The following is a 56932-nucleotide window of genomic DNA, read 5'->3' as shown; positions in this document are numbered from 1 at the left end:
GCCGAGGTAGTAGTCCGGCTCGGTGATCTTGACGAGATCGAACGGCTCGACATGGCTGACGATGGTGAGGTCGAAATTGTGCGGACCATTGCCGGCGAACACCTGCGACAGCCACTGCGCCCATTCGACGTTCTCGACCTTGGCGATGATGCCGACCTTGGCGAGCTGGGCTGCGAGGATCTCGCCGCCCTGCCGCGCATAGGACGGCGGCGGCAGCTTCAGCGACAGCTCGAGCGGCGTGGTGACGCCGGCCTCGGCCAGCAGCTTCTTGGCCTTCTCGGGATCGTACGGGTTGATACCGGTGGTATCGACATAGCCAAGCGCGGTTGGCACGTAGAAGCTGCCGATCGGCGTGCCGAAACCATCGACGGCGCCGTCGATCATCGCCTTGCGATCAATCGCGGCGAGGATCGCACGGCGCACGCGGACATCGTCGAGCGGCTTCTTGCGATGGTTGATGGCGACGATGGTCTTGGCCCTGGAGCCGCCGACCATAACGTTGAAGCGCGGATCGGCCTTGAACTGCGCGATGGTGCGCTGGGCCGCGACGCGCGGAAACGCATCGACGTCACCCGAGAGCAGCGCCGCCGTCTGCGCCGCTGGATCAGAAATGAAGCGGATCGTCACCTTGGAGAGCTTGATCGCGGCGGCATTGCGATAGTCGGCCCATTTGTTCAGGGTCATCGACGAGCCCTTGGCCCAGGCGCCGAGCTGATAGGGCCCGGTCCCAACCGGCTGCGTGATATTCGTCGGCGCGCTCTTCGGCTCGACGATCGAGGCACTCGCCTGCCCGATCAAGAACGGAAAGTTCGGCTCTGAATTTTTCAGCGTGATCACGACCGTGTCGGCATCGGGCGCGGCAACGGACTCGAAGCTCTGGAACAGGCTCTTGTCCTTGTTGGTGCTGGTGGCGACAGCGTTGCGCTCGAACGAGAATTTCACCGCCGCGGAATCGAACGGCTCGCCATTGTGGAATTTGACGCCCTTGCGCAGCTTGAACGTGTAGGTCTTCAGGTCGGGCGAAGCGGTCCAGCTCTCCGCCAGCAGGGGCGAGGTGGTGCCGTCCTCGTTAATCTTGGTCAGCGTCTCATAGATGTTGTAGAGCGTGACCTCGGCGATCGCCGCGGCGGCCGCGTTGGTGGGATCGAGCCCCGGAGGCTCCAGCGCCATGGCCATGACGACGCTGTCCTTCTTGCCCTGCGCCAGCACCGGTAGCGGCGCCGCAGCGAGCACGGCAGCGAATGCGACGATGGATAGTTTCCTGAACATGCGTAACTCCCCGGCCTTCTGTCTTCTCAAGACTACGCCAATTCCGCCCCGGACACTAACCTTCCATGGCGGCTCGCGGCAATGCCATCACGGCCTCTGCCTTGTGGCAGGCGGCCAGATGCGCCTCGCCCAGCTTGCGCAACTCAGGCAGGACCTCGCGGCAATGCTGGTCGGCAAGCGCGCAGCGCGCGGCATAGGGGCATCCGGTCGCGGCCGCCGATTGCGAGGCGATCACCTGCGCTCCGCGGCGGCGCCGGCCGCTGCCGGCGCGGACGCGCGGCACGGCGTCCAGCAGCGCCCGCGTGTAGGGATGGGCGCAGCGCTCGAACAGGTCTTCGGGGCGTCCCTGCTCGACGATGCGGCCGAGATACATCACCGCGACCTCGTCGCAGAGATAGTCGACGACGGCGAGGTCGTGGCTGATCAGGACGTAGCTCAGGCCGAACTGCTCCTGGAGGTCCTGCATCAGGTTCAACACCTGCGCCTGCACGGAAACGTCGAGGGCGGAGACCGGTTCGTCGGCGACGATCAGCTTCGGCTGGGTGATGAGCGCGCGCGCGATCGCGATGCGCTGACGCTGGCCGCCGGAGAACTCGTGCGGATATTTGTCCATGTCGGCATCGCGCAAGCCCACCTGCCGCAGCACGGCGGAGACCCGCGCGCGAAATGTGGTGCGATCGGCCTCCTCCAGCACGGTCAGCGGTTCGGCGACGATGCGCGCGATGGTCTGGCGCGGGTCGAGCGAGCCATAGGGATCCTGGAACACCATCTGGAAGTCGCGGCGGGCGCGGCGCAGCTCGTCAGCGGAGATATGGTTGAGGTTGCGCCCGAGCAGCGCGACCTGCCCCGATGTCGGCCGCTCCAGCGCCATCACCAGCCGCGCGAAGGTCGACTTGCCCGAGCCGGATTCGCCGACAATGCCGAGGCTCTTGCCGGAGGCGACCTGCACGCTGACGCCATTGAGCGCGCGCACCTGCCCCGGCGGACGAAAAAGGCTTTCGCGCGGCAACGCGTAGCGCTGCTCGAGATCCTTCACATCGAGAAGAGGCGCTGCGGTCATGCGGTCAACGCTCCGACCCTTTCAGCCATCGAGACATCCGTCCTGATGCAGCGCACGAAGTGGCCAGGCCCGACGTCCACCATCGGTGGAAGCGCGGCGCGACATTGGTCGATCACGAGCGGACATCGATCCGAAAAGGTGCAGCCGGACGGCAGGTCGGCAAGCTCCGGCACCGTGCCCGAGATCGTCTTCAGCCGCGTCCCCTTGCGCGCGCCGAGCTTCGGGCGGGCGCGGAACAGGCCCTGTGTGTAGGGATGCCCCATGCGGCGGAACACCTCGTCGGTCGGCCCGCTCTCGACCACGGTGCCGCCATACATCACCATCATGCGCTGCACGTTCTCGGCGATGACGCCGAGATCGTGCGAGATCAGGATCATCGACATGCCGCGCTCCTCGACGAGGTCGGCGATAAGGTCGAGGATCTGGCCCTGAATGGTGACGTCGAGCGCAGTGGTCGGCTCGTCCGCAATCAACAGGTCGGGGCCGCAGGCGAGCGCCATCGCGATCGTGACGCGCTGGCGCTGGCCGCCCGAAAACTGATGCGGATAGGCATCGATGCGCCTTGCCGGATCCGGCAGTCCGACGCGGTCGAGCAAGGCGATCGCTTCCTTGCGCGCTTGGGCGGCGGAATATTTCTTGTGACGCCGCAGCGGCTCGGCGACCTGGTGCCCGATCGTGTGCATCGGGTTGAGCGCGGTCATCGGCTCCTGGAAGATCATGCCGATGCGGTTGCCGCGCAAGCCGCAATAGTCCGCATCCGAAAGCCCGACCAGCTCGCGTCCGTCGAGCCGGATGCTGCCGGTCACGACCGCGCTTTCGGGCAACAGCCCCATCAGGGACAGCGCCGTGACCGACTTGCCGCAGCCGGATTCGCCGACTAGCCCCAGCGTCTCGCCGCGCCTCAGCGAGAAGCTGACGCCGCGTACGGCCTGCGCAGGACCGCGGCTGGTGTTGAGGCGGACACCGAGATTGTCGACCGCGATCAGCGGCATGGTTACGGGATCAGCCATCCTCACCGCTCCCGCGCCAGTCTTGGATCGAGCAGATCGCGCAGTCCATCGCCGAGCAGATTGAGGCCGAGCACAGCAATCGCGATTGCAGCGCCGGGATAGACCGCCAGCATCGGCGACTGAAACAGCAGCGTCTGCGCGTCGTTCAGCATGCGGCCCCAGGACGGTTGCGGCGGCTGCGTGCCGAGTCCGAGATAGGACAAGGCGGCTTCGGCGAGAATTGCCAGCGCGAACTGGATGGTGACCTGCACGATCAGGATCGACAGGATGTTGGGCAGCACATGCTCGATGGTGATGCGAAAGCCCCCCTTGCCCGCGGCACGCGCAGCCAGCACGAACTCACGCGCCCAGATCGCGTTGGCCGAGCCGCGCGTCAGCCGGGTCAGCGTCGGGATCTGAAAAATGCCGATCGCGACGATCGAGGTCACCATGCCCGGACCCACGACAGCCGCGAGCATGATGGCGGAGAGCACGGCCGGAAAGGCGAAGGTGAAATCAGAGAAGCGCATGATGATCTCTTCGGTCCAGCCGCGCCGGGCCGATGCGATCAAGCCGAGACAGACGCCGAAGGTAAGACCTATGCTCACCGCGATAACGCCGACCATGATGGTAGAGCGGGCGCCTGCGAGCAGCAGCGAGACGATGTCGCGGCCGAAGGAATCGGTGCCGAGCCAGTGCGCCGCCGACGGCGGCCTGAGTTTTGAAGCAATGTCGATCTCGTACGGCGACCACGGCGTCCATACCAGCGACAACAGCGCCGAGGCGAGCACCACAAGGCTGAGCGCGCCGCCCAGCATGAAGCTGCGATGCCGCAGCGCACGACGCCAAAATCCCGTGGCGGGACGCGTCGGCGCAGGTGCCGTCGGCAATCCGACTGCGGCGGCGAGCGGATCACTCACAGGTCGTGCACCTTGATGCGGGGATCGACGAAAGCATAGAGCACGTCGACCACGAAATTGACGATGACGACCATGGTAGCGAGCAGCATCACGCAATTGCGCACCACGATGAGGTCGCGATTGGCGATCGACTGGAAGATCAGGCGGCCGAGGCCCGGCAGATAGAACACGTTCTCGATCACGATGGTGCCGGCGAGCAGATTGGCGAATTGCAGGCCCATCACCGTCATCACCGGGATCATGGCGTTGCGCAGCACATGGCGCCACAGCACCTCGCGCCTGCCGAGCCCCTTCGCGCGCGCGGTGCGCACAAAATCCTCACGCAGCACTTCCAGCACCGCCGAGCGCGTGACGCGCGCGAGGATCGCGGCCTGCACCACCGCGAGCGAGACTGCCGGTAGCAGCAGCGACTTGATGCCAAGCCAGATGCCGTCCTCCCAGCCGGCAAAGCCGCCGGCGGACAGCCATTGCAGCCGCACCGAGAACAGGAGCACCAGGAGAATTGCGAACCAGAAGTTCGGCAGCGCGATGCCGACCTGCGTCAGCGACATCACCCCGACATCGCCGAGCTTGTTGTGGTTGGCCGCGGTGTAGATGCCGGCCGAAAGCGCCAGCGTCACCGTGATCAGCATGGACATGATCGCGAGCGGGACCGTCAGCACCAGCCGCTCCGCGATCAGGGCTGCGACGGGCGTGCCGTAGACATAGCTGTTGCCGAGGTCGCCGAGGACAAGGCCCTTGATCCAGTGCAGATAGCGGACGGCCAGCGGCTGATCGAGGCCGAGCTTGACGGTGAGCGCGCGCACCGCATCCGCCGACGCATCGGCGCCCATCAGCATCTGCGCGGCGTTGCCGGGAAGCGCGTCCAGCACCAGGAAAATGATCAGGGAAGCGCCGACCAGCGTCGCCAGCAAAGTCACGAGACGTCGGAGGACAAATACGCTCATGCGCTCACGAGCTCCGACGTCGTCCTGGCGAAGGCCAGGACCCATAACCCCAGGGAGCGGTTTGGCGAAGACTGGTCGTTCGGTACTGGCACCGCGCGTCACCGATAAATTCCGCGGTATGGGTCCTGGCCTTCGCCAGGACGACACCGAGGGGGTTGCGGGCGCTATGCAGCATTAGGAAAAATACGCTCATGCGCTCGAGCTCCGACGTCGTCCTGGCGAAGGCCAGGACCCATAACCCCAGGGAGCGGTTTGGCGAAGACTGGTCGTTCGGTACTGGCACCGCCCGTCGCGGATAAATTCCGCGGTATGGGGTCCTGGCCTTCGCCAGGACGACACCGAGGGGGTTGCGGGCGCCATGCCGCATTAGGACAAATACGTTCATGCGCGCTCGGTTTCAGGGCTCACCCGCGCCACGATCAACATGTCCGGGGGCGCGACGCAAGTGCTTTGCCGCATGCGCATCCCCTCAAGCAGGCCGGCGGGACAGGAGATCGTGCGAGGCCTCGAACAGCGCGCTCACGCGCAGCAATTCGGCGTCGTCACGGAAGCGGCCGACGAGCTGGAGCCCGATCGGCAGGCCGTCGCGGCCGAAGCCGCAGGGCAGGCTGACGGCGGGATGCCCGGTCATGTTGAAGGGCATGGTCCAGGGGAACCAGTGCGGGCGGACACTGTCGAAATGCTTGCCGTCGATCTCGATGGTGCCGAACAGGTCCTGCTCGATCGGCAGCGCAGTGCGGGTGAGGGTCGGCATCGCCAGCAGGTTGCCGCGCGCAAGCAGGGATTGCACCCGGCGAAACAGCGCGGTGCGCGCGAACATCGCCTCTTGATAATCGACGCCGCTGACTTCCGTCGCAAGCGCAAGCTGTTTGAGGAAGGCCTCGCTCAGTTCGCTCCTGTGCTCGGCCGCCAATTTTGCAAAGCGGGTGCGCCAGAGCGTGTGGTTGATAGCGCGCCAGATCGGCTCGACGTCAAAACCCTCGCCGGAGAATTCCTCGAGTTCGGCGCCAAGACGCGCCAGCCGATCGAGGCTCGCCCTGAAGCTGGCTGCGATATCGGCGGACACGGGACGGCCGGGCGGCGAGAGGCAGAACAGGATTTTCTGCCCGCGCAGATCGCCGCGTGCCATTGCGGTGCCGATAAAGTCCGGCACGGGAACGCCGATCGACCAGGGATCGCAAGGGTCCTCCCCGGCCATGGCCTGCATCATCAGCGCGGTATCGGCGACGGTGCGGGTGGTGGGCGTGACATAGGTCTGGTTGCCGAAAGCATCCAGCGCCTGGCTGTGCGCGATGACGCCATTGCTCTGCTTCAGCCCGACCACGCCGTTGCAGGCCGCCGGAATCCGCGTCGAGCCGCCGCCGTCGGTCGCGATCGCCAGCGGCGCGATGCCGCTCGCCGCCGCCACTGCCGCGCCGCCGCTGGAGCCGCCGGAGGAACGCTCCGCGCTCCACGCATTGCGGGTGCGGCCAAACAGCGGCGAGTCGGTCAGGCATTTGCTGCCGAATTCCGGCGTGGTGGTCTTGCCTATCAGGATCGCGCCTTGCGCGCGCAGCTTTGCAACCGCGACTGCATCTGCGGCCGGCACATTATCCCTGTAGGGAACGGCGCCGAAGGTGGTCCTCACGCCCCTGGTGTTGACGATGTCCTTGACGGTGACGGGGATGCCGTGCAGCAGGCCGAGCGGCTCGCCGGCTATCACCTTGCGCTCCGCCTCGCGCGCCTGCGCCATCGCCTCGTCGCCACAGAGCGTGATGAAGCAGTTCAGCTTGGGCTGCAGCGCCTCGGCGCGGGCGAGAACCGCGCGGGTGATCTCGACCGGCGAAATCCGTTTTTCGACGATAAGGCCGCGCAGTTCGGTTGCGGACAGCAGGCAGGGATCGCCGTTCATCCTCAAATCACACTCCGAAGCCGGCCGCCGTTGGCCCAAGACACTGACGTGGCATTGACATGCCATTGACAGCGAGAATGACAGTTTTGTTAACTCGCCGTCCAATACGATTTTAATCGTCAACCCATACGTTTTCGGTATGCCAATGGATCTTCGCCGGCTTCGCTATTTCGTCGCCGTGGCCGAGGCGCGCAGCGTCGGCAAGGCCGCCGAGCGGCTGCGGATGGCGCAGCCGCCGCTCTCGGTCCAGATCCGCAAGCTGGAAGCCGAAATCGGCGCGCCATTGTTTCGCCGCGGCACGCGCGGCATGGACCTGACCGAGGCGGGCCAAGCGCTGCTGGCGCGCGCCAGCGAGGCGCTTGCACTCGCCGCCGACGGCGCCGAAGCTGCCCGTGCGGTGGCCTCCGGGCGGCGCGGCCGGCTGTCGGTCGGCTACATGTTCGTGCTGGCGAACGCAGTGCTGCCATGGCTGATCCCCGAATTGCGCCGATCCGTTCCCGGCGTCGATCTCGACTTCGCAGAACTCAGCGCATCGACGCGCGAGGTGCGGCTGCTCGACCGCAGCGTCACGGTCGCGCTGTGCATGCCCGCGATCCACCATCCCGAGATCCAGGTGGCGCAGATCGGGGCGCAGCCGTTGATGCTGGTGATGCCGATCCGCTCGCCGCTGGCGCGCCTGAATGCCGTGCCGATGGCCCGGCTACAGGGCCGCCCGCTGATCGCGTTGCCGCCGCCGGACCAGGATCCCGCCTCCTCCGCGGTCGCCGCCCTGCTGCGGCGGCACCAGGTGGTGATGCCGATCGCCAGCCGGGTGGAGACGGTGCATTCGGCGATGAGCCTGGTTCTCGCCGGCGAAGGTCTCGCCATCGTGCCGGCCTGCGCCAAGCTCGGCGCGCCGCGCGGCATCGTGTTCAGGCCGCTGCGCGATGCCGCCGATTCCATCGATGTTGCGGTGTGCTGGCGGCGGGATTCCCACAGCCCGATGATCCGCACCTTCCTCAAATGCGCCGAGAAAGTCGTGGCGCGGCTGTGACGGGGACTACCAGCTCCACGCGATCTCATGGCTCCAGGGCGGATCGGCGCCCGGGCGGGTGCAGGTGAGGCCGGCGCAATTGGCGGCAAAGGACAGCGCGCGGCGGAGTTCCTCGGTGCTGATGCGCTTCAGTTGCTCGCGGACGAGGCGCCCCTGCTTGTGCAGGGCGAACAGCAATGCGGCCTGGAAACTGTCGCCGGCGCCGATGGTGTCGGCGACCTCGACCTGCGGCGCTGCGACTTCGATCTGCCCTGCTCCCGCGTGCCAGGCGATGGCGCCGTTGTTGCCGCGGCTGATGACGACGAGGCTTCTCCCTTGTTCCAGCAGCGCAGTCGCCCGTTGCCGCCAGGGCTCTTCGCCGTAGAGGTAGGCGAAGTCGACGTCGGACATCTTGATGAGATCGGCGCTTGCGGCGAATTCGGCAGTGCGCGCAAGGTAGGCCGGCTTGTCCTTGACCAGATTGGGCCGGCAGTTCGGATCGAAGGAGATCGTCGAGGATGCCTGCGCATCGGCGATCAGGGCTTTGGTCTCGGCCGCGCCGTGGTCGTTGACCAGCGTGGTCGAACCGACATGGAGGGCTTCGACCGTATCGAACGCAATGGTCCCGCGCCGGTAGGTCCAGTTCCGAGTCGCCGTCTCGGCATCATAAAAGGCATAATGCGACTCGCCGGCGACGATGCGCACGAAGGCGAGCGTGGTCTGGTGATCGCTGCGGGTGGCGAGACCGAGCTCGACGTCGGACGCCGCGGCATGGTCGGCGATCATGCGCCCGAACATGTCGGTCGAGATCCCGCCGACGAAACCGGTGGGCGCGCCGAGCCGCGCCATGCCGATGGCGACGTTGAGGCAGGAGCCGCCGACGGCCGGCATCACCGCCTCGCGCCCGTCGGCGTCTTGCGTCGGCACAAAATCGATCAGCGCATCGCCGCAGGAAATCAGCATCCGTTTCAGCCTCTGCCCATCGCCGCGCGGCTGCCGCGATCGACCTCGCGTAGCAGCTTGTAGACGTCGCACTTGCGGGCGTGAAAGGCGGCCATGTCGGGCGCGGTCGGCTCGCTCTTCCGTCCGAGCGCCGACATCTTTGCCATGGTCTCGCCGATCGAGCCGTAGGCACCGCCGGCGACCGCCCCCAACATCGCGGCGCCCAGCAGCACCGGCTCTTTCGTCTGCGGCAGCGCGACCGTGAGGCCGGTGGTATCGGCCATGATCTGCCGAACCAGCGGACTGCGACTCGCGCCGCCGCCCATGATCATGATGCTGGAGTGGACGCCATGCGCGGCAAAGGCCTCGATCACTTCGGCAAGGCCATAAGCGAGGCCGCAGAGGCCGGCGACGAACAGCCGCTCCATCGCGCCGATATCGGTGTCGAGATCAAGGCCTGTGATCACCGCGCGCGTATCAGGATCGGCGTAAGGCGAGCGATTGCCGATGAACTCGGGGAGGACATGAACGTCGCGGGCCAGCAGCGCGGCGCGGCTGGCGTCACCTGCGCGCGCGATGATGCGGCGTTCGAGGAACTCGATGATGTCGAGCCCCTCGCTGCGCGCTGCCGCGCTCGCCTCGCCAAAGCCGGGATGCGACTTGAGGAGATGATCGATCGCCGCGCCCGCGGCGGACTGCCCGCCCTCGTTGAGCCAAAAGTTTGGCACCATGCCGGAGTAATAAGGACCCCAGACGCCCGGCACGAAACACGGCGCCTTCGTCGTTGCCATGATGCAGGCCGACGTTCCCATGATGTAGGCGAGGCGGTCGCAGACGTCCGTCGCCTCGCCGGATCCGTCGCGGCCGCCGATTGCGCCGATGCCGCCGGCATGGGCATCGATCAGCGCCGCGCCCACCGGCGTGCCGGGCACGAGGCCAAGGTTGGCTGCCGCCGCGCGGGTGAGACCCGCTCCGAGCCGTGTGCCGGGCGCGACGATCTCGGTGCCGATGCGGGCATAGTTTTCGCTGACGAAATCCGATAGGCCAATGCGCCGGAAGAACGGCGCGCTCCAGCCGCCGTCATGCGCGAGATAGTTCCATTTGCAGGTGACGGTGCAGGTCGAGCGCTGCAGCGAGCCGGTCGCGCGCCAGGTCAGGTAGTCGGCCAGATCGAAGAAATGACCCGCCGCGTCAAAGCTCGCGCGCGCATGCCGCTTCAGCCATAGCAGCTTCGGCATCTCCATCTCGGGCGAGATCGAGCCGCCGACATAGCGCAGCACGGCGTCCTCTGTCTCGTTGATCAGCCGCGCCTCGGCCGTGGCGCGATGATCCATCCAGACGATGACGTTGCGCTGCCTGTCGCCGGAGGAACTGACGGTGACAGGCTCGCCCTGGCGGTCGACCAGCACCAGCGAGCAGGTGGCGTCGAAGCCGACACCGCCGACGCTGTCGGGGGCGATGCCGGCTTCCGCCATTGCGGCCCGCACCGATTTGGCGCAGGCGTCCCAGATGTCGGCGGACGACTGCTCGACGATATCGCCGGCCTCGTGCCAGATCCTGATCGGATGCCGGGCGGTGGCCAGAAGGGTGCCAGCCTCGTCGAACACCCCTGCCCGCGTGCTCGTGGTCCCCACGTCGACGCCGATATACGCTCGCGGCATTGTCACTCCCGGTCGCTCTCGTCAATTTTGACGCAAGCCTACCAGCAAGTGTAGCCGCCATCCACCAGTACGATGCTGCCGGTCATCAGGCTCGCGGCCTCCGAAGAGAGGAACAGCACGACGGAAGCGATCTCGTCGACCTGCCCCATCCGCGCCATCGGGGTTCCGCCGATCCAGGCGTCGTACATTTTTGCATTGCTCTTGACGAAGGCGTTGAGCGGCGTCTCGATATAGGTCGGCGCAACCGCATTGACGCGGATGCCGCGCGCGCCCCATTCGGCGGCCAGCGACTTGGTGAGATGGTGCACGGCGGCCTTGGAGGCATTGTAGAACGATTGTTCCTGCGGCTTGTTGACGATGAAGCCCGACATGGAGCCGATATTGACGATGGCGCCGCTCTTCGCCTTGAGCATGTGCTTGCCGAACTCGCGGCAGCACCAGAAGGTGCCGTTGAGATTGACGTCGATGACGTTGAGCCAGTGCTCGTCGGTCACGGTCTCCGCCGGCGTCTCGCTGCGGGCAATGCCGGCATTGTTGACGAGGATGTCGACCTTGCCGTGGCGCGCGACGAGGTCGCCCGCCACCTCGGCCACGCGTTTGGTGTCGGTGACGTCCATGATCGCGGTCTCGACGTCATAACCCTTTGCCTTCAGGCTGGCCTTTGCGGTGTCCGCGACCTTGCTGTCGCGATCGCCGATGACGACCTTGGCGCCGGCTTCAGCCAGCGCCTCGGCACAGGCGAGGCCAATTCCCTGCCCGCCGCCGGTGATGAACGCCGTCTTGCCGTCCAGCTTGAATTTTTCCAGGTACATGTTGCTCTTTCCGTTTCTTGCCGTACTTGCCGTTTCTTGTCAGCCCCGAACGGCGTTGCCGCTCGCGTCGAAGCGGTGAATGCGCGCGGGCTCCGGCATCAGCGACACGCGGTCACCGGCATGCAGGCTGAGTTCGCCGATGTAGCGTGCCGTCAGCATGCCCAGAGGCCCTGCATCGACGTACAGAAAGGTATCGCTGCCGAGATGCTCGGCGACCGCAATCGTGCCCTGCCAGCCGCCGGCGCCGTCCCGCTCGATTTTGAGGTGTTCCGGCCGCACGCCGATGGTGGTGGCGCCCTGCTGCTTCGCCAGTTCGCCGGTCACGAAGTTCATTTTCGGCGAGCCGATGAAGCCGGCCACGAACAGGTTGGCCGGCCTTTCATAAAGCTCCAGGGGCGAGCCGTACTGCTCGATCTTGCCGCCGTTGAGCACGACGATCTTGTCGGCCATGGTCATGGCCTCGACCTGGTCGTGGGTGACGTAGATCGCGGTGGTGCCGAGCTGTTTCTGCAGCCGCGTCACCTCGATCCGCATCTGCACGCGCAGCGCGGCATCGAGGTTGGACAGCGGCTCGTCGAACAGGAACGCCTTGGGCTCGCGGACGATGGCGCGGCCGATCGCGACGCGCTGGCGCTGGCCGCCGGAAAGCTCGCGCGGCTTGCGGTCGAGATAGGGCGTCAGGTTCAGCGTCGCCGCAGCGGCCTCGACCTTGCGGTTGATCTCGTCCTTGGGAAGCCCCGCCATCTTCAAGCCGAAGCCGATATTGCCGCGCACGCTCATGTGCGGATAGAGCGCGTAGGACTGAAACACCATCGAGAGGCCACGCTTGGCGGGCGGCGTATCGACGACGTTCTTGCCGTCGATCAGGATCTTGCCGCCGCTGACGTCCTCGAGCCCGGCGATCAGCCGCAGCAGCGTGGTCTTGCCGCAGCCTGACGGCCCGACGAACACCACGAAGGAGCCATCGGCGACGTCGAGATCGGCGCCCTTGATGATGTGCACGGGGCCGAAGGATTTTTGCACGTCCTGAAGTGTGATCTGACCCATGATCCGGCAGCCCTTTATTTCACCGCGCCGAAGGTGAGCCCGCGCACGAGCTGCTTCTGGCTGAACCAACCGAGGACGAGAATGGGTGCGATCGCCAGCGTCGAGGCCGCCGACAACTTTGCCCAGAACAGCCCTTCCGGACTCGAATAGGAGGCGATGAACACGGTGAGCGGCGCGGCGCTCGAGGTCGACAAATTGAGCGTCCAGAACGCCTCGTTCCAGGCCAGGATCAGATTGAGCAGCATGGTCGAGGCCAGGCCCGGGATCGCCATCGGCGTCAGCACGTAGACGAGCTCGCGGCCGATAGTGGCGCCATCCATCCGCGCGGCCTCGAGGATGTCGCGCGGGATCTCCTTGAAATACGTGAAGAGCATCCAGATCACGATCGGCAGATTGCCGAGACAGAGGATGAAGACGAGACCCATGCGGGAATCGAGCAGGCCGAAGCTCTTGTAGATCAGGTAGATCGGCACCAGCACGCCGACCGGCGGCATCATCTTGGTCGAGAGCATCCAGAGCAGGATGTCCTTTGTGCGCTTGGTCGGCGAGAACGCCATCGACCAGGCTGCAGGAATGGCGATCAAAAGCGCAATCAGCGTCGACCCGCCGGCGATGATGATCGAATTCACTGCATGATGCAGATAGTCGCTGCGCTCCTGCACGGTGGCGTAGTTTTCGGTGGTCCAGTGGAAGAACAGGAAGGATGGCGGAATGGCGAAGGCTTCCAGCTCGGTCTTGAAGCTCGCCAGCACCATCCAGAGGATCGGAAAGAAGATCAGGAAGCCGAAGAACCACGCTCCGATGGTCGATACCACCACCCGCTGCGTCGTTGCCATCCGTGCCATGGTCTCACGCCTCCAGATTGCGGCCGACGATGCGGACCAGGAAGAAGGCGACGACGTTGGCGATCACGACCGCAACCAGGCCGCCGGCAGAGGCGCTGCCGACGTCGAACTGGATCAGCGCCTGCGAATAGATCAGGAAGGCGATGTTAGTGGTTTGCAGGCCCGGTCCGCCGCCGGTGGTGACGAAGATTTCGGCGAACACGGTGAGCAGGAAAATGGTCTCGATCAGGATCACCACGGTGATGGGACGCGCCAGATGCGGCAGCGTAATGTAGATGAAGGCCGAGAGCGCGCTGGCGCCGTCCATCTCGGCCGCCTCCTTCTGCTCCTCGTCGAGCGATTGCAGTGCTGTCAGCAAGATCAGCGTCGCGAACGGCAGCCACTGCCAGGCGACGATCAGGATCACGGCGAACAGCGGCACGTCGTTGAACCAGTCGATCGGCGTCAGCCCGAATAGCGACGCGATCCAGGCGAACAGGCCGGAGACCGGATGCATCAGCAAATTCTTCCAGACCAGCGCGCTCACCGTCGGCATCACGAAGAACGGCGCGATCACCATCAGCCGGACGATGTTGCGCCCGATCACGGGCTGATCGAGCAGCAGCGCCAGGGGAGTGCCGAGTAGAATGGTCAGCGCCAGCACCGAGCCGACCAGCACCAGCGTGTTCTGGAGCGAGTCGAGGAAGGCGGGATCGGTGAGGAAATAGCGGAAATTCTCGAGGCCGACGAACGCCTCGGAGCCGGGATCGAGCAGGCTGTAGTGCAGCGTCGAGAAATAGAGCGTCAGCGCCAGCGGGACGATCATCCAGATGAAGAGCAAGCCAACGGCCGGCGTCAGGAGCGACCGCGCAAGGATTTGCGTCTGCCGGGTTGCCATCGTCAGCTTCTCCGCCGGGGGAAGAAGGCGGCCATCCACCAAGCGAAGCGTGGATGGCCGCTAGTCTGAGCTCGGGAGGGAGAGCTCGGGTTCACTTGATGTAGCCGGCGCGCTTCATCTCGCGCTCGGTGACGGATTGCGCCGCGGTGAGCGCGGCATCGACCGTCATCGATCCGGCAAGCGCGGCCGAGAATTGCTGGCCGACCTGCGTGCCGATGCCCTGGAATTCCGGGATCGCGGCGTATTGCACGCCGACATAAGGCACCGGCTTCACGGTCGGCTTGTTCGGATCGGCCGCGTCGATCGAGGCCAGCGTCAGCTTGGCGAACGGCGCGACCTTGAGATAATCAGGGTTCTGGTAGAGCGAGGTCCGCGTGCCCGGCGGCACATTGGCCCAGCCTTCCTTCGCCGCCACGAGCTTGGTGTAGTCCTTGCCGGTCGCCCAGGCGATGAACTTCTCGGCGGCTTCGGCTTTCTTGGAGCCGGCGGGGATCGCGAGACTCCAGGCCCACAGCCAGTTCGCGTTCTTGCCGAGCCCGGTGTTGGGCGCGAGCGCGAAGCCGACCCTGTCGGCGACCTTGGAGTCCTTTGGATTGCTGACGAAGGACGCCGCCACGGTGGCATCGATCCACATCGCGCATTTCCCGGCGTTGAACAACGCCAAATTCTCGTTGAAGCCGTTCGAGCTCGCGCCCGGAGGTCCCGCCTCCTTCATCAGATTGACGTAGGTCGTCAGCGTCGCCTTCCATTCCGGCGTGTTGAACTGCGGCTGCCACTTCTCGTCGAACCAGCGCGCGCCGTAGGAATTGGCCATGGCCGAGAGGAACGCCATGTTCTCGCCCCAGCCGGCCTTGCCGCGCAGGCAGATGCCGTAGACGCCGCCGCTCTTGTCGGTCAGCTTCTTGGCGGCGTCGATGACGAAATCCCAGGTCGGCTTTTCCGGCATCTTGAGGCCGGCCTTCTCGAACAGATCGGTGCGGTACATCACCATCGAGCTCTCGCCGTAGAACGGCGCGGCGTAAAGCTTGCCATCGACGGAGACCGCATCCTTGATCTTCGGCAGGAGGTCGGCGACATCGTAGTCCGCGCCGAGATTGGCCAGCGGCACCAACCAGCCCTTCTTGGCCCAGATCGGCACTTCGTAGGTGCCGATGGTGAGCACGTCGAACTGCCCGCCCTTGGTGGCGATGTCGGTGGTGACGCGCTGACGCAACACGTTTTCTTCCAGCGTCACCCATTTGACTGTGATGTCCGGGTTCTTCGCGGTGAATTCGCTGGTCAGACCCTGCATCCGGATCATGTCGCCGTTGTTCACGGTGGCAATGGTCAGGGTGGTTTCGGCCACCGCGGGGATGGACAGCAGCAGGACAGACGCGCCGCAGACGGCGCCGAGGACGTGTTTCACGGTGACCTCCCTAAGGCTCGCGCTTTTGAGCATATGCCCACGCGTTGGGCGTATGTTCAACTGAGGGCGTGCCGTTGTCAAGCAGGCGTGCGGGTGCTTCAGCAACTTATGAGTGCTGCGGTGCGGGAGGGGAACGGAGTTGATGATCTCGAGCGAGTGCCGCGGGCGTTCTTACCTCTCCCGCTTGCGGGAGAGGTCGTATCGCATCGCAGATGCGATACGGGTGAGGGTTTTCTCCTCTTGGGGAGTCTTGCCAGTGGAGAGACCCTCTCCCCACCCCTCTCCCGCAAGCGGGAGAGGGAGCTGAGTCACACTGCCGCGCCAGCTTCGCCTACCTCTCCAGAATCGCCCGTGCTGTCGCCTCGTCCGTGATCAGGCCATTGATCAGGTGTCCGTTCAGCGCCGCGGCGATCGCCGGCACCTTGGCGGCGCCGAGCGCGGCGCCGATCGTCGTGGTCTTCGCCGGCACCTCTGGCGGAATGCTGGTCAGGCGCTTGTTGGTGCCGGCCTTGAGCAGGCGGCCCTTGGCGTCATAAGCCCAACCGGTGATCTCGCCGATCGCTCCCTGCCGCATCATCTCGAACAATTCGTCGCGGGTGAGGAAGCCGTCGACATGGACCTGTGCCTTCTGGTCCATCTGGCCGATGCCGACGAGGCGCAGATCAGCCTTGGCCGCAACCGCCTTCACCTTCGCGATCGGCTCGATCCGCACCATCTTATTGCGCTCGTCTTCCGACGACATCAGGAACGGCAGCGGCATCGGATAGTGCCGAGCACCGGTGCGGTCGGCGAGCCGGCCGACGGTGTCGTAGAAGCTCGCCGAGCCGTCGGCGGAGATGTTGCCGACCAGCGAGACGATCTGATGATTGGGCCGGTCGATCGGTGTGACGCGTTCGACCGCGGCGCGCACCGCGCGTCCTGTCCCGAGCGCGACGATGACGGGGGTCTCCGAACGTAGCGTCGCGTCCAGCAGGTTGGCGCAGCGCTCGGCGATGCCTGCGTTGGCCTGAGGCGCCGCTGGATCGGCCGGCACCACCTCGCAATGGACGAGGTCAAAGCGCTCCTTGAGGCGCGCTGCCAATTCCATGCAGGCGGCGATGGGGTGTTCGAGGCGGAAGGTGATCAGCCGCTCGGCAAGGCACAACGACACCAGCCGCTGGGCCGAAGCCCGCGACACCTGGAGCATCTTTGCGATCTCGTCCTGGGTGTGGCCGGCAATGAAATAGAGCCAGCCGGCGCGCGCGGCGTCGTCGAGCCTGGATTTTTCATTCTCGGCGGCCATGGCGGCGTTACGCGTCCTTCCAGAAATCGCTCATGCGCGCGAAGATCCGATCGGCCCCGGCGCCGGACAATATAGCGTGGCCGTCGCGTCCGCGATAATGGCTGCCGCCGACAAATCCCCAGACCGTCATGCCGGCCGCCTTGGCCGCCTGCACGCCGCTGACGCTGTCTTCGATCACGACGGTGCGAGACGGATCGGCCTGCATCTGTTCGGCGGCGTGGAGAAAGAGGTCGGGCGCCGGCTTGCCGTGCCTGACCATCTGCGCGCTGTAGAGCCGGTCGCCAAAATGCGGCGCGAGCCCGGTCACATCAAGCGAGAGCGAGATGCGGTCGAGGTCGCTCGACGACGCCACGCAAAACGGCCCCTTCAGACCCGACAGCACGGCAGCCACGCCGGGTATCGCCTCGAGCGAAGCGGCAAACGTCTCCAGCACGCGCGACTTCAATCGCGGCAGGAATATCTCCGGCACATCCTGCCCGAGATCACGATAGTGCTGCTCGATCGCCTTCGTGCTGCGTCCGAGAAACAGCTCGAGCGCCTGGTCCGGACTGAGCGCGATCCCAAGCTCGGCCAGCACGTCCGAGAGGCACTGACAGCTCAACACCTCGCTGTCGACGAGCACGCCGTCGCAATCGAAGATGATGAGGTCAGATGTGGCCCGGCTATCGTTCATCCGGTCATTCGATCATATACCCATCTGCTGGGCAATAGCTCACCCGGCAGCGGCGCGCCGCGGCTTTTACTCCGGTCAGTGCGCCACCTGTCAGCGAAGCGGATCGCTGAGGACCGGCGACGCTGCGCAGACTTAACGCAATCTTAAACTTGTGCCGCTGATCTGCTCTCTCGGCAACGAGGCTTGAGATTGTCATGCTCAAGGACGGCACATACAGGGCGTGGTTCAAGACGCCGACCGGTCAAGGCACCGGCATCGCCCATGTCGCGGATGGGATGATCTGGGGCTGTGACGGGGTCATGACGTACAGCGGGTCCGTCGACGTCAGCGGCGAACGATTTACCGCGACCCTCCTGACCAAAAGGAATACGGAACGGCTGCCCACGGTTTTCGGAACCGACGACGAACTCAAGCTTACGCTGGAAGGAACCTGCTCCGGCAAGATCGCTCGATACACCGCCACGGCCGAACAGTTCCCCGGCGTGCTGCTCGAGGGCACGCTCATTTACAGTGAGGACCAGCCGCCCGCGCCAGCGGCGCAACGGCCGGAGCCGAAATTCGACCCGGCCAAGCTCCCGAAGTTGCCAAAGCGCTCCCGCTGACGAGACAACGCCCCGGCCACGGGCGATCCATAGCAATTTGAGATCAAGCCGCCGGGTGAATTGGCCGCTCCCTATCTGCGCTGGTTATACACGTCGATGCAGACGGCGCCGAGCAACACCAGGCCCTTGATCACCTGCTGATAGTCGATTCCGATGCCGAGGATGGACATGCCGTTGTTCATCACGCCCATGATCATGGCGCCGACCACGGCGCCGCCGACGCGCCCGACGCCGCCATAGGCCGAGGCGCCGCCAATGAAGCAGGCGGCGATGACGTCGAGCTCGAAGCCGAGACCGGCCTTCGGGGTCGCGGTGTTGAGGCGCGCGGCGAAGACGAGGCCGGCGAGAGCTGCGAGCGCTCCCATGTTGACGAAGGTGAGGAAGGTCAGCCGCTCGGTCTTGATGCCGGACAGGCTTGCCGCCTTGGCGTTGCCGCCGACGGCGTAGATCTGCCGCCCGATCACGGTGCGGCGGGTGACGAAGCCATAGAGCGCGATCAATGCGCTCATGATCACCAGCACGTTGGGCAGGCCGCGATAGGTCGCGATCAGGTAGGTGGCGTAGAGCACCGCGCAAGCCAGCACGATGCTCTTGCCGAGGAAGAACGCGTAGGGCTCGACCTCGATGCCATGCAACTGCTCGCGCGCACGGCCCCGGGCGCTGGCATAGACCAGCCCCAGCGCCAGCACGGCGCCGATCAGCATCGAGGTCGGATGCAGCGTACCGGCCTCCGGCAAAAGCTCGGGAATGAAGCCCGACGACAATTTCTGGAAGGTCGGCGGGAACGGTCCGAGCGACTGGCCCTGCAACACCGCGAGCGCAAGCCCCTTGAACACCAGCATGCCGGCCAGGGTCACGATGAAGGACGGGATCTTGAAATAGGCCACCCAGTAGCCCTGCGCCGCGCCGATTGCCGCGCCGAGCACGAGGCAGGCGATGAAGGCGAACGTGTAGTCGACCTTGTACGTCACCATCAGCACGGCAGCCACCGCGCCGACGAAGCCCGCGACCGAGCCGACCGAAAGGTCGATATGGCCGGTGACGATCACGAGCAGCATGCCGAGCGCCATGATAACGATATAGCTGTTCTGGAGCACCAGATTGGTCAGGTTGAGCGGCTGCAGCAGCGTACCGCCGGTCATGACCTGGAAGAACAGCATGATCGCGATCAGCGACATCAGCATGCCGTAATTGCGCAGGTTGTTCTTGATGAAGCTGCCGTGCCGGCGCTCCTCGGGCAGCGAAACCGTCTTGTCGGTCATGGCTGCGATCCTCCCATCTCTGCGGCAACAGGCGTGCCGCTCCCAAAGTTTCTATCATTGCGCATGATGGCGCGCATGATCTTTTCCTGCGTCGCGTCGGTGCCCGCGAACTCCCCGACGAAGGCACCGTCGTTCATGACGCAGATGCGGTCACAGATGCCGAGCAGCTCGGGCATCTCCGAGGAGATCACCACGACGCCGCGGCCCGCCTCGGCGAGCTCGTTGATGATACAGTAAATCTCGTACTTCGCACCCACGTCGATGCCACGTGTCGGCTCGTCGAGGATCAGGACCTTCGGGTCGGTCATTAGCCATTTCGACAGCACCACCTTCTGCTGGTTGCCGCCCGAGAGCTGGCCGGTCTCCTGGTAGACGTCGGAGCAACGGATGCGCATGCGGTTGCGATAGTCGCTGGCGACCTTGAGCTCGGCGATGTCGTCGATCACCCGGCGCGGGGCGACTTGGTCGAGGCTCGCCAGCGTGATGTTCTTGCGGACGTCGTCGGCGAGGATCAGCCCGAGCTGCTTGCGGTCCTCGGTGACGTAAGCGAGACCGGCATCGATCGCGGCGGCGACGCTCGGCAGCACGATCTCGTGGCCTTCGAGCCGGATCGAGCCGCTGACATTGGTGCCCCAAGAGCGGCCGAACAGGCTCATGGCGAATTCGGTGCGGCCAGCGCCCATCAGTCCCGCAATGCCCACGACCTCGCCGCGCTTCACGCCGAAATTGACGTTCTTGATCACCTGCCGGTCGGGATGGATCGGATGATAGACCGACCAGTTCTCCACGCCGAGGACGGGCTCGCCGATCTTCGCGCGGCGCTCCGGAAAGCGGTGGGCGAGATCGCGATTGACCATGCTGCGGATGATGCGGTCCTCCTCGACCGGTTCGCTGCGGCAATCGATCCCGTCGACGGTACGGCCGTCGCGCAGCACGGTGATGTGGTCGGCGACGCGGGCGACCTCGTTGAGCTTGTGCGAGATCAGGATCGAGCCGATGCCCTGCTCGCGGAACGTCATCAGGCGTTCGAGCAGCGCCGCACTGTCGGCTTCGTTCAGGCTCGCGGTCGGCTCGTCGAGGATCAGCATCCGCACCCGCTTGGACAGCGCTTTCGCAATCTCGACCAACTGCTGCTTGCCGACGCCGAGATCGGTGATCAGCGTATCCGGCGATTCCTTCAGGCCGACCTGCGCGAGCAGCTCGCGCGTGCGCCGGTACACTTCATCCCGGTCGATCACGCCGAGCTTCGAGGGCGGATGCGACAGGAAGATGTTTTCGGCGATCGACATCAGCGGAATCAGCGCCAGCTCCTGGTGGATGATGATGATACCGAGCGCCTCGGAATCGTTGATGTCGCGAAAGCGGCGCTCCTCGTCCTCGAAGACGATGGTGCCCTCGTAGCTGCCCGCCGGATAGACCCCGCTCAACACTTTCATCAGCGTGGACTTGCCCGCGCCGTTCTCGCCGACGAGCGCATGGATCTGCCCGGCGTGAACCGAGAAGTTGACGTCGCGCAGCGCCTGCACGCCTGAAAAGCTCTTGCTGACGTTGCGCATCTCCAGCATTGCAGTCATCGCTTCATGTCCCTAGACGTTTCCACAGCGTCATGGCCGGGCTTGTCCCGGCCATCCACGTGCAGCCGCTTGCGAGGTAGGACGTGGATGCCCGGGACAAGCTCGGGCATGACGAGTTGGTTGACATACGCTTCATCCCACCAGAGAGATCCTCTCCCCGCAAGAGCGGGGAGAGGGAGACGAGAGAGTCTTACTGGAACTGCGCCTTCTTGTAGTAGCCGCTGTCGACCAGGATCTTCTCCCAATTGTCCTTGTAGACCACGACCGGCTTGAGCAGGTAGGACGGCACGGTCTTGGCGCCGTTCTCATAGGTCTTGGTGTCGTTGACGGCGACCTGCTTGCCGGCGAGCGCGGCATCGACCATGTCGGCCGTGACCTTGGCGAGGTCGCGGGTGTCCTTGAAGATGGTCGAATACTGATCGCCGCGCAGCATCGCCTTGATCGAGGGCACCTCGGCGTCCTGGCCGCTGATGATCGGCATCGGTTGGTTGGCGCTGCCGTAGCCGACGCCCTTCAGCGAGGAGATGATACCGATCGAGAGGCCGTCATACGGCGACAGCACGGCGTTGACCTTGTTGTTGCCGTAGTAGGCGCTGAGCAGGTTGTCCATGCGGGCCTGCGCGGTGGCGCCGTCCCAGCGTAGCGTCGCGACCTTGTCCATGCCCATCTGGCCGGAGACGACGACGAGCTTGCCGCTGTCGATATACGGCTTCAGCACGCTCATCGCGCCGTTGTAGAAGAAGTAGGCGTTGTTGTCGTCGGGCGAGCCGCCGAACAGTTCGATGTTGAAAGGCCCCTTGCCTTCCTTCAGGCCGAGGCCCTGCTCGATCGACTGTGCCTGGAGCACGCCGACCTGGAAGTTATCGAAGGTCGCATAATAGTCGACGTTCGGCGTGCCGCGGATCAGGCGGTCATAGGCGATCACGATGATGCCCTTGGCCTTGGCCTGCTTCAGCACGTCGGAGAGCGTGGTTCCGTCGATCGCGGCAATCACCAGCGCCTTGGCGCCCTTGGTCACCATGTTCTCGACCTGCGAGAGCTGGTTCGGGATGTCGTCCTCGGCATATTGCAGGTCGGTGTTGTAGCCGCGCTCCTTCAGCGTCTTGACCATGTTGTTGCCATCGTCGATCCAGCGCGCCGAGGATTTGGTCGGCATGGCGATGCCGACGGTTGCCTTGTCCTGGGCGGAGGCGGAGGCGCCTGCGGCCATCGTCGCAGCGCCGGCCAGTGCCAGCGCGAGGAATGTCGTCTTCAGTTTTCGCATATTTCACTCCCTTATGTGTCTATGTGTCAGACTGCTCTTCGTTTCGTCGAGAACGCGGTGTGTACTGGCTCTGGTCTCCTATGCAAGCTTGACATCGGGCTCCGCGCGACCGCGCGCGGAGACATCGAGCAGAAAGGTGCAGCCTGCCTGCGGATCGGCGGCGCGCGCCGCATCGTCCATGTTCTGCCAGGCGGAGGTCACCAGAAGGCGCGACAGATCGGGCCCAATGAAGGCGGGACAGCTCGCCTGGCGCGCCGGCACGCGCAGCGAACGCAGGCGCTCGCCTTGCGGACTATAGACATCGATGCGGCCCGCGCCCCAGCAGGCGTTCCAGATTTGCCCGTCGGCATCGATCACCGAGCCGTCGAGGCCGCCGATCCCGGTGTGGCGCAACAGCACCTCCGGCTCGCCGCGCGGCAGACCGGTCGCGGGATTGAGCGGGACGGCGTAGAGCACCGCGTGCGCGGTGTCGGCGAAGTAGCCGGTGGCGCCATCGGGTGAGAAGCAGATCGAGTTAGGAATGCTGATGCGAGGGAACAGCATCGAGATGTTGCCGTGATGGAGCGCATAGATCGCGCCCGCGCCCGGCTCGGCGTGACGTCCCATGGTGCCGATCCAGAACGTGCCCGACTGATGCACGCGGCAATCGTTGGAGCGGGTGGCAGCGTTGTCGGCCTCGAGCGGACAGAACAGCGTCATCGCGCCATCGGCGAGCTGACGGATGTAGAGACCGTCCTCGGCCACGATCAGCTGGCGCGCGGCATCGATGCGCCCGAGCGCGCTCGCCATCCGGCCGAGCGCGTGGACGCGGATGCGGCCGCTGGAAAGGTGCGCCTCGAACAGCCGTCCCTCAAGGATGTCGAACCACCAGGCAGTGTCGGTGGTGACGTCATAGGTCGGCCCTTCGCCGAGATGGCAATGCTCGGCGGAGAGGACGGAGGTCGGCACCTCTTCTTCCGTCATGGCGCCCTCGCTGCAAACCGATATACCGTGTGATGACGATAGACCTCGCCGGGCGCGAGGCGCGGACTCGGAAAGTCCGGCCGGTTCGGCGCATCCGGCCAGATGTGCGGCTCCAGGCACATGGCGTCCGACTGCCGGATGAGCTTGCCGCCCTTGCCCGAAATCGTGCCGTCGAGATAGTTGCCGGAATAGACCTGAAGGCCGGGCTGATCCGTCAACAGCTCCATAATCCTACCCGAGCGCGGCGCCTCCAGCCGCGCCGCGAGAGCAAGCTTGCCGTTGTGCGTCAGGCAGTAGGTGTGGTCATAGCCCCTGCCGTTACGCAATTGCTGATCGCTCTGGCGGATGCGCTCGCCCACCGGCATTGCGTCGCGGAAGTCAAACGGCGTTCCGGCCACTGCACGCGGCGGCTCCGGCAGCGGGATGGCGGTCGGGTCGATGGCAAGAAAATGCTCGGCCACAACGGTCAGCCGGTGATCGAGGATGGATGTGCCTGACGTGGCGCTCTCGAGGTTGAAGAAGCTATGGTTGGTCAGGTTGACGATGGTCGGGCGATCGGTTCGCGCCTCCATGCTCAGCGACAGCTCGGTCGGGCCGGTGACACGGTAGGTCAGGCGCACATCGAGCCGGCCGGGATAATTCTCTTCGCCATGCGGGCTCGTATAGGTGAGCGTCACCGCAGGCTCATTGCCGTCGTCAATCCCGGCAATCTCCCAGAGTTTTCGGTCGAACCCGTCGAGACCGCCGTGCAGTGCATTGGGGCCGTTGTTGACGGGAAGCTGCACCGTCTCACCGTCGAGCGAAAATTGCCCTTTGGCAATACGATTGGCATAGCGGCCGACGGCGGCGCCGAAAAATTTTCGCTCGGCGAGATAGCCGGCAAACGCATCGTGTCCGAGCACGACATCGTCGTAACCGCCTTTTACATCCGGCACGACCAGGGCCTGAAGAACGGCGCCGTATGTGATGACGCGGGCCTCGAATCCGCCCTCCCCGCGCAGCAAGATGCGCTCCACCACGCGGCCGTCCGGCAGCGTTCCGAATATCTCCTTTTCTATTTTTGAACCAGCCATGTCTAATCCACAAACGGTTCGACGATGGTGCGCTTGCCGAGCAGGAAGGCATCGGCGACGAGGCGAAGCGGCGTCAGGTCAACATCGCTTGCGCCGGTCGCGGTGAGTCCGACGAAGCGGCCATAGAGCTCGCGATATTCCTGATCGGGCGCCTCGGCAAGCACCTTGTCGTCCACGGCCATGCGCCGCCCGCCACCCGACAATGTCATCAGGCCCCGCTCGGTCTCCGCGACGATATCCCAGCTCTGCGGGCCGGTCTGGCGGAAATCGAACTCGGCCGTGACAGGCAGTCCGCCGATGTCGGCCATTGTCAGGTTCGCGGCGATCGGCGCTTGGCAATTGGCGGGAAAGGCAAGCTCGGCCGCCGTGACGAACACGGGGCGCGGCAGGATGCGGGTCAGGATCGAGAGCGCGTTGATACCGGGATCGAACACGCCGAGCCCGCCCGGCTCCCAGATCCAGCCCTGCCCGGGATGCCAGACGCGAACATCCTCCTTCCAGCTGATGTGCACGGATGTGATCCGGCATGTGGCGAGCCATTCGCGCGCAGGCTCGACTGCGGGCGCGTAACGCGAATGCCAAGTCGCAAACAGCGTGCGCTTTGCCGCCGCCGCCATCGCGATCAACGGATCGAGCTCGGCAACGCCTGTGCCCGGAGGTTTCTCCAGCATCACGTGCTTGCCGGCGGCAAGCGCGGCAACGGCCTGGGCGCGCCGCACCTGGGGCGGGGTGCACAGCGAGACTGCGTCGATTGCGGGCCCCTTCTCAAGGAGTTCCTCGATCGTGGCAAAATGCGGCAGCCCCGGCTGCGAGGCGTTGCGGCTCGCAACGGCCGCGAGGGTGGCCCCCGGAGTTGCGGCAATCGCACCGACGTGCTGATCGCGCGCGATCTTGCCGAAGCCGACAATGGCGATGCGAAGTTCGGTCACGCTCACTCTCCAGTATCCGCGGATGGTGCTTCGGCCGGTGCAGTCTCGATCACCGTGCCTTCGTGGCGGCTCATGCCGTTGTGAATGACATAGACCATAGCCTCGGACGCCGTGTTGACATCACCTGCCGCGATAGCATCGACGATCTTCTGATGCCAGAGCAGAACCGTGTCGCGGTCCTCCGGTTCGACCGGGGCGCTGAGCAGGAACGAGGCACGCAGCGCAGCCTCGATGACATGGCCGATCGAGCGCATGAATAGATTTCCGGACGCGCGCGCAACCGCGACGTGGAGCGCGAGGTCGGCGTCGGCAAAGCGAACGGAATCGGAGGCCTCGAGCCGCATTCGATCCATGCAGCGACGCAGCTCGGCAAGATCCTCTTCCGATCGCCGCCCCGCCGCCAGTACTGCCGCGCGCGGTTCGACCGCGAGACGAATCTCGGCAAGGTCGTTGAGAAAGCGCTTGTCGATGCCGGCGTCCAGATGCCAGGCCAGCACATCGGCGTCGAACATGTTCCAGGCGCCGCGCTCGCGCACGACGGTGCCAACCCGCGCCTTGGTGGTGAGCAGCCCCTTGGCCACCAGCGTCTTCACGCTCTCCCGCAACACCGGCCGCGACACGCCGAACATCGCGGTCAGCTCGGCGTCGCCCGGCAGCCGTGTCCCTTCGGCGTAACGGCCGGCGATGATGTCGACGCCGATCGAGCGGGCCACTTCCGCGTGATTGGAGTGAGCCCGCTGAGTCGGGATGACGACGATGCGCGAGGTCATGACGCTGCTCCTGCACTCTTCGCAACGGGCCGGCGCGCGAGCGCGACCAGCGCCTGCTGCAAGGCGATGAAGGCAAACAGCAGCACGCCGGTCGCGATCTTGGTCCACCAGCTCGACAGCGTGCCGTCGAAATTGATGTAGGTCTGGATCAAGCCCTGGATCAGCACGCCGAGGAAGGTGCCGATCACCGAGCCCTGCCCGCCTGTCAGCAGCGTGCCGCCGATCACGACCGCGGCGATGGTGTCGAGCTCGACGCCGACGGCGGAGAGCGAATAGCCCGCGCTGGTGTAGAACGAGAAAACGATGCCGGCGATGCCTGCGAGCAGGCTCGACAGCATGTAGATTCGCACCGTCATCCGTCCAACCGCAACGCCCATCAGGTTCGCGGCCACGCGGTTGCCGCCAAGCGCGTAGACGTTGGCGCCGAACCGCGTGAGAGTCAGCAGCAGCGCACCTCCGATCACGATCGCGAGCATGATGATCGCAATCGCCGTCAATCGGCCGCCGCCGGGCAATCGCAACGCGAAGTCCGACACCGTCGAATAGATTGGCGCGGTGATCGGCACCGATTCCGTCGAGAGCAGGAAGCTGGCGCCGCGGGCCAGAAACATGCCGGCCAGGGTCACGATGAAGGGCGGCAGGTCGAAGACGTGGATGACGGCGCCCATCGCCGCGCCGAAGCCCGCCGAGAGCACAAGGATAGCGGCGAAGGCGACCAGCGGCGGCACGCCCCAGCGTTCGATCGCGAGCGCGACGAACACGGTCGTGAAGCCAATCACCGAGCCGACCGAGAGGTCGATGCCGCCGGAGATGATCACGAAAGTCATTCCGGTCGCGACAATGCCGAGAAAGGCATTGTCGGTGAGGAGATTGCCGACCACGCGGGTGGAAGCGATGTTGGGGAACTGCACCGCGCAAAGCGCGAATCCCAGGACGAGCACGATGGCCGTGATGAGGACGGGCGGCAGGCCTTTCATGCCTTCGCCCTCCGCAACCGGGCCACAACCCCGGAGAAGCCCGACAGCTTCGGCGATTGCAGCAGCAGCACGGCTAGCACCACCACCGCCTTGACCAGCAGGTTGAATTCCGGCGGATAACCGGACAGCAGAATGCCGGTGTTCATGGTCTGGATGATCAGCGCGCCGAGCACGGCCAGCACGAGGCTGAAGCGTCCGCCGAACAGCGAGGTGCCGCCGATCACCACCGCGAGGATGGCGTCGAGCTCGAGCCAGAGGCCGGCATTGTTGGCATCCGCGCCCATGATGTCGGCCGCCGCGATCACGCCGGCGAGCGCGGCACAGACGCCGCACCAGACGTAGACCGCCAAAATCATCGCGCGCGTGCCGACGCCGGCAAGTTCGCTCGCCCGCGCATTGCCGCCGGTCGCCTCGATCAGGAGCCCGAGTGCCGAGCCGCGCACCACCGCGCCGGTGAGGATCAGCATCCCCAGCGCAATCGCGACCGGCACCGGCACGCCGAGGATGGAGCCATTGCCGAGCCAGACCAGGTCGGGCGAGCTGAAGGTCACGATACGCCCTTCGGTTATGAGCTGGGCGATGCCGCGCCCCGCCACCATCAAGATCAGCGTCGCGACGATCGGCTGCATGCCGAGCACACTGACGAGAAAGCCGTTCCACAATCCGCAGACGAGCCCAGCGCCGAGCGCAGCCGCCAGCACGACCGGCAGCCCATGACTGTCGGCAAGGCTCGCCGCGATTGCACCCGAGATTGCCATCACTGCGCCGACCGAAAGATCGATGCCGCGCGTGGCGATCACCAGCACCATGCCGAGCGAGAGCAGCGCCACCGGCGTGCCGCGATTGAGCACGTCGATCAGGCTGCCGAACAAGCGGCCGTCCTGGAGCCGCAGATCGAAGAATTGGGGCGACACCACGCGGTCGACCGCAAGGATGACGATCAGCGCAAGAATCTGGGCAAGGCCGCGGCGCGGCAGCAGCGCTGTCATGCCCGCCCCTCATGCGCAACAACAGCGCTATCGGCGGCGATGGCCGCGAGAATGTTGCTGATGTCGATCGCCTCGCCCGTGAGCTCGTCGACATGCGCGCGATCGCGCAGCACCACCACGCGGTCGGAATAGGTCACGATCTCATCTAACTCGGAGGAGATCACGAGCAGGGCCAGCCCGTCGTCACAGAGCTCGCGGATCAGGCGGATGATCTCGGCATGTGCGCCGACGTCGATGCCGCGGGTCGGCTCGTCCAGCACGAGAAGACGCGGCGAGGTCGCGAGCCAGCGTGCCAGCAGCACCTTCTGCTGGTTGCCGCCGGACAACAGCCCGACGGGTCGCTCCGGATCGGGCGGGCGGATATCGAGCATCTTGACGTAACGGCTTGCGATCTCGTCCTGCTCCCGGCGTGACAGCGGCCTGTGCAGGCCGCGCTTGGCCTGGAGCGCGAGCACGATGTTTTCGCGCACGGTGAGCTCGGCGACGATGCCGTCGGTCTTGCGCTCCTCCGGACAATAGCCAAAGCCGTGGCGCACGCCGTCGCGCGGCGACAGGAGCCGTACGGGCTCGCCTTCAACCTTCGCCTGCCCGCGATCGGCGCGCTCGGCGCCGAACACCAGCCGCGCCGTCTCGGTCCGGCCCGAGCCGAGCAGGCCGGCGAGACCCACGACCTCGCCATGCCGCAGTTCGAGATTGAACGGCGCGACATAGCCGGCCTTGCCATAGCCTTCGAAGCTCGCACAGACTTCGCGCGCCTGATGCTCGCCCGTAGCCGCGCGCGCGCTGGTGGTTTCGGCTAGCTCGCGGCCGAGCATCATCCGGATCAGCTCGAGCCGCGGCAGCGAGGCGGTCTCGCGCTCGCCGACCAGGCGGCCATTTCGCAAGACGGTGATGCGATCGGATATCTCGTAGACCTGGTCGAGAAAATGGCTGACGAAAACGATGCCGATGCCGCGGCCGGCGAGCTGGCGCATGATATCGAAGAGGATCTCGACCTCGTGGCGGTCGAGGCTCGCGGTCGGCTCGTCGAGGATCAGCACGCGCGCCGATAAATCGACGGCGCGCGCGATTGCGGTGACATGCTGCACTGCGACCGAATAGCTGCCGAGCGGCGCTGAGACATCGATATCGAGGCCGAACCCGCCGAGTAGTGCTTTCGCACGGCGGCGCATCTCGCTTTCGCGCACGATGCCGAGGCGCATCGGCTGGCGGTCCAGGAACAGGTTTTGCGCCACCGAGAGGTTCGGCAGCAGATTGACCTCCTGGTAGACGGTGGCGATGCCGGCCTGAAGCGCCGCCTTGGCCGAGCGCGGCGCGACCTCTTCGCCGCTGATGCGGATGACGCCTGCGTCGCGCGGGAACACGCCGGTGATCGCCTTGATCAGCGTGGACTTGCCGGCGCCGTTCTCGCCGAGCAGTGCATGGATCTCGCCGGCACGCAGCGTGAGGTCGACTTCCTGCAACGCACGCACCGCACCAAAGCTCTTGCTGATCCCGCGCACCTCCAGCAGCGAAGGAGCAGGGCTGTTCTCCATGACAAATTCACTCCCACCGGCACCCGCTTGTGACGCGGACACCCAGCCTATTCGTTCGCACAGCGGTTTCGAAGAGGGACGCCGGACCACAGGGGAGCGATCCGGCGCGGCACCCGCCTCAGTAACCGAGGCCCTTCTTGCTGTCGTAGATCTTCTGCGGATCGTCGGCCGCAGTATAGAGCTTGGATTCGGTCTGGATCCACTTCGGCGGAACCGTGCCCTTGTCCTTGAAGGCCGCGATGGCATCGAGCGCCGGGCCCGCCATGTTCGGGGTCAGTTCCACGGTGGCGTTGGCTTCGCCGGCGGCCATGGCCTTGAAGATATCCGGGACCGCATCGATCGAGACGGTGAGGATCTCCTTGCCCGGCTTGAGGCCGGCTTCCTTCATAGCCTGGATCGCACCGACCATCATGTCGTCATTGTGGGCATAGACCGCGCAGATCGACTTGCCGCCGCCTTCGGCCTTGATGAAGCTCTCCATCACCTCCTTGCCCTTGGCGCGGGTGAAGTCGCCGGTCTGGCTGCGCACCACCTTCAGGTTCGAATGCTTGGCGATGGCGGTATCAAAACCCTTCTTGCGGTTGGCGGCGACGCTCGCGCCGACCGTGCCCTGCAATTCGACGATGTTGCAGGCCTTAGCCCCGACGGTCTTAGCCAGCCAGTCGCCGGCAACCTCGCCTTCATGCACGCTGTCGGAGGTCACGGCGGTAAGATAGAGCTCCTTGCCGGAGGGATCGATGTCGCGGTCAAGCAGCACCACCGGAATCTTGGCCTCCTTGGCTTCCTTCAGCACCGAATCCCAACCGGTCGAGACCACGGGCGCGAGGAAGATCGCGTCGACGTTCTGCGCGATGAAGGAGCGGATCGCTTTGATCTGGTTCTCCTGCTTCTGCTGGGCATCGGCGATCTTGAGATTGACTTGGCGCTTGGCGGCCTCCTGCTTGGAGACGGAAGTCTCGGCCGCGCGCCAGCCGGATTCCGATCCGATCTGCGAGAAGCCAATGGTGAGCTGGCCGGCGCTGGCCGGCAGCGCGAACAGCAACGCGGCCGTGGCACCGGCCGAACAAAGGGCTTTGAGGTTCATCAGGCGTGTCTCCCAAGTGTTATCCCGGGCGCCGATTGGTAATATGGCACCCGGATGCCGCCCTTGAGGACGGCGCGAGAGGACTATTTCATGGAAGATCGGTTCCGACTAGTCATATTATCTGACTATTGGTGGGAAAATGAGCCGCTGAGGCGGGTGGGTGGTCCTGACACGCCCAAAGCGATTTTGTTCCGGGGGTGCAACGGGAAGATGAAGGAAATGATGCGGCTTGGCCAGGCTTGATGGAAAGCCCATCGGGGTAGCAGCCACAGCGCCGCCGGTGCGCCCCCAATGGGGACGGCGACAGTTAGCTTGGCAAGCTCTCCTCCCCGTCATTGCGAGCGCAGCGAAGCAATCCAGAATCTGTCCGCGGAGGGACTCTGGATTGCTTCGCTGCGCTCGCAATGACGATGTGGATAAAGCTCTCCGTGTATCGAGCCAATCCACTCGCGGCGAGTCCTCTTCACCCGGTTCGCATCTTTCGATGCGATCCGGTCTTTCCCCGCACGCGCGGAGAGGCGAAGAGCTAGATCAACTTCCGCTGCGCCAAATTCTTCATCAGCGCGCCGATACCGAAGGTCCAGGGCTCGCACTCGTCGCTGCTACGCATGCGGTTGACGAGCTTGCCGAGCTGGGGCGCAGCGATCGTGACGATGTCGTCGCGCTTGTGGGTGAACCCCTGCCCCGGCGCATCGCGATCCTTGACGGGTGCGAACATGGTCCCGAGGAAGAGCACGAAGCCATCAGGATATTGATGCACGGGCCCGATGGTCTGCGCGACCAGATCGGTGGGATCGCGGCTGATCTTGCTGATCGAGGAATGGCCGTCGAGGACAAAACCATCCGCCCCCTTCACGTTGAGGCTGATGTCCAGCTTGCGGGCGTCGTCGAGCGAGAAGGTGTCGTCGAACAGGCGCAGCAGCGGGCCGATCGCGCAGGAGGCGTTGTTGTCCTTGGCCTTCGACAGCAGCAGCGCCGAACGTCCTTCGAAGTCGCGCAGATTGACGTCGTTGCCGAGCGCACCGCCGACGATCTTGCCGCGGCTCGACACGAACAGCACCAGTTCCGGCTCCGGGTTGTTCCAGGTCGATTTCGGATGCAGCCCCGCATCCATGCCGGTGCCGACCGAAGACAGGGTCGGCGCCTTGGTGAAGACCTCGGCATCGGGACCGATGCCGACCTCGAGATACTGGCTCCAGGCGTTCTGGTCGATCAGCACCTGCTTCAAGTGCATCGCCTGGTCCGAGCCCGGCTTGAGCTTGGAGAGATCGTCGCCGATCAGCCGCGTCACCTCTTTTCGGATCGCCTCGGCCGAGGCCGGATTGCCCTTGGCCCGCTCTTCGATCACGCGCTCCAGCATCGAGATGGCGAAAGTGACGCCGGCCGCCTTCAGCGTCTGGAGATCGACGGGCGCGAGCAGCCACGGCTTCTTCAGGTCGCGCTGATCGGGCGGCGTGTTGGCCACGATCGCGTCGAGATCGCCGATCCGCTCGCCCCTGGTCGCGGCAAGCGCCTTGGCCGGATTATTCTCTTCACAGAGTGCGCTGATGGTCGGGAATTTTGTGGTGACGTCGAACACGCCGTCGGCCCGCACGGCGACCACAGACGGACCGTTTGCGTGCGGCAGCCAGACGCGGCCGGCCAGCGTTCCCTGCGTTCCGTCCTCTGGGAGAAGGTCCTTAACAGTCAGTGTCGTCATGGCCGCGTCCTCGCTCTTTTTCGGATCGGCCGCATACGCAGCAGCCGGTCACATTGGCGAAGACCAATAAACGTCTGGCTCCGGAAGTCCAGAGCGGCAGCTTGTCTCGCGGCTATGCCCCTGCCCGCGCCTTCCGGGCCGCGATCTGCTGAAGCGCCCAGCGTGCGTTCTTACGCACATCGGGATCGGGATCGTCAGCGATCACGGCAAGGAACGCCTCGCCGTCGGGATGCGCGATCTCGCCGAGCGCGGCAGCCGCCTCTTTCCGCAAATTGGCCTGGTCGTGGTTGACGCAATTGCCGATCGGCCGCACTGCGCGCTCGATCTTCATGCGCCCGAGGCTGCGGATCACCTTCAGCCGCACCTGCCAGAACTCGTCGGCAAGCGAGCCGACGAGCTGGTCGGCCGCGAGCGAACCGTTGACGTTGAGGCCCAGCGTCTCCGCCGCCATCTCGCGGACCATCCAGTCGGTGTCCTTTAATGCGCGCGTGATCGTTTCCGCCGCAGTCTTCAGCTGCGAGAACGCCAGCGCGCTGACGGCGGCGCGGCGCACATGCGCGTCGGGATCGTTGATCAGCGCGGTCAACGCCGGAATCGATTCTTCCAGCTTGAGGAAGCCGATCACGCCGATTGCCTGCACGCGCACGGCGGCATCGGAATCCTGCAGCGCCTCCAGCGCCGGCTTCAGCGTTTCCTTGCAGCGCAGCTCCTTCAGCGCGCGCAGCGCGCCCATGCGAACAAAGGCGTGGGCGTGCTTGACCAGCGGCAGGATGATGTCGGCGCAGGCCGGATCCTTGAATTCCGCCATGCTGTCGGACGCGGCGGACGCCACGATCCTCTCGGGGTCGACCAGCAGTTTCACCAGCGCGCTTGCCGCCTCCGGCCCGTCGAACTCGCCGAGCGCCATTGCCACCTGCTGGCGCACGCCGGCATCGGGATCGACCACCATGTTGGCGAGATGGCCGACAGCTGCGGGATCGCCGGAATGCCCGAGCGCGATGATGGCGACGCGGCGCTCCCCCGGATCGGCAGCCTGGAGCCGCTCGTCGGCATCTTCGAGGTCGTCGTAGGATTCGAACGGGCTCGACATGACTACCTCAGGAGATAAGGAATATTGACGGTGACGGCACCGGTCGGGCAATCGGCCTCGCAGGGCATGCAGTACCAGCATTCGTCATAGGCCATGTAGGCCTTGCCGGTCATGTCGCTGATGCGCAGCACATCGAGCGGACAGACGTCGACGCAGACGGTACAGCCCTTGTCGGCGATGCATTTGGCGTCGTCGATGACCACCGGAACCGATGTCTGATAGGAAGCGAGAGGCATCGTATTTCTCCTGTTGCTTGCGCTTGGCGGTGGATCAGGCGGTGGCGCGGATGCGCTGCTTGTCGTAGAGGTCCTTCTCGTCGTCCGCGATCGGTACGACATAGGGCTCCACCGCGCGCTTCTCGCTGGTCATCTTGCCGTCCTGCTTCGACAGCAGGGTGTGGCAGAACCAGTTCTCGTTGTCCTTCTCGGGAAAATCCGTGCGCCAGTGATAGAGGCCCCAGCGGCTTTCCTCGCGGTACAGCGAGGCATGCACGGCCATGTCGGCGCAATCCATGATCGACTGCACTTCGAGCGCACGGAGCAGTTCGTGCGCGTTGCGCGCGATCATGCGCACCTGCATGTCCTCGCGCGCCTCGGCAAGACGGCGCATGCCGAGCTCGTATTTGCGCGTGACCTTCGGCGGCTGGAGATAGTCGTTCACAAGGCGCCGCGTCTTGTATTCGATCTGGTTCGGCGGAATGCCGTCCTCGCGCCTGGTTGGCGCCAGCACGCGGTCGCGCTCCCTGGCGATGTCGGCGGTGTCGAACTCAGCGAAATCGTGATTTTCGGCGAACTCCATCGCGTCGATGCCGGCAACCGAGCCGTTGGTGAAGGCACCCAGCATGTAATTGTGCGGCACGCTCGCCATGTCGCCGGCTGCATAGAGGCCGGGCACGGTGGTGCGCGCATTGTCGTCGACGAACACGCCGGAAGCGCTGTGGCCGGAGCAGAAGCCGATCTCCGAGATATGCATCTCGATCGACTCGCTGCGATAGTCGACCCCGCGCCCCTGCTGGAACAGACCGCGCGTCGGCCGCTCCACCTTGTGCAGCGTAGATTCGATCTCGGAAATGGTGTCGGGATGAAGATGCTTGAGCTGAAGGAACACCGGGCCCTTGCCGGACAAGAGCTCATTGTAGAACTCCAGCATCATCTGTCCCGACCAATAGTCGCATTCGATGAAGCGCGAGCCCTCGTTGTTGGCGGTGAAGGCGCCGAAGGGGCCGGCGACATAGGCGCAAGCCGGGCCGTTATAGTCCTTGATCAGCGGGTTGATCTGGTAGCACTCGAGATTCGCGAGCGCTGCGCCGGCGTGATAGGCCATGGCATAGCCATCGCCGGAATTGGCGGCGTTCTCGTAGGTGCCGAACATGTAGCCGGAGGTCGGCAGGCCCAACCGGCCCGCAGCGCCCATGCACAGGATCACCGCCTTGGCCTTGATCACCAGGATCTCGGCGGTGCGGGTGTTGACGCTGATCGCGCCGGCAATGCGGCCGTCCGCGGATTTTAAGAGCCGCGTCGCCATGTAGCGATTCGAGATCAGGATGCGGGCGCGGCGGAGCTGGCGGTACAGCGCCTTTTTTACGGTCTCGCCATTCGGCATCGGCAGCACATAAGTGCCGATGTGGTGCACCTTCTTGACGGCATAGTCGCCGTTCTCGTTCTTCAGGAAGCGGATGCCGAAGCTGTCGAGCTCTTCGATGATGCCAAAGCAGTTCTGCGCATATTTATAGACCGCCTTCTGGTCGACGATGCCGTCGTTAGCGATGGTGATTTCCTTGGTGTACTGCTCCGGCGTCGCATAGCCGGGGATGACGGCGTTGTTCAAGCCATCCATGCCCATCGAGATCGCGCCGGAGCGCTTGACGTTGGCCTTTTCGAGCAGGACGACATTGGCCTTCGGGTTCTTCAGCTTCGCTTTGAGTGCCGCCATCGGGCCGGCCGTGCCGCCGCCGATGACCAGCACGTCGCAGGAAACCTCCGAAAGTCCGTCGACGATCTGATCTAGTGCCATCGCTTGCTCCTGGTTCGCCGGCAGGTCCGGCGCCTTTGCATCAGATTTGTTCAGAGGGCTTTTCGGCGATAGCAATTAGTTGTCGCCGGGATGCGATTTGTTCTCATCGCTCGACGAAAGCCTTCTCAATGACGAAATGGCCGGGCTGACTGTGGTTGCCCTCCGCAAAGCCGCGCGCGGAGAACATAGCGTGCAGCTCCTCCAGCATTCCGGGGCTGCCGCACAGCATGATGCGATCCGTCGCGATATCGAGACCGGACTGCGCGATATCATCGAACATCTGGTTGGAGGCGATCAGGTCGGTGATACGGCCGCGGTTCCTGAACGGCTCGCGGGTGACGGTGGGGTAATAGACCAGTTTGTCGCGGATCAGCGGCCCGAAGAATTCATGATTGCGCAGGCCGTCGACGAGGTGCTCGCCATAGGCGAGCTCGGAGACCTGGCGGCAGCCATGGGCGAGCACGATGGTCTCGTAGTTCTCGTAGACGTCGGGGTCCTTGATCAGGCTGGCGAATGGCGCGAGCCCTGTGCCGGTCGAGAGCAGCAAGAGGCGCTTGCCGGGAATGAGATTGCCGGTGATCAGCGTGCCCGTCGCCTTGCGGCCGACCAGGATAATGTCGCCTTCGCTGATCTTCTGGAGGCGCGAGGTCAGCGGGCCGTCCTCAACCTTGATCGAGAAGAACTCGAGCTCGTCCTCATGGTTGGCGCTGGCCATGCTGTAGGCCCGCATCAACGGCTTGCCCTCGACCTCCAGCCCGATCATCGCGAACTGGCCGTTCTGGAAGCGGAAGCCGGGATCGCGCGTCGCGGTGAAGCTGAACAGCGAGTCGGTCCAGTGCCTGACCGACAGAACCGTTTCCTTCTGAAATGCGCTCATCCGTCGTCTCTCCTTACCTGCGATGGGCGCAAGGTTTCGAAGACGGAGGACTCGGGCAACTCCGAACTGAAACTGCCGGTCGATTAGTTTCACATTTTGCGGGCGATGATGGAAGAGGAGGCAGCCGCGCTCCGCCTTTGCACGCGCGCTCTGGCAATTAGTTGCTATTCGCGCTCGCCCGCGGCGGCGTAGAGAAAAGCCGGAGGTTCGTCATGACCATGACCGCATTGGTGGCGCCGACCGTGGCCGACTACGAGGCGAGCGCCGATCTTGCCACGCTCCGCGTCCGCACCACGCAGGATGATCAACTGAGCCTGCCTGCCGAGCAGCTTCGCCTCTCCTGCAAATGCGCCCACTGCACCCGCGCCCGCTTCGACGGCCGTTTCCCCGAGCGCTTTCCGGGCATCGCCATCACCGAGATCGGCGATCTCGGCTACGGGCTGAACATCTCGTTTTCGGACGGGCATAACCGGGGGATTTATCCGAAGGCGTATTTGCTGAGTTTGGCGGGGCGCTAGTCCCATACTCATACTCGGTGTCGTCCTGGCGAAGGCCAGGACCCATTACCCCAAGAGCCCGTTGCCACAACCGGGTGTGGTCACGGGGCGCGCAACAACACGCGCCTGTGGTAATGGGTCCTGGATCAGCACTCGCTCCGCTCGCTTGTCCAGGACGACGGCTTTATGCATATCGCCGGTCCTCAGTCACAAACTACATTAACGGTTCGCCCATCCGACCCTCCGCCCATCTGGCACGGACATTGCTCAGCTTTAGAACGATTTGAACGTTCCGGAGGCAGAAGATGTTGCAGGCGGCCAATGTGGTTCGCGGGACGGTTCCCGCAACGGTCCGGCCTGCCGGCGGCTCATCGCTGTTGCTCACCGAGAACCAGCAATGGATCGGCGGGCCGCCGCCGCTGATGGACAAGCTCAGCCAGCGCGAGCGGGAGCTGGTGCTGAAGCAGGGCCGCCGCAAAGTGCTCAATCGCGGCCAGACGCTGTTCAGCCAGGGCGGCAAGCATGACGGCATCTGGCTGATCGAGAGCGGCCGCATCCGCGTGTTCTACACCTCCCCATTGGGGCGCGAGATCACGCTGGCCTACTGGCATGTCGGCAATTTCGTCGGCGGGCCCGAAGTGTTCGAAGGCACGGTGCATCAATGGTCCGGCGTTGCATCCAGCAATTGCAGCGTCGTGCACCTGCCCGGAAAAGAACTGCGCACGCTCGCCATGGAGATCCCGAACCTGGCGATCGGCCTGATCGAGGGCCTGACCTTCAAGGGCAAGTGTTATTCGGCCCTCGCCCAGATGCTAGGCACGCGCTCGATCACGCAGCGGCTGGCGCATCTGCTGCTGCACCTGGTCGAACTCTACGGCGTCGAGGATGCCGACGGCCGGGTGATCGCGGCGGCCTTCACCCACGCCGACATCGCCCACATGGTCGGCGCCACCAGGCAATGGGTCACGATCAGCCTGAAGCGGATGCAGGAGAAGGGAATCGTGCTGACCAAGCGCTCCCAGATCGTGGTCTGCCGGCCGGACGTGCTGGAGGAGATGCGTGGACAAGGCTCTGACTAGAAGGCCTGCAACCGGGGTCGGTGCCCAGGCAAGCGGCTTTATAATGCAGGACTGCCCAAGGAGTATGCAATCAGCTTTTCCCGGCAACTAATCGACTGCAACGCCCATTCCGGATTTGCCCTGTCCGCGCCCTCACCCAATCATGGCAACCACAGCACATCCAACCGAATGAGGATGAGAATGGTTCGCCATCTTCCCACGCTCTCGATCGCGACGTCGGTGACGTCGCTGGCGCTACTCCTCGCGCAGCCGGCCTGGGCGGAAACGGTGACGCTCGGCATTGGAACGCAGGACACCACGACCAACACGGTGACCGCCGGCGTCGTCATCCGCCAGCTGCATCTCCTCGAAAAATACCTGCCGAAGGACGGCAAATACGCCAACATCAAGTTCGAGCTGGAGTGGCAGAATTTCACCTCCGGCCCGCCCGTCACCAACGCGATGATGGCGAACAAGCTGCAGATCGGCATGATGGGCGACTATCCGCTGATCGTGAACGGCTTCACTTTCGACAGCAACCCCGAGAGCAAGAGCCGCCTGATCGGCATTGCCGCCTACAGCCTGTCGGGTTCCGGCAACGGCATCGTCGTTCACAAGGAGTCGCCCTACTACGATCTCGCCGATCTCAAAGGCAAGCTCGTCAGCGTGCCCTTCGGATCCGCCGCGCACGGCATGGTGCTGAAGGCGATGCAGGACCGCGGCTACGCATCCGACTTCTTCCAGCTCGTCAGCCAGAGCCCCGAAGTCGGCTCGACCAATCTCCAGGAAAAGAAGATCGACGCGCATGCCGACTTCGTTCCCTTCGCCGAGTTGCTGCCGTTCCGCGGCTTTGCACGAAAGATCTTCGATGGCGTCGAGACCAATCTGCCGACCTTCCACGGCATCGTGGTCCGCACCGATTTCGCGGAAAAATACCCGGAAGTCGTCGTCGCCTATCTGAAGGCAGTCGCCGCCGCCAATCAGTGGCTCCGCGACGATCCAAAACTCGCTGCTGAAAAGATCCAGGAGTGGACCGGCATCAGCAAGGAGGTCGTCTACATCTTTCTCGGTCCCAGCGGCAACATGACAACCGATCCTTCGATCAGGCCGGCGCTGATCGATGCTGCGACCGCCGACGTCAAGGTGCTGCAAAACCTCGGCCGCATGAAGGAGTTCGATCCCAAAAAATGGGTCGACGACAGCTACATCCGCAAGGCCTATGCCGAGATGAAGCTCGACTATGACGCCCAGCTCGGCAGCACCAGGAACTACGAAATCTCGGGCGAGGACAGCTTCTGCAAGAAGCCGATCTCCGATCCGCGCAAGTCTGGTGAAGTCTGGGTCGACGAGGCCGGCATCCTGGCCTTCTCGTCTGCCAGCTGCACGTTAGGGGCCTATGCCGACTTCAAGGCCAAGGGCAAGAAGATCAACATCGCCTACGTCTTCGATACCACCCGCGGCATCAAGCTGTTCGCCGACCAGGCCTTCTTCGCGGTCGGCAATGGCGATGTCGCACCCTTCCTGCTGAAAAAGGATGCCGAAGCCTATGCGGCCAAGATCAGCGGCAAGGTGCTCGGGTTCGACGACGCGGTGAAGGCGGCAGTCAGCGGAGGCAAGACGTGAGCAGTCCCGCCATCCTCAGACAGTCCGAGGACAGCATGCCGGCAACAACTGCAATCGACGAGGCGGGCCCCGCGCCCGCCGCAGCGGCCACGGCGGCGCCCTCCTTCGGCACGCTCGCGCTGCGCTGGTATCGGCTCAACCGGGCGGGACTGCGCGCGATCGCGATCGGCATCATCTCGCTGCTCGCCTTCCTGCTGGTTTGGCACCTGCTCACGACCTATCGCGTCGTGTTCTTCGTGCGCTTCACCAACGTGCCCTCGCCGCTCGCGGTCTATGCGAGTTTCACCAAGGCGATCCACGATCCGAAATTCCTGATGCACATCGTGCTGAGCTGCCGGCGCATCTTCATCGGCTTTTCGCTCGCGGCCATCGTCGGCGTACCGCTCGGCCTGATCATGGGCCGCTTCAAGCTGGTCCATGAGTTCGTCTTCCCGGTGGCAGAGGTGCTGCGGCCGATCCCGGCGATCGCATGGGTCCCGATGGCGATCATGCTGTGGCCGACCAACGAGCAGAGCATCGTCTACATCACCTTCCTCGGCTCATTCTTCCCGATCCTGGTCAACACGCTGCACGGCATGTCGCTGGTCGATCCCGTGCTGGTGCGCGCAGCGCAATGTCTCGGCGCGCGCGAACGCGCGATCTTTCGTGAGGTGTATTTCCCGGCTTCGTTGCCGCACATTTTCACCGGCCTCACCGTCGGCATGGGCGTGGCATGGGTGTCGCTGATCGCGGCCGAGATGATCTCGGGCCAGTACGGCATCGGCTATTTCACCTGGGAGGCCTATTCGCTGGTCCAGTATGCCGACATCGCGCTCGGCATGATCGCGATCGGCGTGCTCGGCCTCGGATCGAGCATGCTCATCAGGTGCGCGGGGCAGTTGGTGATGCCGTGGAGGCTGAAATGAGCGAGATCCTGATCAAAGCACCGCAGGGCCATATCGAGGTCAAGAATTTCTCGCTCAGCTACGACAGTATCGAGGGACCGGTTGAGGCGGTCACCGACACGCAGATTCATGTCAACCCGGGTGAGTTCGTCTCGATCGTCGGCCCCTCAGGCTGCGGAAAGTCAACGCTGCTCAATGCCGTCGCCGGTTTCCTCAAGCCGACCACGGGCGTCGTCACCGTCGACGGCGAAAGGGTCAACGGCCCCAGCGCCGAGCGCGGCATGGTGTTCCAGCAATATTCGCTGTTTCCCTGGAAGACGGTGCGGGAGAATGTCGAGTTCGGCCTGAAGATGCGCGGCATGGCGCGTTCGCAGCGCGAGCGCGCGGCCCGCACCCTGCTTGGGCTTGCCGGCTTGGACGCCTTCGAGAAGCACTATCCGGAAAAGCTCTCCGGTGGCATGAAGCAGCGCGTCGGCATCGTCCGCGCACTCGCGACGGGGCCGAAGGTGCTGCTGTTAGATGAGCCCTTCGGCGCGCTCGACGCACAGACCCGCGTCATCATGCAGCAGATCCTCACCAACATGTGGCAGCGCCTGAAGATCTCGGTGCTGTTCGTCACCCACGACATCGACGAGGCGATCTTCCTGTCCGACCGCATCTACTGCATGACCGCGCGTCCCGGCTCGATCAAGGCCGAAATTCCCATCCCGCTGGAGCGCCCGCGACAGCAGTCGATGATGATGTCCTCTGAGTTCCTGGCGCTGCGCCGCGGATTGATGTCGCTGATCCGTGAGGAAAGCATCAAGGCGATGGGCGGCGAGATCACCGATCTCGGCATGCAGGGGCTGAACATCGAGCTGCACGGGCACTCGCTGGCGGATGTGATTTAGCTCTTCTTCTTCAACGCTTGCGCGGTGCCTTCCCTTCTCCCTTTGTGGGAGAAGGTGGCGCGAAGCGCCGAGGGGTTCTGTCCTCGAGTTCGAGCTTCGAGAGAAGTGTGCGCGGACAGAGACCCCTCATCCGACGCGCTCAGGAGCGCAATTGCGCTCCAAAGCGCGCCACCTTCTCCCACAAGGGGAGAAGGAAGACGAGTTCGCGGCAGCAGTTCGCCCCTTCACTTGAACCAGTGCACCAGCGCGATGCTGATGCCGAGCAGCAGCATCAGCGACAGTGTCACTGCGGCTGTGACGCGGCCGCCGACATTGGCGAGCACGCGGACGTCGACGCCGAGGCCTAGCGCCGCCATCGACACCACCGTGAGAAAGCTCGTGATCTTCGTCACCGGGCCCACCACGGTGCCAGGCACGATTTCCAGCGAGCGCAACGTCGCAAGCGCGAGGAAGCCGAGGATGAACCACGGGACTAAGCGGAAGAAACCGACATTGGTCTTCTTGGCGCCGGTCTGCCAACGCGAGACGACCAGCGAGAGGCCGACGACGACCGGCCCCAGCATCAACACGCGCATCAGCTTGACCAGCGTGCCGATCTGCGTCGAGACGAGGCCCGCCGGCACCGTCGCCGCCAGCACCTGCGGCACGGCGTAGACGGTGAGGCCCGCGAGGATGCCGTATTGCGTGGCGGACAGTTGCAGCAGCGGAATCAGCAGCGGCAGGCCCAGCACCATCATCACGCCGAGGATCGCGGTGAAGGAGATCGAGGATGCGATCTCGTCGTTGTTGGCGCCGATGATCGGCGCCACGGCTGCAATCGCCGAATTGCCGCAGATCGAGTTGCCGCAGGCGATCAGGATCGACAGCCGCGTCGAGAGGCCGAGCATTCGACTGAGGCCAAAGGACACGCTGAGCGCGACCACGACCACAGCAGCGATCGATGCCAGCAGCGCAACACCCGAGGCGGCAATTGCGGCGAAGCTGATGGAGGCCCCCAGCAGCATCACTGCGACTTCGAGCAGCTGCTTGGCGCTGAAGGCGATGCCGGCCTGCCAGCGCGGCGCGGGCTTCCAGAAGCTGCGCAGCGCCATGCCGAGCAGGATCGCCATCACCAGCGCCTCGACATAGGGGTGCTCGAACACGCCCAGCTCCGCCCGCTCCAAGAGGGCCGAAACGCCGGCCACAACGATGCAGAGGAGAATGCCGGGAATCAGCGCAACAATGCGGCTTGCGGCGGTGGTCGGCTTGGCCTCGGCCGAACTGGATGCTTGATTCTGCGACACAAATCTCTCCCGGAGGAGAAGGATTTATACGCAGCGCCGTCCGATTGGGAAATATGTTTTCGACATATCAGGACCGAGGGGAAGTTCTATCCTCAGCCGGGATGGTTCGCCTCAGAAACTAGGCTGGCCTCAGAAGATCAGGCTTCTGGCGAGCGAGGCCACGCGGCTGAAGCCGTCATAGACGCCCGGCTCAAAGAAAGCCGCACGCGCCAGCACGATTCCCGCCACCAGCGACCAGAACAGGCCAGTGCCGGCCCGCAGCAGCAGCTTTGACGTGCGCGACTGCGGCTGGGTGTCCGTCGCGGACACCAGGCGCTCGCCGAAGGGCTCAAATCCAGTGCGTTCCATAGCAAGGCCAATCCATCAATCTGTCCCGGAAATGTCGTCGTTTCGGCCCCAAACAGCAATGGAAGCGATTGGCGTTTTTGCCCCACGGAGAGAAAACTCCTTCCGCCTGAGATGCCCGCGGCAATAGTTTTCTTCTTTTGAGCGATTTGGCGACCCAGGAGCCGGCTACAACGCCAGATAACGCCGCCGGATCGCCCGTGAGATCGCTAGAGGGTTGCCATGCCCAAGCCGCGTGTTCGAATCTACTCCGACTACAAGAGCTCCTACGCGTTCGTCGCCAACAAGCGCCACATAACGTCTACGCCGCCAGCCCGCCTCCGACCGGCGCGCATTCCAGGCCCAGGCTCTCCGCCACCGCCTTGTTGGTGATGCGGCCGCGATGGACGTTGAGCCCGTTGCGCAAGTGAACATTTTCCAGCACGGCTGCAAAGCCCTTGTTGGCCAGCATCAATCCGAACGGCAGCGTCGCGTTGTTCAGCGCCTGGCTCGACGTCACCGGCACCGCGCCCGGCATGTTGGCGACGCAATAATGCACGACGCCGTCGATCTCATAGGTCGGATCAGTATGTGTGGTCGGGCGCGAGGTCTCGAAGCAGCCGCCCTGGTCGATCGCGACGTCGACCAGCACGGCGCCGGGCTGCATCGATTTCAGCATCTCGCGCGTGACGAGCTTTGGTGCGCTGGCGCCCGGCACCAGCACTGCGCCGATGGCGACATCGGCGGCGAACACCTCCTCCTCCACCGACTCGATGGTCGAGAAGCGGGTGCGCACGCGTCCCGTGAAGAGATCATCGAGCTCGCGCAGCCGGGGAATTGAGCGGTCAATTACCGTGACCTCCGCGCCCAGCCCCGCGGCCATGCGCGCCGCCTGCGTTCCCACCACGCCGCCGCCAAGCACCACCACGCGCGCCGGCTGCACGCCGGGCACGCCGCCGAGCAGCAAGCCGCGACCGCCGGCGGAACGCTTGAGCGCGGCGCCGGCGGCCTCGATGGCGAGGCGGCCGGCGACTTCGCTCATCGGCGCCAGCAGGGGGAGGTGACCGGCCGCGTCGGTGACGGTTTCATAGGCGATCGCGGTGCAGCCGGACGCGAGCAGGCCCTTGGCCTGTTCGGGATCGGGCGCGAGGTGAAGATAAGTGAACAGGATCTGGTTTTCGCGAAGCTGAAGCCATTCGCTTTTCTGCGGCTCTTTCACTTTCACGATCATGTCGGACTTGGCGAAGACGTCGCCGGCGCTGTCGGCGATGGTGGCCCCTGCCCGCCGATAGACATCATCCGAGGCGCCGATGCCGCTGCCGGCGCCGGTCTCGACCGTCACCTGGTGCCCGGCCGCGACATATTCGCGAACCGCCCCGGGCGTGAGCCCGACGCGATATTCCTGCACCTTGATTTCCCTCGGCACACCGACACGCATCTTGAGCTCCTTCCAACGTCTCTGATTCTCCTCGTGATCGTAGCGACGTGGCCGGTTTGGTTTCGTGCAAATATCCGCTAGGTTTGGCATCCCCACGCCGGTTTCGGGCGTGGCAGAGCCCTTTCATGCTGGAAACCAAACCTTGGCCCTCGACCGGAAAGATCTCGCCATCCTCGCGGAACTCACGGCCAATGCGCGGGCGAGCCACACCGAGCTTGCCAGCAAGGTCGGGATGTCGAGCACGGCGCTGGCGCGGCGGCAGAAGGCGCTGGAGGACGACGGTTATATCCAGGCCTACCAGGCCGCGCTCGATCTGGCGCAGTTCGGCCTTACTACAACGGTGCTGGTGCGCATCGCGCTGGAGAGCCAGAGCGACGAGGCACTGAAGGCATTCGAGGCGGAGGTGGTAAAGTGCCCGTCCGTGGTGCGCTGCTTCCTGATGTCGGGCACCGACGATTACATCCTGATCGTGCTTGCCCGCGACATCCAGGATTTCGAGCGCATCCATCGCACCGAACTGTCGCGCCTGCCGCGCGTGGCGCGGGTGCAATCGAGCTTCGCGCTGCGCGAGGTCGTCAACCGCGCCGTGCCGACCGTGGTGTTCGGCGAGACGAAGCGTTGACCCGCTTCTCCGCGAGATAATCCGACTCTGGAACCAAGCCGCGGGTCGTCCGTTGGGCGCTATTGGTCAGCGGAGACGACGAGCCCTCGCGTCAGCATGCCTGACTCCGGCTCGGCCTCCATCGCAGGGAACACGAGCCCCTCGCAGGGAAAACGACATGGCCGAAGCCGCACATCAGATCGCCGAACGCATTCCGATCAATCTTGTCGTCAATGGCGTCGGGCGCACGCTCAACCTCGTACCCTGGACCACGCTCCTGGATGCGTTGCGCGATCATCTCGCGCTAACCGGCACCAAGAAGGGCTGCGATCATGGTCAGTGCGGCGCCTGCACTGTGCTGGTGGACGGCCGGCGCGTCAATTCCTGCCTGACGCTCGCGGTCATGATGGACGGCGCCGAAATCACCACCGTCGAAGGCCTCGCCAGCGACGGCACGCTGCATCCGCTGCAGCAAGCCTTCATCGACCACGATGCCTTCCAGTGCGGTTATTGCACATCGGGCCAGATTTGTTCGGCGGCCGGCTTGCTCGCCGAGGGCCATGCCCGAGACGCCGACGAGATCCGGGAGCTGATGAGCGGAAATCTCTGCCGCTGCGGCGCCTATCCGAACATCGTCGCCGCCATCCAGCAGGCAATGGGCCGGCCATGAACAATTTTCAGTACTCCCGCGCCACTGACGTCACCGATGCCATCCGCCTGCTGGCCGCCAATCCCGGCGCCAGGCTCATCGCCGGCGGCACCAACCTGATCGACCTGATGAAGGAGAATGTCGAGCGTCCGTCCCGGCTCATCGACATTTCCCGCCTGCCGCTACGTAACGTGGAGGAGACGGCCGACGGCGGCCTGCGCATCGGTGCCCTGGTGCCAAACTCCGACCTCGCCTACCATCCGCTGATCGAGCAGCGCTATCCCCTACTCGCCAGCGCGATCCTGGCCGGCGCCTCGGCGCAATTGCGCAACATGGCCTCCGTCGGCGGCAATCTGATGCAGCGAACGCGCTGTGCCTATTTCTATGACACGGCGACGCCCTGCAACAAACGGAATCCCGGCAGCGGCTGTTCGGCACTCGACGGCCTCAATCGCAACCATGCGATCCTCGGGACCAACGCCTCCTGCATCGCGACCAACCCGTCCGACATGAGTGTAGCCCTGGCCGCGCTTGATGCCCTGGTGCACATCGCCGGGCCCGCCGGCGAGCGCACCATCGCGCTGACCGATTTCCATCGGCTCCCCGGCGATACGCCGCATGTCGACACCAATCTTGGCGCCGGCGAGATCATTACGGCCATCGAACTGCCGTCGCGCGGCTTTGCTCAGAACTACAGCTATCTGAAGATCCGTGACCGGCTGTCTTATGCTTTTGCTCTGGTCTCGGTTGCATCCGCGCTCGATCTGGACGGCAACGCGATCCGTCAGGCGCGCGTGGCGCTCGGCGGCGTGGCTCACAAGCCCTGGCGCAGCCTCGAAGCCGAAGCGGCGTTGCGCGGCAAGGCGGCAACGCCGGATCATTTCTCGCACGCTGCGGATCTGCTGCTTCAGGGCGCGACCGCCCGGGCGCATAACGGCTTCAAGATCGAGCTCGCGCGCCGCGCCATCGTGCGGACGCTGACGCAGGCCGCGGACGCCACGCCGCAATCCCAGGCTCACAAGAAGATCGCATGAGGGATCGATGAACGCCTATGTCGGAACGCCAACGTCCCGCGTCGACGGCCGGGCCAAGGTCACCGGCGCCGCCAAATATGCCGGCGAATTCGCGGCTGACGGGCTCGTCCACGGCTTCATCGTCGAAGCCACCATTCCACGCGGGCGCATTGCCAGCCTCGACACCAACGCAGCGCTGAACGTGACCGGTGTGCTCGACGTGCTGACGCATGCGAACCGTCCGCCGCTCGCGGGCAATGATCAGGCCTGGAAGGACGAGGTAGCGCCCGAGAAAGGCTCGCCGTTCCGTCCGCTGTATGACGACACGATCAAGTTCAACGGCCAGCCGATCGCACTGGTCGTCGCGGAGGATTGGGAAACTGCGAAATTCGCGGCCACGCTCGTACGTGTCGAGTATGAGCCGCACGGCTTTGCAACCGATCTCGAAGGCGAGCGCGGCAACGCCGCCGAGATGGACAAACCGCTCAAGCCGCGAGGCGACGGCGCAGCGGCCCTTGCTCGAGCGGCCGTGCGCCACGAGGCCGACTACGTCATCCCGACCGAGCATCACAACCCGATGGAGCTGTTCGCGACCACAGCGGTCTGCGACGGTGGTGGCAAGCTCACGGTGTACGACAAGACGCAGGGCGTCCAGAACGTCCACAAATTTCTCTGCGCCGTGTTCGACAAGAAGCCGGATGATATCCGCGTGGTCTCGCCCTATGTCGGCGGCGCGTTCGGCTCCGGCCTGCGGCCGCAACACCAGGTGGTGCTGGCAACACTCGCCGCGCTCGCGCTAAAGCGGTCCGTTCGCGTCGTGCTGACGCGGCAGCAGATGTACGGGATCGGCTACCGTCCGATGACGATCGAGCGCGTCGGGCTCGGCGCAAAATCCGGCGGTACGCTCGACGCGGTCACGCACGAGGCCATCGCCGTCACCTCGCGCTACGAGGATTTTGCCCGCAACGACACCGGCTGGGCCGAACAGCTTTATAGGAGCCCCAACAGCAGTTTCTCCCACAAGCTGGTCCACCTCGATGTTGCCACGCCCTGCGACATGCGCGCACCAGGCGCCGCTTCCGGCGTCTGCGCGCTCGAATGCGCCATGGACGAACTCGCCGTCGCGCTCAAGCTCGACCCGATCGAACTGCGGCTGAATTGCTATTCGGATCGCGACCAGAGCGAAAACCTGCCCTACACCAGCAAGCAGCTGCGCGAATGCTACGCCCGCGGCGCGGAGGCCTTCGGCTGGAGCCGGCGCAATCCCGCGCCGCGTTCGATGCACGACGACCATGAGCTGGTCGGCTGGGGCATGGCGACAGGCGTGTGGGAAGCCCTCCAGATGCCGGTCGCAGTCCGTATCGCGCTGACGTCGAACGGCCATGCCGAGGTGTCTTGTGCCGCATCGGATATCGGCACCGGCACCTACACCGTCGTGGCGCAGGTTGCCGCCGATGCGCTCGGCCTGCCAATCGAGAACATCAGCGTCAGGCTTGCCGACTCTACCCTGCCGCAGGCGCCGGTCGAAGGCGGCTCCTGGATGGCCGCCTCGAGCGCACATGCGGTGCTCGCAGCGGCCGAGGAGGTGCGCAAGGAGCTGCTGAGCCTGGCCGGGAAAATGCCTGGCTCGCCGCTCGCCAACGCCGAGTTGGCCGATACGGTCCTGATCGACGGCAGCATTGCCAGGTCCAACGACAACAGCCGCGCGGTCTCGATCGCCGACGCGATGCGTCATGGCAATATCGAAACGATCGCGAAAGAGAAACTCAACCAGTTCGACGAAGACAAGAAGCACGCGCGCAATACCCATTCGGCAGTGTTCGCCGAGGTGAAGATCGATGAGCAGCTCGGCGTCATTCGCGTCACGCGGATCGTGAGCGCCGTCGCGGCCGGGCGGATCCTCAACACCATGACCGGCCGCAGCCAGATCATGGGCGGTGTTGTCTGGGGGATCGGGATGGCCTTGCACGAGGAAACGGTGATGGACCACCGCTTCGGCCGGATCATGAACGCGAACATCGCGGAGTACCACATCCCCGTGAATGCCGATGTTCACGACATCGACGTGATCTTCGTCGACGAGCCGGACGCGCACATCAACACACTTGGCGTCAAGGGGCTTGGCGAGATCGGCATCGTCGGCGTCCCTGCGGCCATTGCAAACGCCGTCTACCACGCCACCGGCAAGCGCATCCGCCGGTTCCCGATCACACTGGACAAGCTGCTTGGCTGAGCGCCGGTCATCCGGGCCGCATCCGACAGGCTCGATCCGCCGTCATCTGATTGTCATCGAATGTGCCGAGAGCTGTTTCCTTCGCACATTCGGGACATGACATGGACTATTTCAAGCGCTTCAACTTCCTGTTCGCCGCACCTGTGTTCGACGCCGACGATCTCGAAGGCGTCCGCTTCAACCAGATCATCGAGGAGATTCAGCGCTCCGGCTTCGAGGTGGTCCGGGCTCGCAAGCTGGAGGATGCCGAGATGGCCGTGCAGACCGATGCCGCGATCGGCTGCATGGTGATCGACTGGGGCAAGAAGGGCCTGGAGGGCAAGACCTCGTCGCTGATCAACCTGATGCGCCGCCGCGGACTCGACTTCCCAATCATCCTGCTGATCCGGCGCAAGCGTTTCGAGGATTTGCCGGTCGAGGTGCTCGATTTCATCGACGGCTATGTCTTCCTGTCCGAGGAAACGCCGACCTTCATCGCCAAAAACCTGATCAGCCGACTGAAGCAATATGCCGAGACGCTGAAGACGCCGTTCTTCGGCGCGCTGGTCGACTACGCCGAGGAAGGCAACCAGCTCTGGACCTGTCCGGGCCACAATGGCGGCGTATTCTACAATCGCAGCCCGATCGGGCGCGTCTTCGTCGAGCATCTCGGCGAGTCCGTGTTCCGCGACGACCTCGACAATTCCGTGCTCGACCTTGGCGACCTCCTCACCCATGAGGGCCCGGCGCTGAAGGCGCAAAAGGAAGCCGCCGCGATCTTCGGCGCGGAGAAGACCTATTTCGTGCTCAACGGCACCTCCACCTCGAACAAGATCGCGCTCGGCGCGCTCGTCACCGACGGCGACCTCGTGCTGTTCGACCGCAACAACCACAAGGCCGCCCATCACGGCGCGCTGATGATCAATGGCGGCGTCCCGGTCGACGTGCCGACTATCCGCAACGCCTGGGGCCTGATTGGCCCGATGCGCTGGGACGCGCTCGAGGAGAAAGCCTTACGCGAAGCGATCCGCAATCATCCGCTGGTCGAGGATCGCGACGCCTGGCGCAAGGAGCGTCCGTTCCGCGTCGCCGTCGTCGAGCAATGCACCTATGACGGCACGATCCACAGCGCCGAAATGATCTTGAAGCGCATCGGCCATCTCTGCGACTACATCCTGTTCGACGAGGCCTGGGCCGGCTTCATGAAATTCCACCCGCTCTATGCAGGCCGCTTCGCCATGGGGCTGGCGAACCTTCCCCCCGAAGCGCCCGGCATCATCGCGACGCAATCGACGCACAAGCAGCTCGCGAGCTTTTCGCAGGCCTCGCAGATCCACATTAAGGACCGCCATATCCGCGGCCAGAAACGGCGCGTCGAGCACCGCCGCTTCAACGAGAGTTTCATGCAGCACGCTTCGACCTCGCCGTTCTATCCGCTGTTCGCCTCGCTCGACGTCGGTGCGCAGATGATGAAGGGCCGCTCCGGCGAGGTTTTGTGGGACGATACGATCCGGCTCGGCATCGAGCTGCGCAAGAAGATCCGCGCCATGCGCCGGGAGTTCGAGGAGAAGGAGCAGAATCCCGACCGTCGCTGGTTCTTCGAACCCTTCGTTCCCGATCGTGTCGCCATTCCCGACGTCAGCCGCCCGGGCGCTGCGCATAACGTTGCCTGGGAGACGCTCTCCACCGACGAGCTCGCCACCAATCCCGCGCTGTGGCAGCTCTCGCCCGACAGCACCTGGCACGGCTTCCCTGGCCTCAGCGAGGGCTTTGCCACGACCGATCCGAACAAGCTGACGCTGCTCACCCCCGGCTTCGACCGCAGCACCGGCGCCTACGCCGAGCACGGCATTTCCGCGCCGGTCGTCGCGCAATATCTGCGCGAGAACCGCATCGTTCCCGAAAAGAACGACCTCAACTCGCTGCTCTTCCTGCTCACGCCGGGCGTCGAGGCGAGCAAGGCCGGCACGCTGATCTCGGGCCTCGTCGCCTTCAAGAAGCTGCATGACGACAATGCGCTTCTGGCTGACGCTATCCCCGAATTCTACCATTGGCGGCAGGCGCGCTATGCCGGCATGCGGCTGCGCGATCTCTGCGGCGAGATGCACCGCTTCTTCCGCGCCGCCGACGTCAGCGCGCTCCAATCGCGGCAGTTCATGCCCGAGCACATCCCGGAAATCGCGATGTCGCCGCGCGATGCCGCTCGCTTCCTGTTCCGCAACGACGTCGACTATTTGCCGATCGAGGCGATCGCGGGCCGCATCGCCACCACGCCTTTCGTGGTCTATCCGCCCGGCATCGCCACCATTGTGCCCGGCGAGCGGCTGACGGAGCGGGCAAAGCCCATGGTCGAATACCTCAAGATGTTCGAGGTATGCTTCAATATTTTTCCGGGCTTCGACGTCGAAATCCAGGGCGTCTACAAGGAGGTCGACGCCAACGGCCGCATCGGGCTCTATACGTATGTCGTTGCCGAGTAAGTGCCGATGAACGATGCAGCCGCAATGCGCGCGGATGACGAGCCGGTCCTGGTCCGGCCCTCACGCGAGGCCGATATCGAGGCGATGCTGGCGATCTACCGCCATCACGTCCGCAATGGGGTGCCCCGTGACGTCGAGGGAACCGGCGCGCCGGAGCCGGACGATTTGCGCGACCGGCGCAAGAACCTGAAGCAGACCCGCCTGCCGCACCTGGTCGCGACCTTTCGCGGTGAGGTGGTGGGTTACGCCTATGCAGTGCTGTTCCGCAAGCGCCCCGCCTATCGCTACACGGCCAAGCACTCGATCTATGTGCACCACGACTATCTCGGCCATGGTGTCGGACGCCTGCTGCTCCAGGAGTTGATCGACAACTGTGCCGCGGCCGGCTTCCGCCAGATGATCGGATATATCGATGCCGACAACGCGCCCTCGCTGGCGCTACACGAGAAGTTCGGCTTCGCGCGCGCCGGCTTGTTGTGCGGTGTCGCCTATCGCCACGGCCGCTGGTCCGACACCGTCATGATGCAGCGCTCGCTCGGCACCGGCGCAACCGCGCCGCCGCCGGCAACGGCTCCCGGCCGATAGGCTTCAGGACGGAAAATCGGCCGCTCTTATCTGGATGCGGTCGGCATGCAGGGACCAATGATGCAACGCCTGGTCCTTGCAGAACCTGGCCTTTGCCCGCTCCTTGGCTTCATCCTCATCGGAGGCGTCGATCTCGAGCGTGCCCTGGCACACCTCGATCTGCCGGCCGTACTCGCCGAGCACGTCCTTCATGAACCTGACGACATAAGTTGACATGGGACCTCCTGCTCTCCCCGGCGGCACTCTAATCCTGTTTAGCCTCGATGCGGGAGAGGGATTTTGACGCGGATCAAGGTCAGGCTGCGGTTCCAGCCCGCGTCATCCCGGGCGCGAGGAGCGCGAGCTAAGATGCGCAATTGCGCATCTGAGAATCCTCGGGCAGCTTGGACAATGGACAAATCATTCCGGGCTCGTGACTGCGTCGCGCCCCGGAATGACAATGTGGCTGTCCCTACCCCGGCATCACGCCGAACGCCTGCTTGAAACGCTCGGCGTATCGCGGCCAGACCTCGGGATTGATGATGCGCGGCGGGCGCTTGCCGTCCAGCGTGTCCAACACCTGTTCGGCGGCGATCCGGCCCATGTTCCGGCGCGCCTCGATGGTCACGCCTGCGGTGTGCGGGCTTGCCAGCACGTTGTCGAGTTGGAGCAGCGGATGCTCCGGCGGGGGCGGCTCCTTGGACCAGACGTCAAGGCCGGCGCCGGCGATGCGCTTGTCGCGCAACGCCTGGAGCAACGCATCCTCGTCGTGGATGAAGCCGCGCGCCGTGGTGATGAAATAGGCATGCGGCTGCATCAGTGCAAATTCGCGCACGCCGATCATGCCGCGGCTGCCCTTGTCGAGCGGACATGAGATCGAGACGAAATCGGCGCGGCGCAATAGCTCGTCGAGCTCGACCTTCTCCCCGCCCCGATTAGCCATGACCTCGGCCGTGAGGTACGGGTCATAGGCCAGCACCGTCATGCCGAGCAGGCCCTTGCACAGCGCGGCGATGCGGCGACCGACATTGCCGAGCCCGACGATGCCGACGGTCTTGCCCTCGACCTCGTTGCCGACCAGCTCGTTACGGTTGACGTCGCGCTCGCGGCGCAGGCGTCGGTCGGACTGGATGATGCGCTTGGATAGCGTCAGCATCATCGCCAGCGCGTGCTCGGCGACCGAATGGGCATTGCCTCCGGACTGGTTGACGACGAGCACGCCCGCATCCGTGCAGGCCGCGACGTCAACGGGGTCGAAGCCCGCGCCATTGCTGGAGACGAGCAGCAAGTTCGGCGTGCGCTTCAGGAAGGCGGCATCGACATGAAAATGCGGCGCGAGCTCGTCGCGGGCGGCGCCGATCTGGTAGACATGGGCCGCTTCGATGATCGGCAGATAGAAGTCTTCGAGGCTCTCGTTCTCGATGCGGTCGAGCCGGAGATCGGGCCGCGCCTTCAGGATGTCGATGTAGATCGGATTGGCCAGATATTTGACGTAGAAGACGCGCTTGCTGTTGACGGACATCAGGACCCTTCCGGCTCTCTCGAGGAGATCCGCAAGGCCAGCGCGTCGCGCCCCCTCCATGCGTCACTCCCGCTTCTTGTCGTTGCTACCACCTATGACATGGCGGCGCCGGCCACCGCAGGCGGTCAGGCGCAGATCACGGTGCCGGCCGGGACATGTTGACAATCCCGCTCGCTCCGTCAAGTTCGGCAGACCGCCGCGACGGCTAAGACGACGCCTAAGACAATGGCAAAGACCAAGAAGCACGCGCGGCTGAAGGGAGAACGCAATGGCGATTGCGGAACAGCAGGCCTCGCCCCAGGCGGCGCAGGCATCCGGCGACAAAACCTGGCACGGCATCGTCCTGCAAACCCTGAAGCGGAACGCGATCAGCCTGATCCCCTACGTGCCCGACCGCGTGCTGACGCCGCTGATCAAGAACCTGCATGCCGATCCCTCCTTCACCACCTTTGCCACCGCTCGCGAGGAAGAGGCGGTCGGCATCGTCTCGGGCGCCTGGATGGGCGGACGGCGCGGCGCGGTGCTGATGCAGACCTCCGGCTTTGCGACGCTCGCCAACGTGCTGGCTTCGCTCGCGGTGCCCTACCAGATCCCGCTGATCATGTTCGTCTCCGAGCGCGGCACGCTCGGCGAGTTCAATTACGGCCAGTCCCTGGTCTGCCGCACCATGCGCCCGGTGCTGGATTCACTGGCGCTGGAGCACCACACCATCACCCGCCTCGACGAGCTCGAATTCATCGCCGACCGCTCGATCAAGCAGGCCGTCACCACGCAGGCGCCGGTGGCGCTGATCCTCAACCCGCTGCTCACCGGCGGCAAGGTTTTCGACAAGTGAGGCCGGCTCAAATGAATGCAGACTTGGACACGCGCAACACCAAAGTCATGAACCGGTTCGATATCACCTCGCGCCTGATCGCGAAGCTCAAGCACGAGGAAGCCGTGATCGGCGGCATCGGCAACACCAATTTCGATCTCTGGGCCGCCGGCCACCGCCCGCAGAATTTCTACATGCTCGGCAGCATGGGCCTCGCCTTCCCGATTGCGCTCGGCGTGGCGCTGGCCCAGCCCGAGCGCCGCGTCTTCGCGCTCGAGGGCGATGGCTCGCTGCTGATGCAGCTCGGCGCGCTCTCGACGATTGCGGCGTTGAAGCCGAAGAACCTCACCATGATTGTGATGGATAACGGCATCTACCAGATCACCGGCGCGCAGCCGACGCCTGCCGCCGGCGTCGCCGATGTGGTCGCCATCGCCGCCGGCTCGGGGCTCGCCAACAGCGCCTGGGCCGCAGATGAGGAGGATTTCGAGCGCCTGGTCGAAGAGGCGATGTCCGCCTCCGAGCCGAGGCTGATCGCCGTCCGCATCGACGACAAGCCTGGGGTCGGCACCACCCGCCGCGATCCCGTGCAGATCCGTGAGCGCTTCATGCACGGCCTCGGCGTGCGCGAGCCGCTTTAACGTTTCGTCATTAACTAAATTCGTGCTATGCGGACCGGATGTCCATTTTGGTTCGCACTTTTGCCTGGCTGCTCGCCGCCGCCGTGACTTTTTCAACCCTCGGGCCGCCTGGCCTGCGGCCTCATTCCGAGCTCGGCCAGGACGGCGAACATGCGCTCGCCTTCGTCCTGCTCGGACTGGCTTTTGGCCTCGCCTATCCGCACCGCCGCCTGGCCACCGCAGGGGTCGCGGTGGTCCTGATCGGACTGCTCGAGTTGATGCAGTTTTGGGCGCCGGGGCGTCATGCGCGGCTGGAGGATTTTCTGGTCGACGCGCTCACGGCGTGCTTCGGCTTTGCGCTCGCGGCTGCCGCCGATTGGGTCATGACGCGCTTTCGCGCAAGCCAGGCCGTCACAAGCGAAGGCCCCGCGGAGTGACGCTCCGCAGGGCCTGATCCGTTTCGCCGATGCCCGCGTCGATCAGTCGATAATCTTGACGACGCGGCGTGTCCGCGGCTCGACGATCACGCGCCGGTCGTTCACGACCGCATAGCGGTACTCCGTGTAGTTCGGCACAGGGCGCAGCACCACGGTCGGAGGCAGCGGCTCGCCGACCACGACGCGCTCGTGAACCACCACTGAATTATCGCGCGGGATTCCGCCCAGAATCGCATTCGGGATTTCCAAGCCGGCACCCACGGCCGCACCGACGGTGCCGCCGACCATCGCGCCGACCGGGCCGCCGATATCACCGCCCGCACGCGCTCCGCTCCTGGCGCCTTCTTCGGTCGTCGACTGGGCAAAGGCTGCGCTCGACGCCAGCAGCGAGGCGGCAGCCAACGAAATCGCAAGACGGGTTTTCATGTCCTCGGTCTCCAGTGAATGTTGTGCGCCTTCAACCGCTGCAACCCATCATTGTTCCGGTTCCAACCATGAAAGCAGCCGCAACAAGAGTTACCCAGTAACGCTCGGCGCGGCGATTTCGTGGCCGGCCATCAGTTCCAGCGCGCGCAGCATTGCGGAGTGATCCCAGGCCTTGCCGCCATGCGCGGCGCAGCACGAGAACAGCTGCTGCGCCACCGCCGTGCTCGGCAGCGACAGGCCGAGCGCACGCGCGCCCTCGAGGGCGAGGTTGAGATCCTTCTGGTGCAGCTCGATACGAAAGCCTGGATCGAAGTTGCGCTTCACCATGCGCTCGCCATGCACTTCCAGAATCCGTGACGAGGCAAACCCGCCCATCAGGGCCTGCCGGACCAGCGCGGGATCTGCGCCAGCTTTCGATGCGAACAGCAGCGCCTCGCTCACCGCCCCGATCGTCAGCGCAACGATGATCTGGTTGGCAACCTTGGTCGTCTGCCCGTCACCATTGGCACCGACGCGGGTGACGTTCTTGCCCATTTTATCGAACACCGGCTTCATCGTGTTGAAGGCGCGCTCGGGGCCGCCGACCATGATGGTGAGGCTCGCAGCCTTGGCGCCGACCTCGCCGCCCGACACCGGTGCGTCGAGATAATCCGCGCCCAGCGCTTCGATCTTCCTGGCGAACTCCTTGGTCGCCAGCGGCGAGATCGAGCTCATGTCGACGACGATCTTGCCCTTGGAGATGCTGGCGGCAACGCCGTCCTTGCCGAACAGCACGGCCTCCACATGCGGCGTGTCCGGCACCATGATGATGACCGCATCCGCCTTCTCGGCAACCTGCATGCCCGAGTTGCAGGCAACGCCGCCCGCCGCAAGCAGCTCGGGCGCCACCGGCGCGACATCATGCAGGAGAACGCGATGGCCAGCGCTAAGGAGATGGCCGGCCATCGGCCGTCCCATGGTGCCAAGTCCGATGAAGCCGATGTCGATCATGTCTACTTCCTCTATGTTCTGGCTAAGTCGATCCGCGGACGCGGTGCACCTCTCCCGCTTGCGGGAGAGGTCGGCGCGGAGCGCCGGGTGAGGGTTCTGTCCACTGGGGGATTTTCTCGGCGTGCTTCAGCAAATCCCGTTGCGGAGACACCCTCTCCCCACCCCTCTCCCGCAAGCGCAGGGCTGTCCCGGGAAAATCACACATAGATGAGCTCCAGCTGGTCGAGAGAGAACCTGGGCTTTGGCTTGCTGGGATTGACTGGCGGAGGCTTGT

54 protein-coding genes (1 of these 54 cut by a window edge) are annotated in these 56932 nt (G+C 64.6%); 16 read left to right on the top strand and 38 right to left on the bottom strand.

Annotated features, from left to right (window positions below; genetic code table 11):
* The 6 genes from IVA82_RS32220 to IVA82_RS32195 form a co-directional block, all read right to left on the bottom strand.
* Positions 1–1269: the 5' portion of an ABC transporter substrate-binding protein gene (locus IVA82_RS32220; RefSeq protein WP_247390959.1), read on the bottom strand. 228 nt of this gene lie to the left of the window's left edge; only the first 1269 of its 1497 coding nucleotides appear in the window; the start codon lies at positions 1267–1269; its stop codon lies off the left edge, out of view.
* 55 nt (positions 1270–1324) lie between these two features.
* Positions 1325–2329, bottom strand: a complete 1005-nt coding sequence (locus IVA82_RS32215; RefSeq protein ID WP_247390960.1) for an oligopeptide/dipeptide ABC transporter ATP-binding protein — start codon at positions 2327–2329, stop codon at positions 1325–1327.
* Positions 2326–3339 carry an ABC transporter ATP-binding protein gene (locus IVA82_RS32210; protein ID WP_247390962.1) on the bottom strand — a complete coding sequence of 338 codons (1014 nt, stop codon included), beginning with the start codon at positions 3337–3339 and terminating at the stop codon, positions 2326–2328. Before IVA82_RS32210 ends, IVA82_RS32215 begins: the two co-directional genes overlap by 4 nt.
* Before the next feature lie 2 nt (positions 3340–3341).
* The gene (locus IVA82_RS32205; RefSeq protein WP_346658816.1) at positions 3342–4208 is read right to left on the bottom strand and encodes an ABC transporter permease; all 867 of its coding nucleotides are present in this window, start codon (positions 4206–4208) and stop codon (positions 3342–3344) included.
* 26 nt (positions 4209–4234) lie between these two features.
* Entirely contained in the window at positions 4235–5185 is a 951-nt protein-coding gene (locus IVA82_RS32200; protein ID WP_247390964.1) for an ABC transporter permease, read from the bottom strand.
* 469 nt (positions 5186–5654) lie between these two features.
* On the bottom strand, positions 5655–7076 hold the full coding sequence (locus IVA82_RS32195) for an amidase (protein ID WP_247390966.1): 1422 nt from the start codon (positions 7074–7076) through the stop codon (positions 5655–5657).
* Between the two features lie 145 nt (positions 7077–7221).
* On the opposite strand from IVA82_RS32195, the gene IVA82_RS32190 reads away from it, so the two are divergent.
* Positions 7222–8109: a LysR substrate-binding domain-containing protein gene (locus tag IVA82_RS32190; RefSeq protein WP_247390968.1), complete on the top strand. Its 888-nt coding sequence runs from the start codon at positions 7222–7224 to the stop codon at positions 8107–8109.
* Positions 8110–8115: 6 nt separating this feature from the next.
* On the opposite strand, the gene IVA82_RS32185 is transcribed toward IVA82_RS32190, so the two are convergent.
* The 9 genes from IVA82_RS32185 to IVA82_RS32145 all read right to left on the bottom strand — a co-directional run bounded on the left by IVA82_RS32185 (position 8116) and on the right by IVA82_RS32145 (position 17632).
* Positions 8116–9051 carry a carbohydrate kinase gene (locus tag IVA82_RS32185; RefSeq protein ID WP_247390969.1) on the bottom strand — a complete coding sequence of 312 codons (936 nt, stop codon included), beginning with the start codon at positions 9049–9051 and terminating at the stop codon, positions 8116–8118.
* A 5-nt stretch (positions 9052–9056) separates the two neighbouring features.
* Positions 9057–10691 carry an FGGY-family carbohydrate kinase gene (locus IVA82_RS32180; protein WP_247390971.1) on the bottom strand — a complete coding sequence of 545 codons (1635 nt, stop codon included), beginning with the start codon at positions 10689–10691 and terminating at the stop codon, positions 9057–9059.
* A 38-nt stretch (positions 10692–10729) separates the two neighbouring features.
* Positions 10730–11503 (bottom strand): SDR family oxidoreductase, encoded by a 774-nt coding sequence (locus tag IVA82_RS32175; protein ID WP_247390973.1) that lies wholly within the window; start codon positions 11501–11503, stop codon positions 10730–10732.
* 39 nt (positions 11504–11542) lie between these two features.
* Positions 11543–12550: an ABC transporter ATP-binding protein gene (locus IVA82_RS32170; protein WP_247390975.1), complete on the bottom strand. Its 1008-nt coding sequence runs from the start codon at positions 12548–12550 to the stop codon at positions 11543–11545.
* A gap of 14 nt (positions 12551–12564) precedes the next feature.
* Positions 12565–13395 carry a carbohydrate ABC transporter permease gene (locus IVA82_RS32165; RefSeq protein ID WP_148738103.1) on the bottom strand — a complete coding sequence of 277 codons (831 nt, stop codon included), beginning with the start codon at positions 13393–13395 and terminating at the stop codon, positions 12565–12567.
* A 4-nt stretch (positions 13396–13399) separates the two neighbouring features.
* Positions 13400–14272 carry a sugar ABC transporter permease gene (locus IVA82_RS32160; protein ID WP_247390977.1) on the bottom strand — a complete coding sequence of 291 codons (873 nt, stop codon included), beginning with the start codon at positions 14270–14272 and terminating at the stop codon, positions 13400–13402.
* A 91-nt stretch (positions 14273–14363) separates the two neighbouring features.
* Positions 14364–15677 (bottom strand): sugar ABC transporter substrate-binding protein, encoded by a 1314-nt coding sequence (locus IVA82_RS32155; protein WP_247390979.1) that lies wholly within the window; start codon positions 15675–15677, stop codon positions 14364–14366.
* A 331-nt stretch (positions 15678–16008) separates the two neighbouring features.
* Positions 16009–16959, bottom strand: coding sequence for a sugar-binding domain-containing protein (locus tag IVA82_RS32150; RefSeq protein ID WP_247390981.1), 951 nt, complete (start codon positions 16957–16959; stop codon positions 16009–16011).
* 7 nt (positions 16960–16966) lie between these two features.
* A complete protein-coding gene (locus tag IVA82_RS32145; RefSeq protein ID WP_247390982.1) occupies positions 16967–17632 on the bottom strand; it encodes an HAD family hydrolase in 666 nt (221 codons plus the stop codon).
* Positions 17633–17826: 194 nt separating this feature from the next.
* Here IVA82_RS32145 and IVA82_RS32140 point away from each other — a divergent pair, with 194 nt between their 5' ends.
* Positions 17827–18234: a hypothetical protein gene (locus IVA82_RS32140; RefSeq protein WP_247390983.1), complete on the top strand. Its 408-nt coding sequence runs from the start codon at positions 17827–17829 to the stop codon at positions 18232–18234.
* 71 nt (positions 18235–18305) lie between these two features.
* Here the strand turns inward: IVA82_RS32140 and mmsB are convergent, their stop codons facing one another.
* The 16 genes from mmsB to IVA82_RS32060 all read right to left on the bottom strand — a co-directional run bounded on the left by mmsB (position 18306) and on the right by IVA82_RS32060 (position 36333).
* Positions 18306–19496: a multiple monosaccharide ABC transporter permease gene (mmsB, locus tag IVA82_RS32135; RefSeq protein WP_247390984.1), complete on the bottom strand. Its 1191-nt coding sequence runs from the start codon at positions 19494–19496 to the stop codon at positions 18306–18308.
* Positions 19493–21070 carry a multiple monosaccharide ABC transporter ATP-binding protein gene (mmsA, locus tag IVA82_RS32130; RefSeq protein WP_247390985.1) on the bottom strand — a complete coding sequence of 526 codons (1578 nt, stop codon included), beginning with the start codon at positions 21068–21070 and terminating at the stop codon, positions 19493–19495. Before mmsA ends, mmsB begins: the two co-directional genes overlap by 4 nt.
* Before the next feature lie 190 nt (positions 21071–21260).
* Positions 21261–22334, bottom strand: a complete 1074-nt coding sequence (chvE, locus tag IVA82_RS32125; protein ID WP_247390986.1) for a multiple monosaccharide ABC transporter substrate-binding protein — start codon at positions 22332–22334, stop codon at positions 21261–21263.
* Between the two features lie 78 nt (positions 22335–22412).
* Positions 22413–23297 carry an SMP-30/gluconolactonase/LRE family protein gene (locus IVA82_RS32120; RefSeq protein WP_247390987.1) on the bottom strand — a complete coding sequence of 295 codons (885 nt, stop codon included), beginning with the start codon at positions 23295–23297 and terminating at the stop codon, positions 22413–22415.
* Positions 23294–24370, bottom strand: coding sequence for an aldose epimerase family protein (locus IVA82_RS32115; RefSeq protein WP_247390989.1), 1077 nt, complete (start codon positions 24368–24370; stop codon positions 23294–23296). Before IVA82_RS32115 ends, IVA82_RS32120 begins: the two co-directional genes overlap by 4 nt.
* 2 nt (positions 24371–24372) lie before the next feature.
* Positions 24373–25299, bottom strand: a complete 927-nt coding sequence (locus IVA82_RS32110; RefSeq protein ID WP_247390992.1) for a Gfo/Idh/MocA family oxidoreductase — start codon at positions 25297–25299, stop codon at positions 24373–24375.
* A gap of 2 nt (positions 25300–25301) precedes the next feature.
* Positions 25302–26069, bottom strand: a complete 768-nt coding sequence (locus tag IVA82_RS32105) for a FadR/GntR family transcriptional regulator (protein WP_247390993.1) — start codon at positions 26067–26069, stop codon at positions 25302–25304.
* A complete protein-coding gene (yjfF, locus tag IVA82_RS32100; RefSeq protein WP_247390994.1) occupies positions 26066–27046 on the bottom strand; it encodes a galactofuranose ABC transporter, permease protein YjfF in 981 nt (326 codons plus the stop codon). Before yjfF ends, IVA82_RS32105 begins: the two co-directional genes overlap by 4 nt.
* A complete protein-coding gene (locus tag IVA82_RS32095) occupies positions 27043–28035 on the bottom strand; it encodes an ABC transporter permease (protein WP_148738123.1) in 993 nt (330 codons plus the stop codon). The genes yjfF and IVA82_RS32095 overlap by 4 nt, the downstream gene beginning before the upstream one ends.
* Entirely contained in the window at positions 28032–29570 is a 1539-nt protein-coding gene (locus IVA82_RS32090; RefSeq protein ID WP_247390996.1) for a sugar ABC transporter ATP-binding protein, read from the bottom strand. Before IVA82_RS32090 ends, IVA82_RS32095 begins: the two co-directional genes overlap by 4 nt.
* Before the next feature lie 118 nt (positions 29571–29688).
* Positions 29689–30654 (bottom strand): galactofuranose ABC transporter, galactofuranose-binding protein YtfQ, encoded by a 966-nt coding sequence (ytfQ, locus tag IVA82_RS32085; RefSeq protein WP_247390998.1) that lies wholly within the window; start codon positions 30652–30654, stop codon positions 29689–29691.
* A gap of 526 nt (positions 30655–31180) precedes the next feature.
* Positions 31181–32353: a fumarylacetoacetate hydrolase family protein gene (locus IVA82_RS32080; RefSeq protein ID WP_247391000.1), complete on the bottom strand. Its 1173-nt coding sequence runs from the start codon at positions 32351–32353 to the stop codon at positions 31181–31183.
* A gap of 112 nt (positions 32354–32465) precedes the next feature.
* Complete coding sequence (locus IVA82_RS32075; protein ID WP_247391001.1) at positions 32466–33443, bottom strand: HEAT repeat domain-containing protein; 978 nt, start codon at positions 33441–33443, stop codon at positions 32466–32468.
* Between the two features lie 2 nt (positions 33444–33445).
* Positions 33446–33679, bottom strand: coding sequence for a ferredoxin family protein (locus IVA82_RS32070; RefSeq protein ID WP_247391003.1), 234 nt, complete (start codon positions 33677–33679; stop codon positions 33446–33448).
* A gap of 34 nt (positions 33680–33713) precedes the next feature.
* Entirely contained in the window at positions 33714–35456 is a 1743-nt protein-coding gene (locus IVA82_RS32065) for a fumarate reductase/succinate dehydrogenase flavoprotein subunit (RefSeq protein ID WP_247391005.1), read from the bottom strand.
* A gap of 103 nt (positions 35457–35559) precedes the next feature.
* Positions 35560–36333: a ferredoxin--NADP reductase gene (locus tag IVA82_RS32060; RefSeq protein ID WP_247391007.1), complete on the bottom strand. Its 774-nt coding sequence runs from the start codon at positions 36331–36333 to the stop codon at positions 35560–35562.
* 212 nt (positions 36334–36545) lie between these two features.
* Here IVA82_RS32060 and IVA82_RS32055 point away from each other — a divergent pair, with 212 nt between their 5' ends.
* The 5 genes from IVA82_RS32055 (at position 36546) to IVA82_RS32035 (ending at position 41285) form a co-directional block, all read left to right on the top strand.
* Entirely contained in the window at positions 36546–36851 is a 306-nt protein-coding gene (locus tag IVA82_RS32055) for a gamma-butyrobetaine hydroxylase-like domain-containing protein (RefSeq protein ID WP_247391008.1), read from the top strand.
* Positions 36852–37135: 284 nt separating this feature from the next.
* Positions 37136–37909: a Crp/Fnr family transcriptional regulator gene (locus tag IVA82_RS32050; protein ID WP_247391010.1), complete on the top strand. Its 774-nt coding sequence runs from the start codon at positions 37136–37138 to the stop codon at positions 37907–37909.
* A 180-nt stretch (positions 37910–38089) separates the two neighbouring features.
* Positions 38090–39511 (top strand): ABC transporter substrate-binding protein, encoded by a 1422-nt coding sequence (locus IVA82_RS32045; RefSeq protein WP_247391012.1) that lies wholly within the window; start codon positions 38090–38092, stop codon positions 39509–39511.
* Between the two features lie 35 nt (positions 39512–39546).
* The gene (locus tag IVA82_RS32040) at positions 39547–40416 is read left to right on the top strand and encodes an ABC transporter permease (protein ID WP_247391046.1); all 870 of its coding nucleotides are present in this window, start codon (positions 39547–39549) and stop codon (positions 40414–40416) included.
* Complete coding sequence (locus IVA82_RS32035) at positions 40413–41285, top strand: ABC transporter ATP-binding protein (protein ID WP_247391015.1); 873 nt, start codon at positions 40413–40415, stop codon at positions 41283–41285. The genes IVA82_RS32040 and IVA82_RS32035 overlap by 4 nt, the downstream gene beginning before the upstream one ends.
* 224 nt (positions 41286–41509) lie before the next feature.
* Here the strand turns inward: IVA82_RS32035 and IVA82_RS32030 are convergent, their stop codons facing one another.
* The 3 genes from IVA82_RS32030 to ald all read right to left on the bottom strand — a co-directional run bounded on the left by IVA82_RS32030 (position 41510) and on the right by ald (position 44330).
* Entirely contained in the window at positions 41510–42568 is a 1059-nt protein-coding gene (locus IVA82_RS32030; protein ID WP_247391017.1) for a putative sulfate exporter family transporter, read from the bottom strand.
* Positions 42569–42697: 129 nt separating this feature from the next.
* On the bottom strand, positions 42698–42916 hold the full coding sequence (locus IVA82_RS32025) for a hypothetical protein (RefSeq protein WP_247391019.1): 219 nt from the start codon (positions 42914–42916) through the stop codon (positions 42698–42700).
* Between the two features lie 298 nt (positions 42917–43214).
* Entirely contained in the window at positions 43215–44330 is a 1116-nt protein-coding gene (ald, locus tag IVA82_RS32020; protein WP_247391020.1) for an alanine dehydrogenase, read from the bottom strand.
* 142 nt (positions 44331–44472) lie between these two features.
* On the opposite strand from ald, the gene IVA82_RS32015 reads away from it, so the two are divergent.
* From IVA82_RS32015 to IVA82_RS31990, 6 genes are all read left to right on the top strand, one after another.
* Positions 44473–44952, top strand: a complete 480-nt coding sequence (locus tag IVA82_RS32015) for an Lrp/AsnC family transcriptional regulator (protein WP_247493691.1) — start codon at positions 44473–44475, stop codon at positions 44950–44952.
* Between the two features lie 157 nt (positions 44953–45109).
* Complete coding sequence (locus IVA82_RS32010; protein ID WP_247391024.1) at positions 45110–45601, top strand: (2Fe-2S)-binding protein; 492 nt, start codon at positions 45110–45112, stop codon at positions 45599–45601.
* Positions 45598–46614, top strand: a complete 1017-nt coding sequence (locus IVA82_RS32005) for a xanthine dehydrogenase family protein subunit M (RefSeq protein WP_247391025.1) — start codon at positions 45598–45600, stop codon at positions 46612–46614. Before IVA82_RS32010 ends, IVA82_RS32005 begins: the two co-directional genes overlap by 4 nt.
* Positions 46615–46621: 7 nt before the next feature.
* Positions 46622–48826: a xanthine dehydrogenase family protein molybdopterin-binding subunit gene (locus IVA82_RS32000; RefSeq protein ID WP_247391026.1), complete on the top strand. Its 2205-nt coding sequence runs from the start codon at positions 46622–46624 to the stop codon at positions 48824–48826.
* Positions 48827–48927: 101 nt separating this feature from the next.
* Positions 48928–51285 carry an Orn/Lys/Arg decarboxylase N-terminal domain-containing protein gene (locus tag IVA82_RS31995; RefSeq protein WP_247391027.1) on the top strand — a complete coding sequence of 786 codons (2358 nt, stop codon included), beginning with the start codon at positions 48928–48930 and terminating at the stop codon, positions 51283–51285.
* Positions 51286–51291: 6 nt separating this feature from the next.
* Positions 51292–51870, top strand: a complete 579-nt coding sequence (locus IVA82_RS31990; RefSeq protein ID WP_247391028.1) for a GNAT family N-acetyltransferase — start codon at positions 51292–51294, stop codon at positions 51868–51870.
* A 3-nt stretch (positions 51871–51873) separates the two neighbouring features.
* Here IVA82_RS31990 and IVA82_RS31985 read toward each other — a convergent pair whose 3' ends face one another.
* Together IVA82_RS31985 and IVA82_RS31980 are read right to left on the bottom strand one after the other, a co-directional pair.
* Positions 51874–52086 (bottom strand): hypothetical protein, encoded by a 213-nt coding sequence (locus tag IVA82_RS31985; protein ID WP_187435889.1) that lies wholly within the window; start codon positions 52084–52086, stop codon positions 51874–51876.
* A gap of 235 nt (positions 52087–52321) precedes the next feature.
* On the bottom strand, positions 52322–53371 hold the full coding sequence (locus tag IVA82_RS31980) for a hydroxyacid dehydrogenase (RefSeq protein ID WP_247391029.1): 1050 nt from the start codon (positions 53369–53371) through the stop codon (positions 52322–52324).
* Positions 53372–53639: 268 nt separating this feature from the next.
* On the opposite strand from IVA82_RS31980, the gene IVA82_RS31975 reads away from it, so the two are divergent.
* The 3 genes from IVA82_RS31975 to IVA82_RS31965 are packed head-to-tail and all read left to right on the top strand — an operon-like array spanning position 53640 to position 55242.
* Positions 53640–54206 carry a thiamine pyrophosphate-binding protein gene (locus tag IVA82_RS31975; protein ID WP_247493690.1) on the top strand — a complete coding sequence of 189 codons (567 nt, stop codon included), beginning with the start codon at positions 53640–53642 and terminating at the stop codon, positions 54204–54206.
* 11 nt (positions 54207–54217) lie between these two features.
* The gene (locus IVA82_RS31970) at positions 54218–54826 is read left to right on the top strand and encodes a thiamine pyrophosphate-dependent enzyme (protein WP_247391037.1); all 609 of its coding nucleotides are present in this window, start codon (positions 54218–54220) and stop codon (positions 54824–54826) included.
* A gap of 38 nt (positions 54827–54864) precedes the next feature.
* Entirely contained in the window at positions 54865–55242 is a 378-nt protein-coding gene (locus IVA82_RS31965) for a VanZ family protein (protein WP_247391038.1), read from the top strand.
* A gap of 42 nt (positions 55243–55284) precedes the next feature.
* Here IVA82_RS31965 and IVA82_RS31960 read toward each other — a convergent pair whose 3' ends face one another.
* Positions 55285–55668 (bottom strand): DUF1236 domain-containing protein, encoded by a 384-nt coding sequence (locus IVA82_RS31960; protein ID WP_247391040.1) that lies wholly within the window; start codon positions 55666–55668, stop codon positions 55285–55287.
* A gap of 90 nt (positions 55669–55758) precedes the next feature.
* Positions 55759–56673, bottom strand: coding sequence for a 2-hydroxy-3-oxopropionate reductase (locus IVA82_RS31955; RefSeq protein WP_346658817.1), 915 nt, complete (start codon positions 56671–56673; stop codon positions 55759–55761).
* Positions 56674–56932: the final 259 nt, after the last annotated feature.

Origin of the sequence: Bradyrhizobium sp. 142 (assembly GCF_023074015.1) — a bacterium.
In the GTDB taxonomy this organism is placed as follows: Bacteria; Pseudomonadota; Alphaproteobacteria; order Rhizobiales; family Xanthobacteraceae; genus Bradyrhizobium.
The sequence above is the reverse complement of the archived record's forward strand: the minus strand, read 5'-3'. Positions and strand labels throughout refer to the sequence as shown.

Excerpts from the sequence above, each read along its gene's own strand:
- IVA82_RS32040 (WP_247391046.1), top strand. The coding sequence starts at position 39,547 with ATGCCGGCAACAACTGCAATCGACGAGGCGGGCCCCGCGCCCGCCGCA.
- IVA82_RS32000 (WP_247391026.1), top strand. The coding sequence starts at position 46,622 with ATGAACGCCTATGTCGGAACGCCAACGTCCCGCGTCGACGGCCGGGCC.
- IVA82_RS32045 (WP_247391012.1), top strand. The coding sequence starts at position 38,090 with ATGGTTCGCCATCTTCCCACGCTCTCGATCGCGACGTCGGTGACGTCG.
- IVA82_RS31970 (WP_247391037.1), top strand. The coding sequence starts at position 54,218 with ATGAATGCAGACTTGGACACGCGCAACACCAAAGTCATGAACCGGTTC.
- IVA82_RS32065 (WP_247391005.1), bottom strand. The coding sequence starts at position 35,456 with ATGGCACTAGATCAGATCGTCGACGGACTTTCGGAGGTTTCCTGCGAC.
- IVA82_RS32055 (WP_247391008.1), top strand. The coding sequence starts at position 36,546 with ATGACCATGACCGCATTGGTGGCGCCGACCGTGGCCGACTACGAGGCG.
- IVA82_RS32215 (WP_247390960.1), bottom strand. The coding sequence starts at position 2,329 with ATGACCGCAGCGCCTCTTCTCGATGTGAAGGATCTCGAGCAGCGCTAC.
- IVA82_RS32090 (WP_247390996.1), bottom strand. The coding sequence starts at position 29,570 with ATGGAGAACAGCCCTGCTCCTTCGCTGCTGGAGGTGCGCGGGATCAGC.
- IVA82_RS31975 (WP_247493690.1), top strand. The coding sequence starts at position 53,640 with ATGGCGATTGCGGAACAGCAGGCCTCGCCCCAGGCGGCGCAGGCATCC.
- IVA82_RS32180 (WP_247390971.1), bottom strand. The coding sequence starts at position 10,691 with ATGCCGCGAGCGTATATCGGCGTCGACGTGGGGACCACGAGCACGCGG.
- IVA82_RS31960 (WP_247391040.1), bottom strand. The coding sequence starts at position 55,668 with ATGAAAACCCGTCTTGCGATTTCGTTGGCTGCCGCCTCGCTGCTGGCG.
- yjfF (WP_247390994.1), bottom strand. The coding sequence starts at position 27,046 with ATGAAAGGCCTGCCGCCCGTCCTCATCACGGCCATCGTGCTCGTCCTG.
- IVA82_RS31980 (WP_247391029.1), bottom strand. The coding sequence starts at position 53,371 with ATGTCCGTCAACAGCAAGCGCGTCTTCTACGTCAAATATCTGGCCAAT.
- IVA82_RS31965 (WP_247391038.1), top strand. The coding sequence starts at position 54,865 with ATGTCCATTTTGGTTCGCACTTTTGCCTGGCTGCTCGCCGCCGCCGTG.
- IVA82_RS32210 (WP_247390962.1), bottom strand. The coding sequence starts at position 3,339 with ATGGCTGATCCCGTAACCATGCCGCTGATCGCGGTCGACAATCTCGGT.
- IVA82_RS32095 (WP_148738123.1), bottom strand. The coding sequence starts at position 28,035 with ATGACAGCGCTGCTGCCGCGCCGCGGCCTTGCCCAGATTCTTGCGCTG.
- IVA82_RS32170 (WP_247390975.1), bottom strand. The coding sequence starts at position 12,550 with ATGGGTCAGATCACACTTCAGGACGTGCAAAAATCCTTCGGCCCCGTG.
- IVA82_RS32075 (WP_247391001.1), bottom strand. The coding sequence starts at position 33,443 with ATGTCGAGCCCGTTCGAATCCTACGACGACCTCGAAGATGCCGACGAG.
- IVA82_RS32175 (WP_247390973.1), bottom strand. The coding sequence starts at position 11,503 with ATGTACCTGGAAAAATTCAAGCTGGACGGCAAGACGGCGTTCATCACC.
- IVA82_RS32035 (WP_247391015.1), top strand. The coding sequence starts at position 40,413 with ATGAGCGAGATCCTGATCAAAGCACCGCAGGGCCATATCGAGGTCAAG.
- IVA82_RS32165 (WP_148738103.1), bottom strand. The coding sequence starts at position 13,395 with ATGGCACGGATGGCAACGACGCAGCGGGTGGTGGTATCGACCATCGGA.
- IVA82_RS32145 (WP_247390982.1), bottom strand. The coding sequence starts at position 17,632 with ATGAACGATAGCCGGGCCACATCTGACCTCATCATCTTCGATTGCGAC.
- IVA82_RS32195 (WP_247390966.1), bottom strand. The coding sequence starts at position 7,076 with ATGAACGGCGATCCCTGCCTGCTGTCCGCAACCGAACTGCGCGGCCTT.
- IVA82_RS32140 (WP_247390983.1), top strand. The coding sequence starts at position 17,827 with ATGCTCAAGGACGGCACATACAGGGCGTGGTTCAAGACGCCGACCGGT.
- mmsA (WP_247390985.1), bottom strand. The coding sequence starts at position 21,070 with ATGACTGCAATGCTGGAGATGCGCAACGTCAGCAAGAGCTTTTCAGGC.
- IVA82_RS32105 (WP_247390993.1), bottom strand. The coding sequence starts at position 26,069 with ATGACCTCGCGCATCGTCGTCATCCCGACTCAGCGGGCTCACTCCAAT.
- IVA82_RS32080 (WP_247391000.1), bottom strand. The coding sequence starts at position 32,353 with ATGACGACACTGACTGTTAAGGACCTTCTCCCAGAGGACGGAACGCAG.
- IVA82_RS32010 (WP_247391024.1), top strand. The coding sequence starts at position 45,110 with ATGGCCGAAGCCGCACATCAGATCGCCGAACGCATTCCGATCAATCTT.
- IVA82_RS32050 (WP_247391010.1), top strand. The coding sequence starts at position 37,136 with ATGTTGCAGGCGGCCAATGTGGTTCGCGGGACGGTTCCCGCAACGGTC.
- IVA82_RS32120 (WP_247390987.1), bottom strand. The coding sequence starts at position 23,297 with ATGACGGAAGAAGAGGTGCCGACCTCCGTCCTCTCCGCCGAGCATTGC.
- IVA82_RS32200 (WP_247390964.1), bottom strand. The coding sequence starts at position 5,185 with ATGAGCGTATTTGTCCTCCGACGTCTCGTGACTTTGCTGGCGACGCTG.
- IVA82_RS32070 (WP_247391003.1), bottom strand. The coding sequence starts at position 33,679 with ATGCCTCTCGCTTCCTATCAGACATCGGTTCCGGTGGTCATCGACGAC.
- IVA82_RS31995 (WP_247391027.1), top strand. The coding sequence starts at position 48,928 with ATGGACTATTTCAAGCGCTTCAACTTCCTGTTCGCCGCACCTGTGTTC.
- IVA82_RS32025 (WP_247391019.1), bottom strand. The coding sequence starts at position 42,916 with ATGGAACGCACTGGATTTGAGCCCTTCGGCGAGCGCCTGGTGTCCGCG.
- mmsB (WP_247390984.1), bottom strand. The coding sequence starts at position 19,496 with ATGACCGACAAGACGGTTTCGCTGCCCGAGGAGCGCCGGCACGGCAGC.
- IVA82_RS32190 (WP_247390968.1), top strand. The coding sequence starts at position 7,222 with ATGGATCTTCGCCGGCTTCGCTATTTCGTCGCCGTGGCCGAGGCGCGC.
- IVA82_RS32160 (WP_247390977.1), bottom strand. The coding sequence starts at position 14,272 with ATGGCAACCCGGCAGACGCAAATCCTTGCGCGGTCGCTCCTGACGCCG.
- IVA82_RS31990 (WP_247391028.1), top strand. The coding sequence starts at position 51,292 with ATGAACGATGCAGCCGCAATGCGCGCGGATGACGAGCCGGTCCTGGTC.
- chvE (WP_247390986.1), bottom strand. The coding sequence starts at position 22,334 with ATGCGAAAACTGAAGACGACATTCCTCGCGCTGGCACTGGCCGGCGCT.
- IVA82_RS32115 (WP_247390989.1), bottom strand. The coding sequence starts at position 24,370 with ATGGCTGGTTCAAAAATAGAAAAGGAGATATTCGGAACGCTGCCGGAC.
- IVA82_RS32185 (WP_247390969.1), bottom strand. The coding sequence starts at position 9,051 with ATGCTGATTTCCTGCGGCGATGCGCTGATCGATTTTGTGCCGACGCAA.
- IVA82_RS32005 (WP_247391025.1), top strand. The coding sequence starts at position 45,598 with ATGAACAATTTTCAGTACTCCCGCGCCACTGACGTCACCGATGCCATC.
- IVA82_RS32150 (WP_247390981.1), bottom strand. The coding sequence starts at position 16,959 with ATGGCCGCCGAGAATGAAAAATCCAGGCTCGACGACGCCGCGCGCGCC.
- IVA82_RS31985 (WP_187435889.1), bottom strand. The coding sequence starts at position 52,086 with ATGTCAACTTATGTCGTCAGGTTCATGAAGGACGTGCTCGGCGAGTAC.
- ald (WP_247391020.1), bottom strand. The coding sequence starts at position 44,330 with ATGCGTGTCGGTGTGCCGAGGGAAATCAAGGTGCAGGAATATCGCGTC.
- ytfQ (WP_247390998.1), bottom strand. The coding sequence starts at position 30,654 with ATGAACCTCAAAGCCCTTTGTTCGGCCGGTGCCACGGCCGCGTTGCTG.
- IVA82_RS32060 (WP_247391007.1), bottom strand. The coding sequence starts at position 36,333 with ATGAGCGCATTTCAGAAGGAAACGGTTCTGTCGGTCAGGCACTGGACC.